Origin of the sequence: Aquiflexum sp. (assembly GCF_041751335.1) — a bacterium.
Lineage (GTDB): Bacteria > Bacteroidota > Bacteroidia > Cytophagales > Cyclobacteriaceae > Aquiflexum.
Genome location: NZ_JBGSXS010000243.1, coordinates 1 through 57,671 on the forward strand (window position 1 = coordinate 1; position 57,671 = coordinate 57,671).

Here is a 57,671-nt window from a genome sequence, read left to right on the forward strand (position 1 = left end):
TGGGTACCAATACCCGTTTTGCTTGGGTGATAAGCCCTGGGAACATCTTTTTTGTAGTATACAATCACAACTGGCAAAACTACATGGAAAGGTTTGTTTCCATGGAAGCGAATACCAATATGAAATTGACATATACGTTCAGATTTTAACTTAACCCTACTTTATTGATAACGGAAATAATTTCCTGAAATTCAGGACAACCACAGGTCCCTTTAGGGACATCATATAGGTAAAAAACTGATGGTTGTTAGGTTGTTGTGCCTTTAGGTACAATATATATCGTACCTAAGGCACGATGGTCGATTTTAAATACTTGACTACTACCCATATTTTCTCCCTAAAGGGACTGATATGGAACATACATTGAAGATCTTAACTGGCAAATCAAATGTGATCGGAAAATTGTGGGAGTGAGAATTACGCTTTTTAAAAAGAATCAAAAAAAAGGTTTCGGAAAAACCATTCCAAAACCCTTTTGATTTTTATAATATAAGTTGCTTAGCTCAAAGATTGATTTTCTTTGCCGGCCAATTCCAGAATTTTATCATATTCTTCCGGTGTGAGATCTTTGAAGAAGTAATTGACAGGATTAATAAACCTTCCGTCTTTCATGACTTCGTAGTGAACATGTGGTGCAGTTGAAGAACCTGTATTTCCTACAGTTCCTATTTGGTCACCACGTTTTACTTTTTGTCCTCTTCTAACTTTGAAGTCGTTCATGTGTGCATATCGGGTGACAAAACCAAACCCGTGATCAATCTCAATATGCTTTCCATAGCCACCGAATACTGTTTTCACCGATAATATCACGCCATCTCCTGTTGCATAAATAGGTGTTCCTTTTGGTGCCGCAAAATCCACTCCTTGGTGCATTTTCCGTACTTTGAGGATAGGGTGGACCCGCATACCGAAGCCTGAGGCCAATAAATTTAATTCTTCGTTGGTTACTGGTTGAATGGCTGGAACCGATGCCCAGTATTCTTCTTTTTTCAAAGCAAGTTCAGTGACTTCGTCGTAACTGACAGACTGTACATAAAGCTGTCTTTTCAGGGCATCTACTTTTTGGGAAAGTGTCAGAATCAAATCTACCTGATTTATGCCTTTATCTTTTATCTCCTTATATCTCTCAGTCCCACCGATTCCAGCTTTTCTGATTTCTGTAGGAACAGGTTCGGTTTCAAATATGATCCTGTAAAGGTTGTCATCTCTTTGTTGAAGGTCCGATAGCATGTAGTTCATTTTGGAAACTTCCTCTTCCAATATCTGATAATACAAAGTCAGTTCTTGATTTTCTTTTTTGAGCATCAGCTCTTTTGGGCTATCGAAATAATAACCGAAAACGATAAGAATGCCAATTGCCATTATAGATGCCAAAGACACAAAGCCCAAGGTATTTAGCAATATATCCCATTTGCTACGTTTGTAACGTTCGTACTTACAGGTTTTGGCGTCGTAGTAATATTTTATTCTACTCATTATAAAATGCAGGGTAAATCTTCTAATTTTGCACTCCTAAGGTAAGTGGGTGATTACATTCAGAGGCCGCAAAGGTAACAAAATAAATAAGATAATACGAACATAGTCAAAAGCTTAGATGAAAGCCAAAAAAATCAGAAATTTATTTATAGAATTTTTTAAGTCAAAAAACCACCAATTTGTTCCTTCTTCCCCTATCGTTGTAAAGAATGACCCAACGCTGATGTTTACCAATGCAGGTATGAATCAGTTTAAGGATTTCTTTTTGGGAAATGATGTTCCCAAAGCCAACAGGGTGGCAAACAGTCAAAAATGCCTTCGGGTTTCAGGTAAGCACAATGACCTGGAAGAAGTAGGTGTAGATACCTATCACCATACGATGTTTGAAATGTTGGGCAATTGGTCTTTTGGTGATTATTTCAAAAAAGAAGCGATTGAATGGGCTTGGGATTTATTGACGGAGGTATATAAGTTGCCCAAAGACAGGCTATATGTTTCCGTATTTGGCGGGGATAATGGGGATGGCCTTGATAGGGACCTAGAAGCTTTTCGGTTCTGGAATAGCATTGTTCCCGAGGACAGGATCCTCTTTGGCAGCAAAAAAGATAATTTTTGGGAAATGGGGGAGACCGGACCATGTGGACCCTGTTCCGAAATCCATATTGATCTCAGAAATGATGAGGAAAGAAATCAAATTCCGGGTTTTGATTTAGTAAACAATGATCACCCACAGGTTATCGAAATCTGGAACTTGGTATTTATGCAATATAACAGGCTAGCCGATGGTAGTTTGAAGGAGCTACCTGCTAAGCATGTAGATACCGGGATGGGATTTGAGAGGCTGGTGAGGGCTATTCAAAACAAATCTTCCAATTATGATACCGATGTTTTCAGCCCTTTTATTGAGTTGATTGAATTTAAGTCAGGTAAAAAATATGGCAAGGATGAAAAGACCGATATTGCCATGCGGGTAATTGTAGACCATATCAGGGCAATTTCATTTACGATAGCGGATGGGCAGCTTCCGTCCAATAACAAAGCCGGTTATGTTATCAGAAGAATCTTGAGAAGGGCAGTTAGGTATGGTTATACTTTCCTCGGCTTTCAAAAACCATTTCTTTATGAACTCTTACCACTTTTGGCAGAAAATTTTGGAGATATATTTCCAGAGATTGCTGCCCAACAGGATTTTATTGCTAAGGTGGTGATGGAGGAAGAAGCATCTTTTTTGAGGACTTTGGATAACGGACTTAAAAAACTCGATCAGATAAAAGATGAAATGTCTCAAACCGGATCCAAAGTGATTGATGGGAAAGTTGCTTTTGAACTGTATGACACCTACGGATTTCCTTTGGATCTAACATCGTTGATAGCTAGGGAAAATGGTTATTCTATTGACGAGGTCAGCTTTAAAGTAGAAATGGAAAAGCAGAAGACCCGATCCAGGGCTGCAGCAGAACAGGAGACTGGTGATTGGAATGTCGTCAATAATGATGACAGTGTAGTGTTCGTCGGATATGATTTTCTTGATTCAGAAAGCAGGATTATAAAATATCGCCAAATCAGAGATAAAAAAGGGGACAGATTTCAATTGGTATTGGACAGGACACCTTTCTATGCAGAAAGTGGTGGACAGGTTGGTGATCAGGGATTTTTACAAAATGGCGCTGAGACCATCCAAGTATTGGATACCAAAAAAGAAAATGACTTAACTGTTCATTTTGTGGACAAGCTTCCCAATGATCCTTCTAAGGTGTTTTTGGCTAGGGTAAATGTTGAAAAAAGAAAGTCAACAGTCAACAATCACTCAGCCACCCATTTACTCCATGCCGCCCTCAAAGAGGTTTTAGGCAGTCATGTTCAACAAAAGGGGTCTTTGGTCAATGAGGAATTACTGAGGTTTGACTTTTCTCACTTTGCCAAAATGACCGATGAGGAAATTATTAAAGTAGAAAATATCGTTAACGCAAAGATCAGAGAGAATATTCCTTTGGAAGAGCAACGAAATGTTCCTATTGAAGAAGCTAAGAAAAAAGGAGCAACAGCCCTGTTTGGAGAGAAATATGGGGATTTTGTAAGGGTGATCACTTTTGATAAGAATTTTTCGGTTGAACTTTGTGGTGGCGTTCACGTACCTTCCTCAGGTGTGATCGGTCAGTTCAAAATAGTCTCTGAATCTTCCATTGCAGCAGGTGTGAGAAGAATTGAAGCAGTGACAGCAGAGTCCGCCGAGCAATTGGTCAATGGACAATTATCGTTACTGAAAGAAATTCAGGAAATGTTAAAAAATCCTAAAGACTTAAAAAAATCCATCGAATCTTTGGTTTCTGAACGTAATGAACTCAGAAAAGAAATTGAGGCTTTACACCTAAGCCAAGCTTCTTTGTTAAAAGAAGACCTTTTGAAGCAGGTTGAAAATGTCAATGAAATCAATTTCCTTTTTGCCCAAGCCAATTTCCCAAATGTAGATGCCCTTAAAAAAATTTCCTTTGAATTGAAAAACGAAACCGAAAATCTGGTGGCTGTTTTGGCAGCAGAAATTGATGGAAAGCCTCAGATAGCGATCATCATTGATGAATCACTTGTAAAATCAAAAGGATTGAATGCAGGAACTATCATCAGGGATCTAGCCAAAGAAATACAGGGTGGAGGAGGAGGACAGCCCTTTTTTGCCACAGCAGGGGGGAAGGATATTGCCGGCTTGCCAAAAGTATTGGAAAAGGCAAGGTTGATGTTGAAAGGCCTTTATTGTAAATGAAGACCGTTAATTTGGTTTTGGATGAATTTGGACCCAATTTTGGGTGCTTTAATAATAGTTTGATCTGATATGATTTCAGCAGAAATAAAAAATAAATATGAGCTAGTGGTAGGGCTTGAAGTTCATGCCCAACTGTTGACCAAGAGTAAAATGTACACTTCGGATTCCACCGAATACGGAAATCTCCCCAATACCCATATTTCAGTTCTTACGTTAGGCCATCCTGGTACACTTCCCAAAGTCAACATGAAGGCTGTGGAATATGCCATAAAAATGGGACTTGCTTGTGAAAGTGAGATTACAAGAAATAATATTTTTGCCAGAAAAAACTATTTCTATCCAGATCTTCCAAAGGGATATCAAATTACTCAGGACAAAAATCCCATTTGTGTGGGAGGATATGTTCCTATCACTTTACCGGATGGTACCAAAAGGTCCATAGCATTGACTCGTATTCATATGGAAGAAGATGCCGGAAAATCTATGCACTTGGCTGGAGAATTAGATACTTTGGTGGATTTTAACAGAGCAGGGGTACCACTTATTGAGATAGTTTCAGAACCAGATATGCGTTCTTCCGACGAGGCATATGCTTACTTAGTGGAAATCAAAAAATTGGTCCGTTACCTTGACATCTGTGACGGCAACATGGAAGAAGGTTCCTTGAGGTGCGATGCGAATATCTCGGTAAGGTTGAGAGGAAATCCTGAATTAGGAAAAAAAGTGGAGGTCAAAAATATGAACTCCTTTAGAAACGTAAGTCGCGCCATTGAACATGAATTTGACCGTCAGGTTGAATTGGCAGAAGCAGAAGAGGAAATTACATCGGAAACAAGAACCTTCGATGCTACTACAGGCACAACAGCCAGTATGAGGACTAAAGAAGATCTTAATGATTACAGGTATTTTCCTGAACCAGATCTTAGCCCTGTGATAGTCTCCGAAGAATGGCTAGAAAGTGTCAGAGAGGCGATGCCTCCATTACCTAGAGAGCTTTTTCATAAATTTGTCCAAGAATATGGGTTACCAGAGTATGATGCTGGGGTATTGACGGATTCCAAAGAAATAGCACTCTATTTTGAAGACTTATGCTCTCATACCAAAAACTTCAAAGCTGCATCAAACTGGATGATGGGACCGGTCAAATCCTATTTGAATGAACTCACCTTGCATATTTCCGACTTTCCGGTAAAAGCAAAAAATCTGGCTGAATTGATTTCAATTATTGATGAAGGAAAAGTGAGTTTTTCTGTTGCTTCACAGAAAATTTATCCAGAACTGCTCAATGGAACATCTAAAACACCCTTGGAAATTGCCCAAGGACTTAATCTCATTCAGCAGAGTGATGAAGGTTCATTGAAACCTATAGTAGAGCGTGTATTGGCAGAAAATGTAGCTAAAGTTGAAGAATACAGATCAGGTAAAAAGGGACTTTTGGGAATGTTTATGGGGCAGGTAATGAAAAAATCTCAAGGAAAAGCGGATCCTAAAGTAGCCACCAAATTATTGACTGAATTACTAGAAAATTAATTTCATATTAAAGCTTGTAAAATACCTCACCCATGGGACATGGAAATTCTGAAGGAAAATGCCCTACTTCCCAATGGTATCCAGCTATTATATCCGCCTTTACAAATAAATTCTAATCAGATGAAATATTTATTTAACATATCTTGCTTTATTGTCTTATTAACATTGTTTTCATGTTCCACGGGTGATAAAAGGGTTTTTGATGGTACTATAAAAGTATCAGGAACCTTGACAAATGCGCCTGAGGGAAAACCAGTGTTATCCCAGTTTGTGGATGACAGCAATGAGGCTATTGATGAACTTGAATTGAAAAGTGGAGGAAAGTTTGAATATGAGCTCAAATTGGAAGGTCCAGGATTTTATGAATTGAATTTGATGGATAAAAAAATTGTAAGGCTTGCACTTTATGATCAGGATGTCCAGATTTTTTATGATTTCGATGACGAAAACAGTCTGAAAATTGAAGGTTCAGAAGATTCAAAGAACATGTTGAAGATAGAATCTATCATGACGGAATATCAAGAGAAGCTTAATGAACTCAATGATGCCTATTTCGAAGCCATGAGCAAAAGGGATCAGGAAGCCATTAAAGCGATTCAAAATAAAGCCATGGAAATGGAATCAGTCCAAGGACAAAAAGTAAAGGAAACATTGGAAGAGATGAGGGGAAGCTTCGCAGCCATGGCAGGTATTTCTTTGTTGAACCTTAAAAATGATTTTCTTTTTGTAGATCAATTGGTTTCTGAACTAAATGAAAAATACCCTGATACCAAGATGATACAGGTAATGGGAAACCAACTCAACGAAATGAGGGCACTATCTATAGGGCAGATTGCTCCGGAAATTTCACTCCCTGATCCGGATGGAAATTTGGTAAACCTTTCAGATTTAAGAGGTAAATATGTTTTAATTGATTTTTGGGCAGCATGGTGCAGACCCTGTAGGCAAGAAAATCCAAATGTTGTCAAATTGTACAATGAATATAATGAAAAAGGTTTTGAAGTTTTTGGAGTTTCTTTGGATAGGACCAAAGATGCTTGGGTAAAGGCTATCGCAGAAGATGAATTGACTTGGACTCATGTCTCTGACCTGAAATATTTTAATTCTGCGGCTGCAGCTTTATATCAAATCAATGCAATACCAGCTACTTACATGTTGGATCCGGAAGGGAAAATCATAGCAAAAGATTTAAGAGGTGCCAGTTTGGAAAACAAATTGAAAGAAATTTTCAATTAATATAGCGCCGATAAAATAGAAAGACTGTGTTTTAGACAAATCTGTCCTTTTTATTTGTCAAAATATATTTTATATTCCTCTCACAAACTATAAAAAAATATAAGGAATTTTAACTTAGATTTGTGCATCTTTAAAAAATGCAAAAATTTAACAAAAGGCATTGCCAAAAACATTAAATTCAAATAAATCAATTTGAAATCATCCAATGGAATACTATTTGTATAATTTCATCCAATCTCTTAAATCAAATAAAATCAATTAACTAAACATGAAAAAAAGAACCGTCCAATCACCACTGAGCAGGATACTGACAATTGCCCTGTTTGGATTGCTAGCCCTAGGTGCCTGCAAAGGAAAGAAGAAAGTAGTAGCCGCACCTGAACCAGCACCTGTCGAAGAAGTAAAACCAACCCCGCCGCCGCCGCCAGCTCCTGGACCTTCTGCTGAGGAAGTTGCCGTTGGTAAATTGGAGAATTATTTTAACAGTATTGCAAGTTCCTCCAATAACGAGGCAGCCAATAGAACAATTCAAGAAGCCTCAGGAATGTTTTCAAATTCAAATACGCCTGTTTTGATTGTGATCCATGAGGAAAGTGGTATTAAGGATTATGATGAACCTACTACCATTGACAAATACCTTAATTACCTAAAAGACACCAAGAAAAACCTCAACTTCATATCTGACATCAGACTTGATAGTAATGGTAGGGTTTCTGAATTGGAACTTCGTCGTAAAAAATAATATCCACCGAAAAATCTAATCAAATGAAAAAATATATCCCACTTTTCCTGTTGCTGTTTTTAGTATCAGCGTCAGTTTCTTTGGCCCAATCCGACAACATCAGCCCAGCTAGAAAGCAGGCGATTGATTCCTTGGCTTTGGAAAAAGTAAAAGATTTAAGTAAGTACATCAGTATCATCGGAAGTAAGGAAACACAATTCTCAGAAGCAAACCGCGTTATGGACAGGGCAGAAGAACTGTTTGCACCAGGTGCTGAAATGGGAGTTTCTTCTTTAAACCGTAAAGAAATCGCTTATTACAAAGTAAGAAGATACTTCGAAAGATTGATGGCGTTGAATTATGACCGTGTTAACATCTCATGGTATGACATTCACTACATCAGTGACTTGGAAAGACAGCCTGATGGCCGATATGTAGGCGTGGTGACTGTTTACCAAAGATTCGAAGGTACTTCTCTTGAAAGTGGTCTTAATTATAGAGATACCACCAAAAAAGATATCACCATATACGTTGAGAAAAAACAAACTCAGATCGCCGGTAGAACTATCGAATTCTGGGACGTGATGCTCGGTGATATCCGTGTGACTGAAACCTCCGCATGAGAAAATTAACATTAGTATTAGTATTACTTATTACATCCTTATCAATGGCGTACAGCCAGGGCCTTTACAGCCCTGGTTCGCCAAAGGATGACGGCAGATTTGCCGCATCAACAAAACAAGTCAATCAATTTTTTAGAAGGTTCAATGCCGAAGAAAGTCAAGATGGACAAAAAAGGTATTATTCAGGAGATGCCCTTTATAGAGACCGCGAATTAAGAGGTCAATTTATTAGCATACTTTTTGACAATGAGACTTCGGGTATTTCCACTAACCTCAAATCTGAGTTTATGAAAGAAGTCCTTGCTGAAAACTTACCTCAATTTCTGAATTTTCATCGGGAAGGCTGGTTTGCAGAGGTAAGTTCCATTTTCATGTATAAGGGAAAAAGGGAAAATGTCACGCTATTTCTTAAAATCCAGCCAGAAGGTTTAGGATATGAATGGGTCATCGACAAGGTTGTATTTGAACCATTTAAGAATGTATTCAAAAAGCCAAGTGGCAGTGAGAAAGGCTTCCTCCATCCCCTGAGTCATGAATTGGGATTTATGAATCTCAGAAGGGCATTTCAGGATTCCGATACTCCTGAGGCATTTACCCCAAAAGAATATGAACCCGATTACCTGACATTATTTCTCTATGAAATGAAAAAAGGTAATATCAGATTTGAAACAATAAGTGATGTAAAATTTCATTTCTTCCAGATCAATAACTGGTATTTTGAACTTAACCAATTCAATAGACCCGGGTTCAATACCGGTTGGCTGATAGGAAATTTAGTCAAACTCAATTCGGGAGATAAAGAAACTATTCTCAAATATATTTATGATCAGAAATAAGCAATTCATTCTTTTTATATTTTCTTTGATTGGAACTGTATCATTGGGTTTTTCTCAAAATCTGGGTGACTACACCAAAACAGAAATTAAAGAATTGTCACAAAAAGTGGACGATCAGGTTCAGTTCTTGGAGTATTTTTTTAATACTGTTGGAAGTAAGGATACCAATTCCAGGGATAAAGATGTTATTATCAGGGAGAGTTATAAGAAAATTTTCAGAGACAATAAAGTACAAGTAGAGGATGATCTTTTATTGGATAGAAAGGTAATTACCAATAAAGATGTAACTGCCTATTTAAAAGACATTGAGTTTTTTTTCAAAGATGCCAACTTCAAATTTAAAGTCCGAGAGGTCAAGCCTTTTTTAAGGGATAATGATGAATTGTCCTTTCTTGTTTCCATGGACAGGACCCTTACAGCCACAGGTCTGAACAATGAAAAGATTACCAATACGAGACCGCGTTTTGTAGAGGTCAACTTGGATAAAAAATCCAGTGAGCTTAAAATTGCAAGTATATATACAACTAAATTGAGCAGAGATGAGGAATTGACCGAGTGGTGGTCAACTCTCTCCTACACTTGGGAATCTTTTTTTAGAAAAAAGATAGGATTGACTGAAGAAGATTCGGTGATGCTGGATCATCTATATAAGATCAGTATTATTGACTCTTTGGATTTTTCAGGTAATGAATATGTTATGGATCTTGAACCAATTCATGCACTTAGAGATCTGAAATATATCAATATTAGCAATACTAAAATTGTTGAGCTTAATCCTATAAGTCACGTGACTTTTCTTAATTATCTGGATATATCCAATACTCCTACAGAAGATATTCAGTTTATAAAATACTCGGATAATTTGGGTTATTTGGACATTTCTAATACACAGATTCAGGATATCAGTGAATTGGGCAACCTTAAAAAACTTCATTCCCTGAAAGCAGTAAATACTCCGGTTCAGAGTTTTGCAGTGCTGAATTCTTTTAATTCTTTGAAATATATGGATTTGAGCCATAGTGGATTTAACAATATTGAAAATATCCGTGAACTTGAGAATTTGGAAAGCTTGGATATCAGTGGAAATTACCTGATGAATCTTGACCTTTTGTCTTCCCTCAAAAGCTTGGAAGAAATTACGCTTAAAGAGACCAATATTGTGGATTTAACACCACTGGTCGGATTGGAAAAGCTTGAAATGATCAATATCAATCAGACCGAAGTTTCTGACCTTAGTCCATTAGTAGGAAAAAGATCATTGAAAAAGCTGTACGCAGACAGGACTGGTGTTGCGGAGGAAAGCGCTGATGAATTTGCTAGAAGAAATAGATCAGTACTTTTGATACACCATGTTGAAAATCTTCAAACTTGGTGGAATGGTTTGCCATCTGAATGGAAAGCTACTTTAACCAATATTAATCCAAAATTGAATTCTACTACTCCTACAATCGAGGATATTTCATTTACGGTAGGGGCAGATTCCTTGGACCTTTCCGGTAGTGAAATCAATACGCTAGGCCCTGTATTGAAATTTAAAAAAATAAATCATCTTAAGTTTGATGATACACAGGTCAATGACCTTACACCCCTTTCTGATATCAAGGCATTGTTGACGATATCCGGTAAAAACACAAAAGTAAAAAATCTTCAACCTTTAGTAAATCTGGTTGATTTGAAAAGAGTAGATTTTCGAGATAGTCCTATTGAATCCTTTTTGATGCTTAAAGATCTCCCACATCTAGTTTACCTTAATCTGGATAGTTCTGAAATAGATGCCAATGAAATACCAGATTTTTTATTGGCTAACGATAAAATAAATATCATTTACAGATCTACTTCTTTGGAACAATGGTGGGATATATTGGATGATGATTGGAAGTCTGTATTTATAGGACAATTTGGAGATTCTGATCAAACACCTACCTTGGAGTCCTTGCACCGTTGGACTGCACAGCCCGAAGTGAAAATTCAAGGGGCCCAAATTTCCAACCTTCAGCCATTATTGATTTTTAATAATTTGAGACGACTTTCAGTTTCCGATGTTCCAATGATGGATATTTCCGATCTTTCAAATATGCGTCTTTTAGAAGAATTAAAAGTTTCCCATGCTCCTGTTTCTGACCTAACAGTATTGTCTCCCCTTAGAAAATTGGTTATTTTAGACGTTTCCAATACAGGTATAGAAGATTTGAGACCATTAGGAGAGTTAGTTGGTCTTGAATCATTGGTAATTTCAGGAACCAATATTAAAGTATTGCGTGGTTTGGAGACATTGACCAATCTCAAATATTTGGATGTAGCAAGTACCAATATAAGATCCCTCAAACCAGTTCAAGGTTTGAACATAGAAAGATTGATATGCTTTAACACACGTCTGAATAATAGGGCTGTTGACGGCTTCAAAAAGCTAAATCCCAATGCCGATGTGAGGTTTTATTAGAAAGAGGCGAGAGACAAGAAGTGAGATGCGAGAAGTAAGATATTAGACCAAGAACCAAGAATCAATACACAAGAAGAACAAGCATCGGTTCTAAGTACTGTGAAGGTGGTTCTTATTACTACCTACAACTTGTCTGGATGAGGCGGATTGTTTTTGGCAACTGCCTACAGCGACTACCTACTGACTATTGACAAACTACCAATTGGGACTGACCACTGACAAACCGTCAACCGCGTCTGCCTACTGAAAATTTGGACTGCATACTAAATCTCCTACCTTCATCCTTTTACCATCATCCTTCATCCTTCCTAGTCACCTTTTCAGTACTTGTTCAAGGCTTTCCCGCAAAATTTGTCCCATATTGCTGCAGTTTAAAAAATTGTCGTTTTTATAATGTTTGGCCAAATCTTTTTTGAGAGAAGTGATATTGTCCTTCGTAGAAATAGTGTCATTTTCCATGGATTTGAGAACATCCTCGATTTCTATAGTTGAAGCTTTAAGTCTGTTAGCAATTAGAGCCCTTTCTTCTCTTTGGTATTGGGCCATAGATTCAGGGGTAATATGTTTGATCCCTAACTGAATAAGGGAATTATTTTGCTTGAAATATTGGGGTAGATAGATTGACTTTTTTCCTTCATAGGATTGTTGGTCAAAATCAATTGCCCGGATTCTATAATGGGTTTCCTCAAAGTCAGGAGTTACGACAACAACAAAATTTGATGAATGCATATCACCCAATAATCTAACAAAACACCTCTCATTGAACTTCACAAACTCCTTGGCCAATCTTATCGGGTTTAGCAATGGATCCTTGATATGCTGCCGCATAAACTGCTCTCCCGGTATTCCTGCTATATGTTCTTCAATCAGCGTGTTTTTGTGGACAAAATAGCTAATTCTGTTTGGGGATAGCAAGTGCTCCAATTCAAGTCCGTAAACTCTGGACGCATCAGCCTGTTTGACATAGAAATAATCGAAATTATCATTAATTCTATTTACAATCCTAACTCTGAAAGGCTGTGTATTTCCATAGACACAAAGATCAATTCGGTCAACATAAAGGTGCTTCATCACCGACATGTCACCCTCAGCCTTTAGGAGGGAATAGATTTTTTTGACATTGTAATGGATTTCTTCCCGGTCAGATTGAGCATAAAAAACTGTCTCCCAAAGTGTATCATTGCCTTTAGAATCGTATAGTGGAATTGAACTGCTGTACCGCAATAGATCATTATAATGAATTGGAAAATCAACCTCTCGACCATATTTCTGAAGAAATACTCTCAATCTATCACTGATTGGGTAAATGATTTTCTTCTTACTGATCAGGGCCATAAAAGTATGATTTATGATTTAGCCATCTCTTTTTCTTCTTTGGTCAGGTACCTGTCAAAAATAAATGGACCAAAAGGCAAAACAGAGGCAATTAAAGCAAAAAATGTTTTACTGAAATTCCAGGTCATTTTTCTGGCAGTGGGAAATACCGCATAAATATAAATTACAAAGAGTATTCCATGTGCCCAGCCGACATAGGTTACCGCTAGAGGTAAATCCATCATATATTTTAATGGCATGGCTATAAATAACAGTAGGAGGAATGATGTGCCTTCCACGATACTGATCAATCTGAACCTTTTTAGCCACATAATTTTTTTTTCGTCAGCGCTCATTTTTGTTTTTTAGTAATGTTGAATAATACCTGAAGTTCGGTCCAGAGTGATTTTTTAAGATTAGTATTTTCAAATAGAATTTTCAAATCATCAGCAAAAAGGTATTCTACACCCTCATAATTAATGATTTCATAATTTGATTTTTTGTGCATCATGATATCATGTCTGAAATTTCCGAATACAATAATTTTATTGGGATTCATGGACATGACATTTGTTAATGAGGTAGATTCCATAGCTTCCGATGAAGCCAGTGCTATATCTTTCAATGAACAGCCTACTGCATTCAGTATTTTGAATAATAACTCGTGCAAATTGGGATCTAAAGTTTTGCCTTGGTATACGATAAGAACCCCCTTTCCAAATCCTCCCTCGTAATCCAAATTTAAAGATTCATTATCTGAATCTTCTTCTACAAGACTCAATTCCTGATTTTGTTCGGGGTATGGGAGGGAATTTGGTTTCTTGTCAAGGATGATCTTTTTTTCTTCAGGAAGAATAAAAATCTCACTGTCCATGAACATAGCCAAATGATGAATGCTCAGATTTTCCATGTGCCTAAATTGATTAAAAAATCGGGGTATTACAAGAAGTAAAGTCTACGATTCTTTTGGATTATCCATGTTAAAAATAGATTTGAGTTCAACAGCGTCTTTTGGGTCCATTCTTTTTGCAAGCACAAGTCTCAGTTGCCTTCTCCTAAGTGCGCCTTCAAACAATTCCACCTCTTCCGGAGTACTTGGTTCCACTTCAGGTACTTCAATAGGCCTGCCATTTTGATCTACAGCTACAAAAGTAAAAAAGGCTCTGTGGGTTAGAATTTTTTTATTTGCCGGGATATCTTCAGCCCATACTTCAATAAATACCTCCATAGAGGAGTTAAATGCCCTGGTAACCTGTGATTTTAAAGTCACTACATTTCCTAGGGCAATTGGATGTTTGAATGAGATACTATCCGCGGAGGCGGTCACTACAATTCTGTTTGAATGTTTTTGGGCTGCAATAGCGGCTACTACATCCATCCAATGCATCAATTTCCCACCCATTAAATTATTTAGGGTATTGGTATCATTGGGGAGGACCATTTCGGTCATAATCACTGCCGATTGGCTTGCAGGTTTCTTTCTGGTCATAAAAATTAAATTTTAAGCAAAAATACAAAATTATTATCTTATTACTTTAATCTCAAACATATAATTCAGTATATAATTTCGTTATCTCCAACCTTCTGCTCCTAATAAGGGAACAAATGCAAAGTTCTCAAATTCTTCCTGAATAATTTTAATAGCTGTTTTTTTTGTCAATCTTAGCATTTTCTGAGTTTTCCTGTCGCCAACCGGAACGACCAAAATCCCCCCGATACTGAGCTGCTGAAGGAGTGATTGTGGTACAACGGGTGCACCGGCTGTGACCAATATTTTGTCGAAAGGTGCTTGATCCGCCAATCCCTTCGAACCATCGCCAAAATAAAAATGAAGATGAATACCGAGTTTTGTCAAAAATTTTTTTGTCTTGTCAAATAGTTTTTTCTGGTATTCGATGGTGTGGACTTCAGCTCCAAGCAGGTGAAGTATCGCTCCTTGATATCCTGATCCGGTTCCAATTTCCAACACTTTATCTCCTGGATTGATTTGCAACAATTCGGTCTGAAAAGCAACAGTATATGGTTGGGAGATGGTTTGGCCTTCTCCGATAGGAAAAGCCTTGTCTTCGTAGGCATGGGAGTCCAATGCTGAATCAAAGAAAAAATGGCGGGGCAATGTATTGATCGCGGCAAGAACTGCTTCATCTGTGATACCTTTCTTTTTGATTACTTTTACCAATTCCTTGCGCTGTCCCTTATGACGGTAGCTATCTTCTAATTTCAACATATTCTGATTGAGAAACTTTTGTATCGCCTGCTAAGTTAAGGGATAAATTGGCTTAATTTGAAAGCTATTTGCCGCTTATTGTCTGAATTATTGAAAATTAAATTCAAATTATGTTTACAGGAATTATTGAAACTTTGGGTACCATTATCAACATAGAAAAAGATGGTACCAATGTTCATTTTGATATTGCTTCTTCTATTACTGATCAACTTAAAGTGGATCAATCTGTCGCACATAATGGAGTTTGCCTTACAGTTGTTGCCGTAGAAGATGGACATTATCGGGTAACAGCTATTGATGAGACACTTAACAAAACCAACCTTGCGACTTGGTCGAAGGGAGTTGAGGTGAACTTGGAAAGATGTATGCCTGCCAATGGCAGATTTGATGGCCATATTGTTCAAGGTCATGTAGATCAGATAGGTGTTGTGGAAAATATTTTAGAGAATGACGGATCATGGATTTATGATTTTTCTTTTGATACCACATCAGGCAATGTGACTGTTGAAAAAGGTTCTATTACCATTAACGGCACAAGCCTGACCTGCTTCAATTCCAAAAATGGCAAATTCACTGTAGCCATCATACCCTACACCTATGAAAACACCAATTTCCATGAATTAAAAATAGGGGATAAGGTCAATTTGGAATTCGATATCGTCGGAAAATATATCCAAAGAATAATCAGGGGATACCAATAATACCAGCAAAAATGTCTTGGTAAAAAAAAATTACTGATTTGTTGATAAGCCTGTTAATAATCCCGTTTTTCCTGTTCATAACCTTGTTCCAGAACTTTGAAAATATGTGGGAAAGTTGTTTAGAAGTTATTGATTAAATTGTTGCAATAAAGCAGTTAATGATCTAGATTTACATATATCAAGTAAGAGATAAAAGGTCGGATATACGAATCTGAACATTGGTTGAAAACTCTTGGTAAAAGTATAAAGGGATAAAACCTTAGGGATTTATCTGAAACAGGTAACTGCAGAATTACTTAACCGCACTTTGAAATCGCAAGATTGAAAAAGTTTAGTATATACCATTTGTTATGATCTTGGGTAACTGAGTGAAAATCTTTAACTGTAGCTTGACATGTTTTGGCAATTACGATTACCAAGTCATGAAACGGGAAGTTTTCGAAAGATCACTTCCCGTTTTTGTTTTTATTCACTTTTTGTTCCAATGCTTTTAAGGAATTAAACGCAATCAAGCCGCTCAATATCCCCACTAATCCCCCAATTAACACATCTCCAGGGTAATGAACGCCCAGGTAAATTCTGGTGAATGAAAAAAATATCGCCCAAATAAAAAGCCAACGTACAGCAAAATATCTATGTGAAAGTGCCAAACTCATAATAGTGGCAATAGCAAAGCTATTTGCAGCATGGGAAGATGCAAATCCATAAATACCCCCACATCTTCCATAATTATGAATCAATCCTGACAACAAGGGATCGTGGCAAGGTCTTAATCTTTCAAAATAAGGTTTCATGATTGCTGAGGTGGTTTTGTCTGCTAGCAATATGGCAAGCCCTACACCAAGAAATACCCACCAACTGTTTCTCCCATAAGTTTTCCAAATTAAATAGGATAGGAAAATATACAGAGGAATCCAAGGCATTGTTTGGGTCAATTGAAACATAATCGGATCCAATAAATCCGAATGAAAACTGTTCAGGAAAATAAAAAGCTGCTTATCCCAATGACTGATTTTTTCCAGCATTTGTTTCTCGTCTCTTTTTCAAATGTATTTCACAAACTTACCCAGTCAATATCTTTTTTGAGATATAACAATGTCTTGGCTTCCTTTGAATTTTCTATGGTTTGATGCATATATTCCCAGTTTGCAGTAGGCGGCATACTCATCAAAATACTCTCAGTTCTTCCATTGGTATCCAAACCAAACTTGGTGCCCGCATCCCATACCAAATTAAACTCCACATATCTTCCCCGTCGAATGGATTGCCATTTTTTTTCAGAATCGGAATAAGGAAGCGCATGGTTTTTAGCCATAAAATGTCTGTACACATTTGGAAATAGGTATCCTATTGATTTGACGAATTCAAAGATACTGTTCATTTCAATCGGGTCTTTGCTATCGAGACGGTCAAAAAATATTCCACCTATACCCCTTGTTTCATTGCGATGCTTAATATAAAAGTAATCATCTGCCCATTTTTTGAATTTTGGATAGTAATCTTTATTAAATAAGTCACAGGTTTTTTTTACTTCCTGATGAAAATGTTTAGCATCCTCCAAATCAACATAATGTGGCGTAAGATCAATACCTCCTCCAAACCATCTGACCCCATTGCTCATTTCAAAATATCGGATATTCATATGAATTATCGGGACCATAGGACTATAAGGGTGGATAACAATTGATACCCCGGTAGCAAAAAAATCCGCTTTTTTAAGTTTGAGTTTGTTCAGGATTTTTTCTGGGGTGGGTCCTTCCACCGCGGAAAAAGCAACTCCGCCTTTTTCAATTATTTTACCATTTTTGAAAATACGGGTACGACCACCGCCACCTTCAACTCTTTCCCATTTGTCTTCTTGGAAAGAACCGATTCCATCTCCCAACTCAAGCTCTCTACAAATATGGACCTGAAGGTCCATGAAGTCACGGGTGATAATATGTTTATCCATTAGATAAGTTAATTCAAATAAATCCTGTGGTTGAAAAGTAGTATTTTGATTATTCTTCTAATTCCAAAGACTCAAGAATGTCAGCCATTTCATCAAAATCTTTAAGACCAGGTTTGATTTCATCACCACCCTGAATGGAAATACCTTTGATTCCTGTGCTTTCAACTAATTCGAACACAGAATCTGCCTCAATCCCAAAACCTAATAGCACTTGACATTTGGAAGATAGTTCCTTGATTTTTTTAAGGACTTCACCATTTAATTCCAATGTTTCTGATTGAAGTAGTAGAGTGACATTATAATTATAGACAGCAGAAGATTTCTTGATCAAATCCTCGATATCATTTATATTTTCAACTTTTTGATGGAGGATAATCCCATAACTTGTATTGACCAACATTTTAAGGTGGATTTCTTCCCCGACCTCGATATATTTGATTTCAGGGTAATCTTTTAACAAGGTGAGCATTCTTTCAGGATGTGTATGGGACCACTCAGCAACATAATCTACGCCAGAAAGCCAACCTGTGATTTCTTTAAATTTATCAGGAGACACAAAATTTTTATCACTTTCTTCCAGGCAAAACCCTATCATATTTACCTGCATACCCGCACAATAGCGGGCATCTGATAGGTTATTGACTGCCGAAATTTTAACAAATGTTTTTAACGCCATTTTTGATATACTTTTTTATGGGCGCTAAGGTAAAAGATTTCAACATAAAAATGTATTTTTACCGCCTGCTATAGTTAATGAAATGAACAGCTTACACCCTATCAGATTTATTATATTAACTGCAATCCTATTTTCCTGTGGCGAAACAGAAAATCCAAGAGGTGATTTTGGATTGGATTATCAGCCTTTGGAGATTGGATTGTATTGGGAATATGAAGTCAACCAAACCATTGTTTTTGGTGAAAATGACTCAGAAGTATCCTCCTTTTTTCTAAGAGATAGGGTAGACTACAGCTATATCAATGCTGAAGGAGAGTTTGTATATGTGTTAATAAGGGAAATGTCTGAGGATAGGTCATTTTGGCAAGCAACCGGTAATTATGCCTTGCAACATATCCGAAATACACTGATCCGGAATTTTGAGAACAAAAGAACCGTCAATTTGGTTTTTCCTCCTGAATTAGGGAAGTCTTGGGATTCAGAAGTGTTAAATTCCCAAAATCAGGACATATTTAAAATTGATTTTATGGGAACCATCCCTGTAGGAGAACAATCTTTTACCCGTTCCCTGAAAGTATTGCAGGAAGAGGAAGATGATGAAATCACTTTCAGAAATAATAGATATGAGGTTTTTTCCAAAGGGATAGGGCTTGTGGAACAATATCATGAAGTTTTCACTTATTGCTCTAGAAACGATTGTCTAGGTCAGATGGTCATTGATTCAGGCAAATTGACCCATCTCAAAATATTGGCATATGGTAAATTGTAACAAATATTTTTTAGTGCTTCTGTTTTTGGTATGCAGTGGTTCAGTCTTAGGACAAAACCGATATGCTGTTCATTTTAAATTCAAGCCACAGGATAGTTATTCCTTTAACAGCCCTGAGGAATTCCTTACCGGAAAATCCTTGGAAAGAAGGCTGAAGCAACTGATTTCATTGGATAGCCTTGATTTTCCGGTTTCACAAAAATATCTTGAGGCCATTAGCCCATCTGTAGATATAATTCTATATAACAGTCATTGGCTGAATGCATCAATAGTTACTGCAAACCCAGAAAAAATACCAGATTTGGAATCATTTCCATTTGTGGAAAAAGTGGTATTGGTAGCTCCAGGTAGTTTTTCTCAGGCCAGACTAGATTCCAGAAATAAAGGGGGTTTGAATGTAAATTTTAATATTTCTTCGAAAAAAAATTCCTCTCCCTATGATTTCCAAAATCAGGTTTTGGGAATTCCACAGATGCACGATGCAGGATTTAAGGGTAAAGGAATCACGATAGCGGTTTTTGATGCAGGATTTCCCGGAGTAAACCAAATCCCAGCCTTTTCACATCTATTTGATAATCAGCAGATTGTTGGAACAAGGGATTTCGTGCATATAGGAAATGATGATGTTTTCAGCAAAAATCAACATGGAACCAATGTTTTGTCTTTGATTGCCGCCAATGATGAAGAATTATTGGTTTCGGGTGCCCCTGAATCCAATTTTATATTATGCATCACAGAAGATGTCCCCACAGAATACCGGATAGAAGAATACAATTGGGTAAAAGCTGCTGAATACGCGGACAGTCTCGGAGTAGATATCATCAACAGTTCTTTAGGTTATTGGGATTTTGATGACCCGGCAATGAATTATACCACCAATGACCTTGATGGGGAAACGGCCGTGATATCCATAGGGGCATCCATTGCAGCAAATAAGGGTATTTTGGTTGTGACTAGTGCAGGAAATTATGGAACAAGAGGTGTTTCTTCCCTCACAGCCCCTGCAGACGCAAGAGGAATCTTGGCAATAGGTGCTGTAAAATCAGATTTGACCAGGGCGTCTTTCAGTTCAATGGGCCCTACTGCTGATGGAAGAATCAAGCCTGATGTCTCTGCTTTCGGAGAACAAGTCTTTGTAGTCAGGTTCAATGGGATCGTGTCGAGGGGTAACGGAACATCTTTTTCAGGTCCGCAAGTAGCAGCACTGGCTGCTGGATTATGGCAAGGCAGACCCGAATGGACAAAAGATGAATTATTGGAAAACTTGATAAAAAGCGCTCATCAGGCTAAGGAGCCCGATAATCTTCTAGGTTTTGGAATTCCTGATTTTTATAAAGCTTTTTATGGAGAGATTTTGGATATAGTCACTGTAGATAAAGAAGGAAATTGGAAAGTTTATCCCAATCCTTTAAAAGGCACTGATTTGTTCATTTCTTTTGGTGCTAATCTAAAAGGGGAATTCTCATTAATAGATATGCAAGGTAAAATTGTGAAAAAAGAAACTTTAATAAGAACAAATCTACAAGTACCTTTTGAAGTAAATTTACCGGAGATGCGGAATGGAGTTTATTTTGTTCAAATGCAATCTGGCAAGGAAATCCAAAAGACAAAATTGATGAAAAGGTAGGTGGCCAATTGTATTTTTATTTCCTTTGCAGCATAGTTAAAATTCACCAGTTTCATGTCTATTAAAATTGCTCCTTCTGTTTTGGCTGCTGATTTCGCCAATTTACAATCTGAAATAGAAATGTTGAATGCATCAGAAGCAGACTTTATCCATGTGGATATAATGGATGGTGTATTTGTTCCCAATATTTCTTTTGGAATACCAGTTACGGAGGCAATAAACAAACATGCCACCAAACCTTTGGATGTCCATTTGATGATTGTAGATCCTGACAGATATTTGGAGGCATTCAAAAATGCAGGGGCAAGTATAATTTCGGTTCACTTAGAAGCATGTAATCATTTGCACAGAACTTTGCAAGCCATCAAAGAATTGGGCTGTAAAGCAGGAGTTGCCCTAAATCCACATACTTCGGTTCAGCTTCTTGAGGATGTGATCAATGACATTGATCTCGTATGTCTGATGTCAGTCAACCCTGGTTTTGGCGGGCAAAAATTCATTGCAAACACCTATAATAAAATTAGTCAATTGAAATACCTTATCAATCAAAAAGGCGCCAACACATTAATTGAAATCGATGGCGGGGTCAATAAGCTCAATGCACCATTGCTTGCAGAAGCGGGGGCAGACATTTTGGTGGCAGGAAGTTTTGTTTTTTCTGCGGAAAATCCTTTTGAAACTATAAAGAGTCTTAAAAATATCTAGTTTTTAGAAAATGCAACTTTTACCCCTAATGGTTTTAAATTGCCATTTAACAATTTTTATGGCCAAATTTTTGTAGTTTCTCTTGTAAAACAGGCATTAAAACTGTTAATTAGAAATTAATTCAAATTTGATTAAACAATTTAAACCTTCTATTAAGATGAAAAAAGTATTTGTATTGGCGTTTTTCCTTTTGGGTATTTTGAGTGTAAATACCATGGCGCAGGATGCTCCTGAAGAAGTTACAGAAGAGGAAATTCAAAAATTTGCTGCTATGGAAGAGGCAGTGGCAAACTACCTCGAAGAAAAGCAGGAGCAATTGGTGGAAATGATTAAAACTGATGAGGCCCTGGGAGGCGCAGCCAGATACAATGAAATCAAAGGTGCATGGGGCAATGAAGATAAGCTTTCAGAAATCAATATTACTGTTGAAGAAAGAGAGGCCTTCCAAAAAGTCCAAGATTTCATGGATTCACTTTCTGAAGATGTGAAGAAATTCAAAGTTGATATGATTATGGATGCAGAAACTCTTGGAGCAGGTACTTATAACAAAATCATGAAAGCGATGAGTGCTGACCCTGCAGTGAAGGAAAAAGTAGATAACCTAATTACAGAATTAAAAGAGAAAAGAGCCGCAGTTGATGGCGAAGTCACCAACTGATTAAAATAATTCTAATGAAAAGGCTTCCAATTCTGGAAGCCTTTTTTGTTTTAATTGAGGTATTGTTTTTACTTTCGGGTTCGTTAAATAGCAGTATGAGAAAAGTCTATTTTATATTGATTTTATGCTTGATGGGTTTTCAATCCTTATTTGCTCAAGATGATATTTTCGGTATTGATTCCAAAGCAAGAAATAAGGGAAGGAAAAGTCAGAGTAACATTGGTAATGTTTTTAGAAATGCTGTAAGTAATTTCAGTTTTGAATTTTCCTCTGGAGGAACCTTTCATACCAATCAGATGCAATTCTTTTCCGAATTTCCAGGTCGGTATCCTATTAGACAATACAACAACCTTGAGGAGCCCCAATCAATTTTAGCAGGAGATACTCTAAGATTTTCAAGCAACCAAATGGCGATACCAATAAATCTAGGTGTCAAATTGAATCTATTCAACACATTGATGTTAGGAGCTGGTTATGGCCGTGAGTTTGGAAGAATGAACAATCTTAGAGGTGGGGATTTTGAGTTTCAATTTGAAAATTCCAATTATACTTTGGATAGGGCATTTGGATCAGTAGGGCTAGTAATTTATGACGCCAGAAAAAGAGCCAAATTTTTAAATTGGAGGTATAGACAATTTTCCACCAATAATATCTACATGCAGTCCGAAAAGAATCAGAGAATCCGTCAAAATTATCCATGGAGATTCTTAATAGAAGCTGAGTTTGGAAATTTGTATTTGAGAAAGAATTTTGATGGTAGGGCACTACCAGTTGATGAGCCTTTTTATAATGTTGGTCTTAGGATTGAAAGGGAGTTTTCAGAATACGCAAGATTCTTTGCCAAAACAGGGATTGAGTTTAGAAATTATAATTTCAGGACTGAAAATATTGATGAACTCCAAAATATAAGGCAGAATTTATATCTGGCCCAAGTTGGTATTTCAATCAGTCTACCCGGTACCAAAAGATGTAAAGTACATGGTTGTGGTGTGGTAATGAGGCATGTACACGATGGTGTAGAATACAGAGGAAGCTCAATATTCAATTTCCAAAACAGGAAAGTTGGTCAATGGTATTAAAGTATACCCAAATAGCCTTTACAAGACAGAATAATCTTTTTAAAACCGTATTCTTTTTAGTAAATTGCAAACCTATTGATCACCTATAAAATATGGCGAAAGGAGAAAACGAGAATATAATTCCGATTAATATTGAAGATGAAATGCGAGGGGCCTACATCGATTATTCGATGTCGGTTATTGTTTCCAGAGCACTTCCAGATGTCCGTGACGGACTCAAGCCAGTTCACCGAAGAATTCTTTTTGGAATGCAGGAACTTGGCGTAATGCACAACAAACCATTCAAAAAATCAGCAAGGATAGTAGGAGAAGTATTGGGTAAATATCACCCACATGGTGACTCTGCAGTCTATGAAACAATGGTCCGTATGGCCCAGCCTTGGTCCTTGAGATATCCTTTGGTAGATGGTCAGGGTAACTTTGGGTCTGTGGATGGAGATAATCCCGCGGCCATGCGTTACACCGAAGCAAGGCTGAAAAGAATTGCGGAAGAGCTGCTGATCGATATCAATAAAGAAACTGTTGACTTTCAGTTAAACTTTGATGATTCCCTAAAAGAACCGGTTGTCCTACCGGCCAAAATCCCTGCACTATTGCTAAATGGCGCATCTGGTATCGCTGTAGGTATGGCAACCAATATGGCTCCGCACAATTTGGGAGAAGTTGTCGATGGAATCATTGCTTACATTGACAATCGGGATATCACTATTTCGGAATTGATGGAGTTTATTATTGCTCCTGATTTCCCTACAGGGGGTATTATTTATGGTTATAATGGTGTAAAAGCAGCTTTTGAAACAGGAAGAGGCAGGATCATTGTACGGGGCAAAGCCGAAGTGGAAACCAAAGACAATGGACGTGAGTCTATCATTATTTCTGAGATTCCATATGTGGTCAACAAGGCCAATATGATTGAAAAGACTGCTGCGCTTATAAATGAGAAAAAAATTGATGGTATCGTTGCTATCCGAGATGAATCTGATAGACAGGGTATGCGTGTGGTTTATGATCTGAAGAGAGACGCCGTTACAAATGTTGTCTTAAACAATCTTTATAAGCAAACTCAGTTACAGACCTCATTTTCAGTAAATAATGTAGCTTTAGTAAAAGGACGTCCACAAACCTTGAACCTCAAGGATATGATTGTACACTATGTCAATCACAGACATGAGGTGGTGGTCAGAAGGACCGAATATGAACTAAGAGAGGCTGAAAAGAGAGCCCATATTCTTGAAGGCTACCTGATAGCTTTGGATCATTTGGATGAAGTTATATCCCTGATTAGAAGTTCCAGAGATCCTGAAACTGCAAGAAATGGCCTGATGGAGAAGTTTGAGCTTAGTGAAATCCAAGCAAGAGCAATTCTTGACATGAGGCTTCAGCGGCTTACAGGAATGGAGCGTGAAAAGATCCAGGAAGAATATAGAGAATTGATGGCTTTTATTGAAGAACTCAAAGGGATTCTTGAAAGTGAAGAAAAGCGGATGCAGATCATCAAAGATGAACTTGCTGAAATAAGAAACCGCTACAGTGATGAGAGGAGAACTGTCATTGAACATAATGCGGAAGACTTCAATTATGAAGATATGATTCCAAATGAAGAAGTTGTCATCACGGTATCCAATGAAGGCTATATCAAAAGAACTGTTCTTACTGAATACAGGACTCAAGGCCGAGGTGGCGTTGGTTCCAAAGGTGTCTCTACAAAACAGGATGATTGGACTGAATATTTGTTTACGGCTTCAACCCATAATTACCTTTTGATTTTCACTGACCTTGGTAAATTGTTTTGGTTAAAGACTTATGCTATTCCTGAAGGATCAAAAACTTCCAAAGGCCGTCCTATTCAGAATTTGATCAATATCAATTCCGAGGATAAAATCAGATCTATCATTCAGGTAGGTGACCTGAACGATGAAGATTATATCAATAACAATTACCTTGTGATGGTAACCAAAAAGGGAATTATCAAAAAAACCACCCTTGAACAATACTCAAGACCAAGGACAAATGGTATAATCGCCCTGAATATTAGGGATGAAGATCAATTGTTGAGGGTAGAAATGACAGATGGCGATACTCATATCATTATAGCAGCCAAATCCGGAAGAGCCATTCATTTCCATGAGTCTACGGTTAGACCAATGGGCAGGACGGCCACCGGTGTAAAGGCAATTAAGTTAAGGGATGTTAAAGATGAAGTGGTTGGCATGGTATGTGCATCTAGAGAAGATGCTAGTCTTTTGGTAGTTTCTGAGAAGGGTTATGGTAAAAGATCTCCACTTGATGAATATAGAATTACCAATAGAGGAGGTAAAGGGGTCAAAGCCATGAACATCACGGATAAGACAGGATTCCTTGTTGCTATTAAAGAAGTTGTCGACAGCGATGACTTGATGATCATCAACAAATCAGGAATCACCATCAGAACTCCGGTTTCAGAACTTAGGGTAATGGGCAGGGCAACTCAAGGAGTCCGCCTTATCAAACTTAGTGAAACTGATCAAATTTCATCAGTTGAAAAAATTTCAAGAGAAGAAGAGGAAGAAGTGGAAGAAGGTGAAATAGAAAACGGAACAGATGAGGTGACAGGAGAAAATGAGGGTGAAAATCCTATAGAATCTTAATGAACGAGTATTTAAATCCAAATCAATATAGACCAAACAATTAGCAAAAACGAAATAAAATGAAAAAGTTAATCTTATCATTGGCTTTAGTGGGTATTGCAACTATGGCCTTTGCTCAAAAAAAGGTAGTAAAATCTGCCGATCGAAACTTTAAAAAAGGTGAATTGGAAGTGGCTATGACCGAAGTCCAAGCTGCACTTGAAGATCCTGAAACTAAGGATGATCCCAATACGCTACTTCTAAAAGCCAAAATTCAGACAAAAATGTTTGAAGCTGATGAAGACAATGTTGCTTCAACGGTAGCAACTGGTAGAGGTGCTTATGATGATTTTCAGAAAACTTTGAAAATGGTTGACAATGACAAAGAAAGTAAAGTCGGCAAGGAAATTTTTAAAGAGGATATTCCAGGTGTACTTCCGGATAATCTTAGACCTTTTTCCTTGGAAACATTGAAACAGGCATCCTTCAACAAGGCAATTATGACGTATGAAGAAGAAGATTTGGAAATGTCTTATGAGTTTTTCAACCTGGTTTCTGACATTGACCCTTCCGATACCACCTCCAATTTCAATGCAGGTTATATTGCGTACCAGGAATTAGGAAAACCAGAAGAAGCCAAAAAACATTTCAATAGGTTGTTGGAAGTTAAGGATTACGATAAATTAAACACTTATTACTTCCTTATTCAAATAGCGAGTGGTGAGGACAAAGATCCTGAGCAGGCATTACAGTATGTGACAATGGCACGGAAAGACTTTCCTGAAGACAAAACCTTGTCAGAGTTTGAAGTGCAGTTGTTACTTCAGATGAACAAGATGGATGAGGCTATGGCTTCTGTGAAATCTGCTTTAAAAGATGATCCAAACAATTCAGGTCTACTGTTGAGACATGGATACTTGATGGAGCAGTCAGGTGATATGGACGGAGCATTAGGCGAGTATAAAAAAGCTGTATTAGCTGAGCCAGATTTCTTTGAAGGTAATTATTATGCAGGAGCAATCTATTTGGACAGGGCGAGGGCCATTTTGGCAGAAGTAAATAATCTATCTGATGACGAATGGGAAAAAAGAGCCCCAGATATGAGTAAGCAGGCAGATGGACTTTACAATGATGCTATCCCTTACTTTACTAAAGCATCAGAATTGAAGCCTGAGAATGTTGAAATCCTTGAAATACTATTCCAGATTCATACCAGATTAAAGAATACTTCAGAGGCTGAAAAAGTCAATGAGAAATTGGTTGCCCTTCTTGGTCCTGATTGGATGGAGAGATAATTCCAAGTTTTATAAAAATAAAAAAAGCTGTCTTTTACAAAGGCAGCTTTTTTTATTATTGTTTGGCCATTTCTGGAAATTTTTTCCTCTTAAGTTTGTTATGCGCCAATTGTTTTCTAGAGAGGAATTTATATATACCCATTTATTTTTGGTTCATATTTCCATAGAAATTATCTCAATGATGTGTCACTAAAAGCAAATGAAATTGGTAAACCTGCATCACTCTGGATAATCGTATAACCTATTTTAACATGAGCCAAAACCCTCTTGTGTAAAAAAGAGTTTTAATTGTTCATTCCTTCCAGTACATTTTCATCAAATTTCAAAAAACATGAAAAACCTCAAATGGCTGCTGTTTTGTTTATCATTTTTAATTCTTTCCCCATCATTCTCACAGACTCAACCATCCTCAGTCCTTTACCATAAATTATTACGCTTCAAAGATACCAAAAGGGTATTGTTTGTAGCTGCTCATCCTGATGATGAGAATACCAGGTTGATTGCCTATCTGGTGAATGGAGAACATGCAGAAGTTGCCTACCTCTCTTTGACCCGAGGGGACGGAGGTCAAAATCTTATCGGTAAAGAGTTGGGTATTGAACTTGGGATGATAAGGACACATGAGTTACTTAGGGCTAGGGCAACCGATGGCGGCAGACAGTATTTTACAAGGGCATTGGATTTTGGATTCAGTAAGAACCCGGATGAGACATTCAATAATTGGGACAGGGAAAAGCTTCTTTCCGATGTGGTATGGATGATAAGAAAATTCCAGCCTGATATCATCATCAATAGATTCACTACCATTCCGGGGACCACTCATGGACATCATACGAGTTCGGCTATTCTGTCTGAAGAGGCCTTTCAAAAAGCTGCGGATCCCAATGTTTTTCCGGATCAATTGAAATATACAAAACCTTGGCAAGCAAAAAGGATATTCTGGAATGCCTATAATTGGGGCGGTCAATATGAACCGGAGGATGGAAAGACCTATTTCAAGTTTGCAGTAGGTGAATACAATCCATTGTTGGGAACCACCTATTCCCAAATTGCGGCTGACAGTCGGACCATGCATAAATCCCAGGGATTTGGATCCACTTCTCAAATAGGTGAAGGAAATGATTTCATAGAGTTGGTCAAAGGTTCAACATTTAAACAAAATCCATTTGAGGATATCAACAACAGATGGGAACAATTGCCTAACGGAGTTAAAATCATTGGAGCGATTGAAAACGCTCTTAATGGTTTTGATTTTACTTCCCCTGAAAATAATGTTGAAAAACTCCTTCAAATTAAGAGTTTGTTAGATGGTCAGGATTCTAAGGCTTTGTGGTTAGATGAAAAGAAAAAATATCTTGACAAACTAATCTTGGAAGTGCTGGGAGTGAAGGCGGAATTTATTGTGAAAAAAGAAATTGGTTTTCCTGGAGAAACCATCAGCACTGAACTGGTTTTTAATAACCCTGCCCAAATTCCATTGACAGTCCGTTCCCTTGAGGGGAAGGTCTTTACTCAGAATATTAACAAGGAGGCCAAAAACAATATTCCTGTTGCCCAATCTTTGGAAATCAATATTCCAAGAGATTATCCCGTTTCCCAACCATTTTGGTTAGAAAAGCCCTTGGACGGAAGCCTTTTTGATATTCAGGAACGTTCAAAGATCGGTCAACCCGTAAACGGTCCAAGTATTGGGGGCAGTTTGGATCTGTTGATAAAAGGCCAAATTATCAGGATGGATCTCCCATTAATGTATAAATACAATGATCAGGTTGATGGAGAAATGAAGCAGCCTTTTACCCTTGTTCCTGAAGTAAATGTCAAATTGGATAAAAATAACCTGTTTTTAATTAAAGGGGCGGATAGGACTTTGCAAGTTGAAGTTTCCTTTAAAGACAAGTTTTTAGATGGGGAATTAGTGTTGGAAGGTGTTCGCTCTGGACAGTTTCGAATATTATCCGAGGAAAAAGATGAGAAAAGAAATAGGGTAGTATTTACCATCGAATTTTTGGATTCTGATCGGGAGAAGAAAGAGGTGCTTGTCTCATTCCAGACCAATGATGGTCAAAAATTCAATCAGGACACCAAAAGGATCATTTACAGACATATTCCCAACTTGACCTATTTTACAAGTACTACTTTTGGTTTGGTGAAAATGGATCTAAAACTCAGCAACCAAAGAATCGGATATATCCCTGGAGCAGGGGATGATGTTCCGGAAGTTTTAAGAAATCTGGGTTATCAGGTTTCAATTCTGGAAAACGGAGAGCTCAAAAAAGAAAGACTTCAATCATTTGAGACCATCATCATTGGCATCAGGGCATTCAATGTCAATCAGGCCTTGGCAGATAATATGGATCAGTTGATGGCATATGTCAAAGAAGGAGGCAATATGATTGTTCAATACAATACCTCTTCCCCCTTATTGACCAGAGAGCTTGGCCCTTATCCATTTTCAATATCAAGGGACCGTGTGGCAGTGGAAAATTCACCAGTGGTTGCAGATTTCACCCATCCGATATTGAGCAAACCAAATAAGATAAGCCAATCAGATTTTGAAGGTTGGGTTCAGGAGCGGGGGTTATACTTTACCAGTGATTATGACAGGAACTATGCTACACCACTTACATTGCAGGATCCGGGAGAAAATGCCAACAAAGGTTCTTTGATCTTTGCAAAGTATGGCAAAGGTACCTATACTTACTCAGGCATTTCTTGGTTCCGTCAGTTACCGGCCGGAGTTCCCGGTGCCGTCAAATTATTTGTCAACTTAATCGAACAGTCGGGTGAAGGATCAAATTAACTGGAGAAACTGGTATTTAGGATTGATGATCACCTTGGGTATTTTGATTTTACTTTTTTACTGGCTAACGGTCAGCTTCTCATGAGCGGCATCGACTGGATCATCATGTTCGGGACACTTTTAGCCATAGTCGGCTATGGTGTTTATAAGACATACGGTCAAAAGGATATGGACAGCTATATCCGAGGGAAAGGTAATATGAACTGGTGGACGATTGGATTGTCCATCATGGCAACCCAGGCTTCTGCGATTACTTTTTTGAGTACTCCAGGTCAGGCCTATGAAGATGGCATGCGCTTCATTCAATTTTACTTTGGACTTCCCTTGGCCATGATCATACTCTCGGTGACTTTTTTACCAATGTATTACAAATTGAAAGTCTATACAGCCTATGAGTTTCTGGAGAACAGATTCGATCTGAAAACAAGAACCCTTGCGGCTTTATTGTTTTTGGTTCAAAGAGGACTTGCAGCTGGAATTACCATCTATGCACCTGCTATTATTTTATCCACCTTATTGGGATGGAACCTCACTTTTACGAATATTTTCATTGGGGTATTGGTTATCATTTATACCGTTTCAGGAGGTACTAGGGCTGTATCCATCACTCAAAAACAGCAGATGGCCGTTATGATGGGAGGGATGGTCCTGGCAGGAATTCTGGTTATCCAAATGTTACCTATCAAATTTACTGAAGCATTGCATGTAGCAGGAAAGATGGATAAATTGAATGTGGTCAATTTTGAATTCAATCTGTCAGACAGGTATAATTTCTGGTCAGGCATGACTGCCGCTCTTTTTCTTTTTCTTTCCTATTTTGGTACAGATCAATCGCAGGTACAGCGCTATCTTACCGGAAGTACACTGACCCAAAGCAGAATGGGATTGATGATGAATGGCCTGCTGAAAGTCCCCATGCAGTTTGTGATCCTGTTTATCGGTGTGATGGTTTTTGTCTTTTACCAATTTTTCCAACCACCTGTGGTATTCAATAAAGTACAGACCGAACAACTTCAGAACAGCGGATTCAGGGAAGATTTCAGGTTTTTGGAAGAAGAATATACCCATGTTTTCCGTGAAAAAGGACAGGATATCGAGGACTTATTAGAAGCCGTAAAAAGTGATAACCAAGAGGGAATTGCCTTGGCCCAGGATGGAATGAGGAAAAAAAGTCAATACCAGGAAAGCATTCGAAATGAAGTCAAAGATTTGATTGTAAAGAACGATCCATTGGCCGAAACAAGGGATACGGATTATGTTTTTATGCGGTTTGTGATGGATTATTTACCAACAGGTGTAGTAGGATTATTGTTTGCTGTAATATTCAGTGCAGCCATGTCATCCACGGCATCTGAATTGAATGCATTGGGCACTACTACTACCATTGATATTTACAAAAGATCTTTATCCAAACACGCCAGTCAATACCATTATCTGATTTCTTCAAAATTGTTTACAGCCTTTTGGGGAATCTTTGCCATTCTGTTTGCCACCTATGCAACTTTATTTGAAAACCTGATTCAGGCTGTCAATTTATTAGGATCATTGTTTTATGGGACTTTGTTAGGCATCTTCTGCGTGGCTTTCTATATGAAATGGGTAAATGGGAGGGCAGTCTTTATAGCTGCCATTCTCACACAGATTTTGATATTTCTGATCCATTGGAAAAATGGAGGAGGTTCACTTTTGGGTATTACCATCGATATAGGTTTCCTTTGGTACAATGTCATAGGATGTCTTTTTTTAATGATTTTGGCGGCGATTATTCAGCTTGGGAGTGCTAGAGGGGAGAAGGTGGTGGAGTAGAAGCGAGGTGAGAAGCGAGAAACAAGAGAGGGGTTTTTAGAGCCAAGAGCTAAGAACCAAGAAACTAGAACAAACATTTCCAAGTATTGGGGGATCAAGTGGCAAAGTGCTTTTGTTAACTTAAGGTTTGGGAAAAGCTTTTTATGGTTGGGATGATTTTTTTGATTTTTAAGGGGATAGTGATAGTTTTAGGTAAATGAAACTTCTTTGCAACTGATGCAGGAAGCAAAACGTTGCATTTAAAGAAAGATGACATAGATTGTAATAAAATTCAGCATTATGGAAAAACTCAAAATCCTTACCAGTATAATCTTGACTTTCTTTTTTGTTGGCTGTAGCCAAAGTGATTTATCTTTTGATAATTTAAAAAATATTGAAATAGGTCAGTATCAATTACAAGTACCAATGAATTTTATTATAATAGAAGAACAAGGATATGATTCAATGGTTGGAAGGATAGAAGGTTCAGGAATATCCATGTCTTATGACTATGGGATGTATACTTCTCCCGAACAAAATGTTTCGGAAGAAAACTTCACGATTATCAACGAAGATAATGACGGAATTCAAATACAGATTTTGGTAGCAAAAAATCCTCAAAGAGATAATACCGCAATCCATATTTCCTTCTCCGAAAATTCTGGAACAAATAATCCTTTTCCTCTAAAAATTTGGAGTACCAATTTAAAAGACAAGCAACAAGATTTAGTATTAAAGATTTTTAATTCGATAACTGTTGACAGGTAGCGCAAATCACATTTGAGTAAACGGTCTCCCTATTTTTTTTTTGACTAGGAGTACATATGCCACGAATCAAAAGCCACACACCACAATAATTCTATATTTTCCCTTCCCTTATTGTTCAACCCTTTCAGGGTTGTTACCGCCTATCATTATTCTTTTTTACCCCCGGTTTTACCGGGGGATATTGAAAAGTTCGACTATTTCATGGTCATTTATCCATAAACAGTTGAATTTAAATGAATTACCCTGAAATGCCTGTCCCGAGAATCGGGAGGTCAAACCTAGATTAACCACGGGCCGCTGCCCGTGGAAAAACGATACGGTGATGAACCACCCCGACCCCGCCATTACCGCCAGGCAGGCCTGAAAGAGTCGAACTTCTTCCAAAAAAAAGGGATACTTTCCAGGAGAGGTGTAATTTTAAAAAATCTCAATTCACTAATTCCCAAATCTCAAATCTACAATCTAAAAACCCCTCCCTACATCATATACTTAAAACACTTCAAAACCCTATTCCTTTGGTTTCGGCTTCTTGGGTCGCCCATCAGGAATTGGTAGCGGAAGGATATTTCGTGGGCGCCCCTTGTCTGATAGCCGATATTGGAAATCATAAAGTCGTAACTGTATCCAATCACCATCCCATTTTCTAGGTTTACACCAAACATCGTAATAATGGAATCCTGATTGGGCATATTCCTTAATCCCGGAATCCCTCTATAGCCCAATCCCCCGATGACAGTTCCATACAATGCCTGCATGGCAATGTCCATTTGTTGGAAGGGGCCTTGCTTTTTGTAATTCAATAAAAGAGAAGCCTGATTGTCATACTTTGACCCGAAATAGTCATTGGCACCCAATGGGAAATTGAAACCTCCATGAACACTCCATTTCATGGGCAAAAAACCAGCTTCATTGTCGGGGAAAAATGAAAGGTTGGGCCGGTTGATATGGTGTGCGGAACCGCCTAGCCACATGTAGTCATTGTTGACCAATGCCCCAAAGGAAATATCCACATAGCCATTAGGCTCAAAATCTGGAATCAGGTCAATGCTGCTTTGATTGACGGTTCTATTGAATAAATCCACTTGGTCGCCAAACACCAAGTTGTCGAGTTTGGCACTTCTTCTTACCCAAGAACCTTGTCCGCCTAACCTGAAATTCCAGGATTCGGCCACTCGGAGGTTATAGGCATAAAGGAAGGAAATGTCAGAGGTATTGATCCGCATATTGGCTTCTTGGAAACTATTGACTATAATTCCAAACCCACTATTGAGGTCATAGCTATAATGGTCAAAATATGCTGAGTAGGCGTTGAAATCATAAGAAAGACCGGGCCATTGTTTACGGTAATTGACACCCACTCGTGTCAGTTCAGTTGAACCTGTCAAAGCAGGATTTAGGTTTAGGGGGGAAGCATAAAACTGTGAAAAATGAAAATCCTGACCGAATCCCAAATTGGAAATCAGTAGCATGACGGTCACTATGGTCAATTTTTTCATCTTCATCATTTCAATAATAAAAAGACATCTGTTTTTGTCTTAATCCTTCCATCCACGGTCTCGAACTTGAGTTTATAGACATAATTTCCCGGCAAGGCCATGTCACCCATGATTGTCCCGTCCCAGCCATTGGCTTGAATATCGTCAGTGTAGAATATTGTTTCTCCCCATTTGTTCAAAACCCAAAATTCCAATTTTTCAAGATTCAGGAACTTGGGAAAGAAATAATCATTGATGCCATCATTGTTCGGCGTAAAGACATTGGGCACCACTAAGAAATAATCGATGATCCTGATTTCTTTCACTATTTCTAGGATACATCCAAATGCATCAATGGCCTGTAATTTGACATCAAACTCACCTGCTGTTTGAAATGTATGCGTTGGGCTGGTTTCCGTGCTGCTGTTGCCATCTCCAAAATCCCAGAAATAGGAGATGATGTTGCCGATGGATTTGTTTTGAAACTGAACAGGAATCCCCACCAAAAAGGCATTGTACTGGTCAAAACCAATGGATTCAATATCCGCCTCCAACAATACGTCTGTGTTTTCTATCTGAAAAGATTCACGGTATTCACAGCCCTGACCATCAGTAATGGTAAGAACATATAAGCCGGACTGACCGGTAGACATGGTTAGGCCATTATTTGAAACGTTTCCACCTGACCAAGAGATGGTATAAGGTGCCGAACCACCTGTAATGGAAATATTGATTTCTTCCAAAATCTCTCTAGGTTCACAGTTCACGATGGTGTTTCTGATGGTTGCAACAGAGATTGGAACAGGTCTTTTGACTGTGAACTGTCTTTCTGTAAAACATCCTTTGGAATCTTCAATGCTCACAGCATAATTACCGGAAGGAATATTGGTAAGATTTTTTTCGGTACTGCCATTGCTCCATTTATAATTAAATGGTGGATTTCCTCCTGTAGGGTTCACAAAAATATTTCCACTTTGTGGGTTGCTACAGTCAAGTGCATCCGTAACTGAACTTTCAATCAAAAGTGGATCAGGCTGAAGGATTGTAAATTCCCTTCTAACTTCACAGGTGTTGAATTTAGAAACAGTAACACCATAAGTGCCTGCATCCAGATTAAAGAGATTTTCCAGTTCAGCGCCATTGTCCCATCGGATGGACACACCATCTGTGCCTCCTTCGATATTTAGCCGTATCTGTCCATTTTTCTCTCCAAAACAGGATACCTGACTGACTTCCGCATTTACTTTGAATATAGGCGCATCAATGATATTCACAGATTGAGATAGAACACATCCAACTTGATCTGAAACAATGACCGAATATGTACCCGGCCCAACATTGTCAAAACTTCTCAAATTGGAACCAAAATTCCATGCAACGGTATAAGGGGCAACTCCACCGGATATATCCAATCTCAAAAATCCATCATTGGCCTCGTAGCAGGAAATATCACCTTTTTCAATATTGATTTCCAGCCTTTGTTCAGGTTCGTTGACCAGTATAGTTCCTGTACTTACCGAGCAATTGTTGTTGTCCGTGACAGTCAGTTCATATACTCCTGCAGCTATATTTTCTAAAAGCAAACTGTTTGATGGGAAAGGTTGACCGTCCTTGGTCCAGTTCAACTGATAAGGGGTATCTATAATTCCCCCTGAGATGCTCACCTCGATCATCCCTGTCGCATCTCCTGTGCAGAACACATCACGTTTATCGATAAGGGCTACAAATAGTTGTTCTGGTTCATTTAAGGTGTAGGATCGGGACAAACTGCAACCAAAGTCATCTTTTACCAAAAGTGAATAGTCTCCTGGTCTTAGATTTTCAATAAGTGATGATGAGGAAGAAAAGCCTTGTGGTCCTGTCCAAGTGAGGGTGAAGTTTCCGTTACCTCCTTGCGGGTCAATTGAAATCCTACCATCATTGGCACCAAAACAAGAGATGCCAAAGCCTGAAAAATCACTGACTTCATCCAAAAGCGTAATGGAAGGATTTACAGTTATTTGATAGATTTTGGGCAGGCCTTCACAGTTGCTTTGGCCTCCGGTACTGGCAAACACATTGAAATCAACCGTAATGGGTTCAGAAGTTGGGTTGAACAGGTTTTGAATTGGAATGGTATTTTTGCCATTAGGTAGAACACCTGAAACACCATTGGCCACAGAAGTCCATGAAATTACTGCACCAGCTACATTGCTGCTGATAACTACCTCCTGACTTTCGGTACCTGTACAGAGTGTTTGGTCTGCCAATGAAAATTCAATGGACGGTGATGGAAGGACGGTGACAGTTAGTGAAAAAGGCTGTCCCTGGCAAATCCCCAAAAATGGCGTGATGTTATATATGACAGTTTGAGGGCTGTTGCTGGAATTGACCAATTCCAAAGGAATCGAATTTTGAGGTTCCGCAGAGGCTACTGCACCTGAAACGGTTGCCGGTGCGGTAACTGTCCAGGTAAAAGTACTTCCGGGCGCCATATTTTGCGGGGTAAAGGTTGAAACTTGCGAACTGCAGATTTCCATTTCCCCATCCTGATATACAGGTTCAGGATTTACGGTAACTTTATAAGTGGCGACTACTTCTTCACAGCTTCCGAGGTTTTCAGAAGCTATTTTGGCAAAGAAAATCACATCAATCGGGATAATGCTTTTGTTGATGATAGTTTGTGATGGGATCTCATTGATGCCATTAGGAAGTACACCTTCTGCCCCGTTGCTTTGAGATGTCCACTCAATTATTGCTTCCGAAAGATCAGCGTTTAATAAAACTGTTTCTGTGGTCTCTCCAGAACAGATGATCTGGTCCGGAATGGAGAATTCTACTGTTGGCGCGGGAATGACAGTGACGGTTACCTGACTTTGAGTGCTGCATGAAGTTTGGACATTGTTGGCTGTTACAGTATAGGTTGTTGTTTCGTCAGGCCTTACCGTTGGATTGGCACTGTTGGAATTTTGTATAGTACTGAATGGTATCGCTGTCCAACTGTAAGAATAATTTCCATCGGGAATGATTTCGGAATCCAACACGATGGTTTCACCTCTACATATTTCCCTATCGGGTCCTAGATCAATTTCCGGGATTGGATTGATAATGAAGGATACTGATGAGGTAGTGGTACCGCAGGAATTGGTGACTTCTAGGGTGATTACTTTGTTGCCAACTGTGTTGAATTCAATGGGGCCGGGATCTGCATTTGTTGATGTTTCAGGAATCCCGCCTTCAAAAGTCCATAGATAAGTGGCTTCCTCTTCATTGCACAAGCGGACATTTGATGTGGGAGAAATGGTCAATTCCCCACATGAATCAGGGATACTACCCAATGTTACTACAGGAGGGGCATATACGGAAATTGATTCTGAAGTCGTAAAAACCCCACATGATGTAATCAATTGTTGGGTAATAATATAGTCTCCGGGATTGATGAAATTGAATTCGGGATTGATGTCATTGAAAGTACTTCCCTCAGCAAATTCCCAATCTCCTCCAACACTACATTCCCCTCCCTGAAAGGCCACAGACCAACGGAAGAAATCTCCTCCATCAGCACAGGTGCCAAGGATATTGGAGGTATTGGTGGCTTTGACCGTGATAGGCCCGCAACCATCAAATTTATCGATTTCGAATGATGCTATAGGTTCGGGAATAATGCAGATGGTTTCTTCTTTTTCTTCAATTCCACATCTGTTACCTGTTATCAATTTGATGGTATAGATTCCCGGTTCGGTAAATCTCGGTGTTAAAACAGTCGATCCGTTGACCCAAGAATTTGGGATATCCGCATTGTTTCTTACTCCTAATGTGTTTCCGGCGCTGAGTTCCCAGCCTGTTGCCGGACTAATTTCCCAAACAAACTTACCGGTAGTGGTGCATTGCCCGTTATTACTCACTTCATTTCCGAAGAGTGTTTGGTTGATGATATTAAAATAGGTGTTTTCACAATATACAGAATCAGTTAAGCCAATAATTGGTACTGGTTTTTCCGATACATAAATGGGTACCACTTGTGCAGATGATCTTGAACATGGGTTTTCAGCCAGTATGGTCGCTGAAAAAGAATTGCCAAATCCAGGTGCTCCAAATCTTCCACAGGAAGTAGTTTCAAAAATATGACTTACTGTGGCTGGAGGAGGATGGGAGAATACCTGTGGGGGAGTGCCATCAGAAAATGTAATCGTATAAGTAGTCCCTATGGGATTGTTTTCTGTCCCTGTAATTGGAAAGGTAAGTGCTTCTCCTGAGCAGATATTTGTATTGCCCGGATTACCAAAACCCACGGCTGGATTGGACCCGATAAATACGCCTATTCTTCTGCTGACAATACATCCATTGCCTCCTGTCACAGTATAATTCAGGTAATAGACTCCTATGGAATAAGCATGGGTCAATTCAGACCATTCATTTCCTTCAAAAGATTCTGAACCATCTCCCCAATCAATTGTATAGGATTCATTCGTGGATGTTGTGCTAGAGGTATTATAAAAAGTAAATTCAGATACTTGATCATCGTCACAGACAATAAAATATGGAAGGTTATCAAAATCGGTATTGCTCCTATCACTTGATACTGAAGCAGAGGGGATTTGATTTATGGTGATTGGTTTTGTTTTAAGGTCTATTTCTCCCAATGAATCAGTCACTGTCAGCGTCACTTGAAAATTCTGTAGACCATTTCCAACTGTATTGTCAAAAATATGTTCAGGTTCTTCTAATTCAGAAGTTTTGCCATCTCCAAATTGCCAAAGGTATGTCAGTCCTGTTCCAGTAGAAAGATTGGTGAACTGAATGGGAGAATTACCGCAATATTCGGCGTCCTCAAAACTAAAATCTGCAATAGGAGGTTCGTTGACTTCATTTTTTAGAAAAGAGATAATAGACTCCTCAAACTTATTTGGGTAAAAGGAAAGCATAGCACTTACACCACCGATGGCAAAAAAAAGGCTTACAGAAAAAAGAAATAATAATCTTTTAAATCGCATCGAAAATAAACTACAAGCAAAAATGTATTATGTGGTCATATTAATGCGGAATATAAATAATGAAAAAGATAAAAAGAATTCTTTTCAAAAAATTATTATCGAATCATTCAAAGAAACGAGGTGTCCTCAGACGCTTCCTTTGTCATTTGTTCTGAAATTTCCTTTCCAAGGTATCTGTCAATCAAATAATGCCCGAGGTATAGCAATGGAGTAAGTAAAATAGCCACACTGAATTTGTAGATATAATTGATGATACCTACTGATGCTACCTGTGCCCAGCTCCAGTTTCCAAAAATGTAAAAAGCGATTCCAAGTACTACAAATGAGTCAAAAAACTGGGAAACCAATGTTGACCCCGTCGCTCTCAACCAGATCATTTTTGGTCCGGTGATTTTTCTGAGTTTTTGGAAAACATATACATCTATCAACTGACCCAGTAAGAACGCAGTCAAAGAGCCGATGATAATCCCCAATCCCTGTCTGAAAATCACATTGAAGGCATAATCAATGTTGAAGGGATTTCCATTTGGATCGGGTGTGTTGACATCCAACCAAAATGGTGCAGGAGGAAGCATGGTCACTATGGAAATTATGATAAATATATAACCAATAAAATAGGCCGTAATAAAGCTGATTTTCTTGACACCTTTCTTACCATAATATTCATTGATAATGTCAGTGGTGATAAATACAATTGGCCAAATTACTGCCCCCGCTGTGAGGTTAAAGTCCAATATGTATTCTCCAAAAATTGTCCAACCTGCAGGTTCATAACCAAGAGTTCTTTCTCCTGAAAAGATTTTAACACCGATGATTTCAGCCAAGATGGCGTTGGTAAGAAAAATCCCACTTAAGATAATAAAGAGGTTGGTCTTTTTTGACTGAAAAGTTTTAGAGGTAACTTTTAAATCCATATTGTTGGAATTTATATGATATAGGTTAATAAAAAATCAAGGATAGAGAATTGGATATGTCATTCCTTCTTCGCTTAAGTAACTTTCATTAAATTCTTCTTTGGCCTGCTCCAACAATATTGAAAGGTCCTTGTAACGGGATGAATAATGACCCAACAATAATTTTTTTGCTCCTGCACTCTTAGCAATCTTGGCCGCTTGTCTTGCTGTACTGTGAAATGTAGACCCAGCTCTTTCTTCTTCCAAATCATCAAATGTAGATTCATGGTATAAGAGGTTTACTTCTTTAATTATTCTTGGCAAGCCCAGATCATATATTGTGTCTGAACAATAAGCATACTTTCGTACAGGCTTATGCTCATGGGTAAATTCCGATACAGCAAAAATCACTTTACCATCAGCATCCAAATAATCTTTTCCGGAACGAAGTGTATTAATGGCATCAATACTGAGATTGTTTTGTTGTAGTTTTTCTTTAACCAAATTTTTAAGCCCTTGTTTTTCCTCTATTAAAAATCCTGTACAAGGTACCCGGTGCTTCAGTGGAAAAGTATGTACCCGAAAATTCTTTTCTTCCAAGATAAGTTCTTCACTTTTAATTTGTGTACTGATAAATCTTAAAGGAAATCCGAGATTGGATTTGCTATGTTTGAGTTGGACAGTGATGATTTCATCTAGTCCTTGAGGTCCAAAAATTGTCAGTAAACGTTCTCTTTTAACAAGGTGGAAACTAGAGATCAACCCCATCAATCCATAATAGTGATCTCCATGGAGATGGGAAATAAAAATAAAGTCTATCTTGGAAAATTTGAGTTTGAATTTGCGAAGTTGAATTTGTGTCCCCTCACCACAATCCAAAAGCAATAAGGACCCCCCAATCTGAACCAATTGGGAGGTCTGATTTCTACTATGAGCAGGAATAGCAGAATTTGAACCTAAAATGGTGACTTCAAATTCCAAGATCAATCTTCCTCTTCTTGTTCGCGGCCTTCAATCTCATGTATAAATATTGCTTCAGCCGCTTCTTCGATGGAATCAACAATTGTAAAGACCTTATCAAGCATGGAAATTTTGATCAGCTTCATGACATGTTCTTGGGGTGAGGCAATGATGAAAATACCCCCATTTCTTCCAAATTCTCTGTTTCCAACCAATAAAGCACTCAATCCACTGGAATCAGCATATTTAACATGACTCATGTCAATAACAAGATTCTCATAACCCTCCGCATTGACTGTCAACAATTCTGATTTCAGTTTTGGGGACAAAGCGGAATCCAATTTTTCCTCCATTGGAGTGAAAACCACATATTGCTCTTTTTTATCTACTGTATATTTCATATCCTTTTTGTTCAATTATTCCTAACTTCAATTATCTGAAATCAATTGTTTATTTGAAATCGATCTCATAAAACTCAATCACAAATTCAATCGTGGTCTATCGGTTCAAATTTTTTCCAAGATGGCTTTTTCTATACTTCCTTCCAAATCTTCAAAGGTTGATTTTACAAATTCTTCCCCAATGATTTTTTCGTATAATTCAATATATCTGCCTGAAATTTCTTCCACAAATTCATCCGGCATGACAGGTACCTTTTGTCCTTCCTTTCCCTGGAATCCATTTGCAATCAGCCATTGCCTGACAAACTCTTTAGATAGTTGCTTTTGGGGAAGGCCTTGTGACTGAAGGTCTTCGTATTTATCCGCATAAAAATACCTGGAGGAGTCAGGCGTATGTATCTCATCAATCAAAAGAATTTTATCTCCGAATTTCCCAAACTCATATTTGGTATCCACAAGAATCAACCCTTTATCCTTTGCCATTTGTGTTCCTTTTTCAAACAAAGCAAAAGTGTAATTCTCCAATACCTCATAATCATTTTCACTGACAATACCTTTTGCAAGTATGTCTTCTTTGGAAATGTCCTCATCATGACCTTCTGAGGCTTTGGTGGTAGGAGTAATGATAGGTTTTGGTAGTATATCGTTCTCTTTTAAACCTTCTGGCATTGGGACCCCGCAAAGAATTCTTTTACCCGCCTTGTATTCCCTGGCAGCATGTCCCGCAAGGTATCCCCTGATGACCATTTCAACTTTAAATGGTTCACATTTTTTTCCAATAGTGACATTAGGGTGAGGGGTGGAGGTCACCCAATTGGGGACAATATCAGCTGTTGCCTCTAGAAACTTGGCAGCTATCTGATTTAAAACTTGTCCTTTAAAAGGAATTGGTCTTGGCAGGACTACATCAAAAGCAGAGATCCTATCTGAGGCCACAACTGCAAGACTATGCTCAAAAAAATAAACGTCTCTTACTTTGCCTTTATAAAACCCGATTTGACCTGAGAATTTAAATTTGGTTTCTTTTATTGCTGTTTCCATTCGATATATCAATTAGACAAAATTAGAAAAAGCTTCCTGTTTTGACGCTTTTAATGGTTTTATTTCTTGAATTTCAATTGTCATTTTCTTTGGTAAGATCCTGCACAAATTTACCCTCTTTAAATTGCCTTTCCTGAATGAGTACACCTGCGTCATTAAATATTTGCTGTATCCCATGTGCTTTGCCCATGCGATAAGGCATTATTTCTTTGACCTGTCCATTCGGATGATATATTTCAGCGTTACCTTCCTCTTGTCCATTGAGAAAAGTAATTTTTCTTTCTTCCTTACCATTCTCGTGGTATCCAATGATTTTCACCAACTCACCATTCTTATTGTAAGCAGCGATTTCTTTGATCTGACCGCCTTGATAATAAGTGGTAATATTGCCTGAAACCCTTCCAGCACGGTATTGTCCCTGTTCTTCCAAGGTACCGTTTTCATAAAAGCTTTTAAAGGAACCTATAGGTTGCCCTTTCTTGAATTCCCCTTGTCTTGCAATTTGACCGTTGGGGTGGAAATAAACAGTATTCCCATTCTGAATACCGTTGTTATACTGAATCTGAGATTTGACTGCACCGTTGGAATAATAGGTAAACTGGTCACCATCAAATTGGCCATTTTTATAGTAGAATTTGGCAATAAGGTTCCCATCTTCATCATATTCCTCTTTATTGCCATCTATCACGCCGGATCTGTAGAAAGCTTTTTCTATTAGCTTTTCGTTTTCATCGTAATAAAAACTCCATCCGTCCGGTCTGTTTTTTTCAAAACTAGATTTTTGTTTGATTTTTCCATTTTCAAAATAAGTGATTACTTCGCCTTCTATGAGGTTATTCTCAAAATTAAGTTTTTGGGATAAACTCCCTGTTTGAAAGAAATTTTTGGCCGGACCTTCGCGAAGGTTATTGACATAATTTAAGACCCGCAAAGTATCATCACTGAAGGGATAAAAGTCTACAAAAAGTCCCTCTTTCTTACCTTCTTTCAAATGACCAATAAGCGCAAGACCCCCATCTTCATAATATAATTTATATAATCCCTGAGCAATGCCATTTACCAACTCATATTCCTCTTTGAGTTTGAGGCTATCCTCATCATAGAATGTCCTGACCGGATTTTGGGCAAGGACGGTTGATGAAACGAAAATGGAAAGAAATAAAAGAAAAAGGTTTTTCATTGGATGGTTCAAGAGAAATTAAACAACTAAATACCTGAGACATCACAGGCATTTAGTTGTTTTTATGAGTTTCAGTGATTACTACAGTTTTTCAATTACAATAGCAGATGCACCACCACCTCCATTGCAGATACCGGCAACACCAATTTTTCCATTCTTTTTGGTAAGTACTGAATAGAGGGTCGAAATTATTCTAGCTCCTGAAGCGCCTAGTGGATGTCCAAGAGAAACCGCACCGCCAAATACATTTAATTTGTCATTGTCCAAATTCAACTGACGCTGATTGGCTATGGCCACTGCTGCAAAGGCCTCGTTGATTTCATAGAAATCAACATCTCTTTCAGTTAGACCTGCATTTTTGATCGCTTTTGGTATGGCTATGGAAGGGGTGGTTGTAAACCAAAGAGGATCCTGTGCAGCATCTGCAAAGCCAATAATTTTTGCAATCGGTTTGACTCCCAATTCCTGAACTTTTTCTTTACTCATCAGAACCAAGGCAGATGCCCCATCATTCATTGTTGAAGCATTGGCTGCAGTTACAGTACCATCTTTATCAAATACAGGTCTCAAAGAAGGGATTTTATCGAACATGACATTTTTGTATTCCTCATCTTCATCTATGATGATGGTCTCACCTTTTCTTCCTTTGATTTCCACTGGTATAACCTCTTCTTTGAAAGCACCTGCTTTCCAAGCTTCAGCAGACCGTGTGTAAGATTGGATCGCGTAGTTGTCCTGCTCTTCTCGTGTGATATTCATTTCCTTGGCAGTATTATCTGCACAGTTCCCCATTGGGAACTTATAATAGACCTCAAACAAACCATCTTTTACCAAACCGTCTACAAATTCCGCATTTCCATATTTGTAGCCAAATCTGGCTTTGGGTACATAATAAGGGACATTGGACATACTTTCCATTCCTCCTGCAACAATCACGTCATTTTGGCCCGTCATGATGGACTGGGCTGCAAACATTACTGCTTTCATTCCAGAAGAGCATACCTTGTTTATGGTGGTACATGGCACATTGTATCCGATCCCTGCACCGATAGCCGCTTGTCGGGCAGGCGCTTGGCCCAAGTTGGCCGAAATCACATTTCCCATAAGGACTTCCTCAACTTCCTTTGAATCAATTCCTGCTTTTTCAAGTGCACCTTTTATGGCAATACTTCCTAATTCCACTGCTGTGAGTCCTGATAATTTTCCACCAAAACTTCCTAAAGGCGTTCTGACTGCTGATACAATATATACTTCTTTCATTTGGGTTTATTTTTTAGACGTGAGATGTGAGATAAGAGTATAATCTTTGAGGTCTTTTTTTGACCTCGAAGGTTTTTGTCAAAGGGAAACGATGACCGAATTGCGAGAAATAAAGCCTATCCCGAGTACCAATGACGTAAATCGGAGGAGCCGTCATGCTGATCCCGATGGCTATCGGGAGAAGCATCTTTCGAGGAACAGTAAAAGATAAATATGAACATAAATAGGACCTTTTGAGATTCCTCGTACATCGGAATGACGGGTAACCTGATGTCATTCGCCATTTTGAACATTTCTTCTACTGTTGGATATTCGGGGAGACAAAACCCAAGAAACATGAGTCAAGATTTAGGTTTTAGATTGAAGAATGAACTCAATATCCTAAACCTTTATATCTTACAAATGCCTAATTTTCCAATTTTCCAATTTTAAAGTCTTCCAATTTAATCACCACTCCGGCAAACCTCTTTCGGGTCTTTTGGTGGCTTTCTTCTGATTTTGTTGAATGTATCTGAGTTCGGCAGCATTCATGGCTTCCAAGATTTGTGCTGCCTGTTCGGGAGTGAGGTTCATTTCTTTTAGATTTTCCCTCATTTGTTCCATGGCTTTTTCTCTGTCACTCAGGTCACTTTCTAGATCGCTTGGTTCTTCTGAATCCTCTTCTTTCTGAGATTTCTCACCAGATTTGTCATCTTTTTTCTGGGTTTCTGAAGCTTCGTCTTCTTCTGATTGTTCATCACCCTCACCATCCTTACTTTCATCGGATTTTTTGTCCTGATCCTGTTGGTCTTGTTGCTCTTGATCTTGCTGGTCCTCACCGTCTTCGCCTTCCTGATTTTGATCTTGTTGGTCAGGGTTTTCTTCAAGCCACCTGCTCAGCAATTCATAATTATATCGGGCAGATTCATTGAGATGATTTTTGATCAGGGCCATTTTAAAAGATTCCAAAGCCTCCTCATATTTTTTTTCTTCACCCAAGATCACCCCGGATTGGTTATAGGCGAAGGAAGCAAGATTTTTGTCCGGAGTGGTGATTAATCCTGAATAGGTTCTTTTGGCTTCTTCCAATTGACCGTTGTAATGATAACTTAGGGCTAAGTTATAATTGACATTTGGGGTATTCAGCTCAAAATCGGAAATAAGTTTAAGATGTGAGGCTACTGAAGCTTCATATTCCGTTGAAGCATAATCCTTAGCGGCGGTTTTAATGGCCTTATTGCGATCACTGACCTCCGTCAGAGAGGAAGGAATCATCAAAATGGATAATGTAAAAATTCTTATGACCAAATGCATGCTTTATAACACGGTTTTAAAGGTTTATGGTTTTTATGGGAAGCATTAAATCTAATAACGCCAAACCCAATCCAATAAGCAGGAAATAGAAGTATTTATTTGCTGAGGCTTCCACCATTCTCGTTCCAGTGACAGTGCCTTCCTGTCTTTCAATGGCAGCAATTAGATCGGGGATTTCCTGAACTTCATCGCTGAGTTCAAAATACTGTCCATCGGTCTGGGAAGCGATCAGTTTCAGGTTATTGGATTCCAATCTGCTGATGGCAGGCTGATTGGTGGTAGGATCAATGATTTTGGAATTCCCCCTTGGTATTGTACTTCCTTGGCTGGTTCCTACTCCTAATGAAAAAACTTTAATGCCTTGCTCGCTGAGTTTGCTGGTCTGATCCCTGAAATTATCTGCAAAGTCTTCCCCATCAGAAATCAATATCACTGATTTGGAGTTAATATCAGGAGAATTTTCCAGATTGAATTTGTCCAAGGCCATATTCAAGGGAGCACTCAAATCTGTACCCTGATTGGGTACAAGACTTGTATTGAGACCATCCAAATGGAGTTGAATAACATTTTGGTCAAATGTTAAAGGGCATTGTACAAAAGCCTCTGAACTGAAAATAATTAATCCTATTCTGTCACCAGTGAAGTTTTTGACCAGATTTTTCAATTCGAATTTAATTCGCTGAAGTCGGCTCGGACCGATATCGTTTGCATTCATGGATTGCGAAAGATCAATGGCAATAAATATGTCTTTGCCCTCTTCTTTAATTTCTTTTAAAGCTGTGCCCACCGAAGGACCGGACAGCGCAATGAGAAATAAAACAAAATATGAAACCCTTAACAGTATTTTGAAAAATAGTCGGTGCTTCTTTACTTCCAGCTTCTTATTGATAAGATAAAAACGGAATAGATAAATAAAGTAAAGCAAACCAAATAGGATTGCCAAAGTTGTAATCAGATTAATATCAGGATATGCCCAAATCATGGCCTGAAATTATAAAATATATATGAAAAGAAAAGGAAATACATTTTATTGATATAATTTTCAACACCCAAATGCAATTATGCGTTATCCTATCAAACATTAAATCAAACATGAAGTTTTTGACCCTTTTATTCTCAGGGATTATATCTTTAAATTTTTTGGCTATTGCCCAAAACGAACAAAATATTTCAGGTCAGGTCCTTGAAGTAGACGGTGGCACCCCACTTCCGGGAGCAAATATTTATTGGGAATCAGATCCCCAAAAAGGTGTGGTTTCAGATATTGATGGATATTTTATGTTAGCGGCAAGTTCACTTCCTGAAAAGTTGATTATATCATATGTGGGATTTACACCTTCTCTTAGAATTCTGACAGTAAGGGACTTGAATAAGCCTTTGAAATTTTATCTAAAACCTGAGGAATTGTCTTTGGAGGAAATCATTATTAGAGACAGTAATCCTGAGCAAAATATTTTAGGTACCGATATGGGTAAATCAGTGGTTTCCATGGAAACTATCAAAAATATTCCTGCGCTATTTGGAGAGGTGGATTTATTGAGAAGTCTTCAACTGCTTCCCGGAGTGCAGACAGCAGGTGAGGGGACTACGGGACTATTCGTGAGAGGGGGTTCAGCGGACCAAAACCTGATACAATTGGATGGAGCTCCAGTATACAACCCATCACATTTTTTTGGTTTCTTCTCAGTTTTCAATCCTGATGCACTAAGTGGGGTGGAATTTTATAAAGGCAATATACCAGCGGAATTGGGAGGAAGGGTTTCTTCAGTAGTGGATGTTTCTCTACGTGAAGGGAATTTCCAAAAAATAAGAGGAGAAGGAGGGATAGGGACAATCAGTTCACGATTCACTTTGGATGGTCCGATCGTCTCAGATAAATCTTCATTTATCATATCAGGAAGAAGGACCTATGCAGATTTGTTTTTGAGAATGTCGAGTAATGAAGATATCCGAAATAACCAACTTTATTTCTATGACCTGAGCGGAAAAGCCACCTTTCGGCTAAGTGATAAAGACAAACTTTCTGTTTCGAGTTATTATGGCTCGGACTTTTTAGGTATTTCCAACCAGTTTGGACTTGGGTGGAACAATTTCGTTTCATCTGTTAATTGGAACAGAAATATCAGCAATACGTCTTTTTTTGACCTAAACGTTTATAATAGCAGGTATAATTATCAGGTTCTTTTTGATGATGATGGCAATGGTTTTAATTGGAACAATACGATTTCAGAAACTGGTGCAAGGATGGAATGGTCTTGGTTAAGCCCCAACAATTCAGTGATAAAAGCTGGATATCATCCACAGGTTTATAATTTCTCTCCGATCAGCCTTATTCCTGGGCCTGAAAGTAGTTTTGAAAATTTAAATACAAATCCCCGAAACGGACTGCAGAACAATATTTTTGTTTCAGGAACTACCGATCTAGGAAGTAAAACAAAGGTGGAAGCTGGACTAAGGTATGCACTGTATCAGGAAATCGGATCAGGTGTTATTTATAAATATGAAGGTGGAAGCCCATTGCCCGATTCTGAAATTATTGATACCCTCAACTTGAGCAGGCTTCAAAGTGGAAAAGTTTTCCACAGGTTTGAGCCCAGGTTTTCGATAAGGTATTTGCTAAGAGATGACATTTCCCTTAAAGCTGCATTTAACCGAAACCATCAATTTATACAGGTTGCTACCAATAGTTCGGCAGGGTTACCCATTGACCGTTGGGTTCCGGCGGGAACTTACATTGAGCCATTGCGAGGTGACCAATATTCGTTGGGAATATTTAAAAATTTCGGTTTGGACAAGTGGGAAGTTTCGGTAGAATCTTATTACAAGGATTTTAGAAATGTGGTGGATCTGAGACAAGGGGCTAGTGTGCTTTTTACAGATAATGTCGAGACGGAGCTTTTAACCGGGGTAGGTTATGCTTATGGAATGGAGTTTATGATCAGGAAAAATTTTGGTAAAACTACAGGATGGCTTGGTTATACCTATTCCAGAACATGGAGAAAAATAGACGGCATCAGTGGCAACAATTGGTACAATCCCAGATTTGACAGACCCCATGATGTAAATCTGGTTTTCAATCATGAATTTTCAAAAAGGTGGATGGCAGGATTGACTTTTGTGTACACTACTGGTCAAGCGGTTACTTTTCCTGTAGGTACTTATGAAATTGACACCCAAACCCTTCCTTTGTATGGAGAACAAAGGAATGCAGACAGATTCCCGGATTATCATAGGATGGATGCGTCCGTAACATGGAAGGGTAATGATAAAGGAAGAAGATGGAGGGGAAGTTGGAATTTTAGTGTATATAATCTTTATGGTCGAAAAAATCCTTTCACATTTCAATTCACGGATATTATCAATGAAGAAATTAATTTTGATCAGGACTCGGGGGAAGAAGTCACCTCTAGAAGACCTGGTGTAGTGATGACTTATCTGTTTACATTTTTGCCTTCTCTAACTTATAATTTCAAATTTTGATGAGAAATATTTGGTTTACCTTATTTGGTCTTTTGCTTATTTCCTGTCAGGAGGAAATAGTTCTTGATTTGAAGACAGTAGATCCTACACCTGCTATAGAAGGTATTTGGACCAATAATGGTAGTATGAATCAGGTAAAGATTTTGTACTCGAAAGATTATTATGATCAGGAACTTAATCCGATTATAGAAGATGCTGTAGTCAGCATTACCAACCTAAATACAGATAGAGTAATACCTTTTATTTTTTCGAAGCAGGCTAAAAGGTATTTACCTGTAAATAACCTTGGTGGGGTAATTGGAGACCGATATCAATTGAATGTAAAAATCGGAGAAAATGAATATGTTTCGGAAGGCACTATGCTTCCACCACCAATTCTTGATAGTATTAAGTATGAATTTAAAGAAAGAAGGTTTTTTAGAGAGGAAGGATATTATTTGACCGTCTTTGGAAAGATTCCTTTCGAAACTGAAAACAATTACCGGATACGCATCATCCAAAACGACACGCTAAAAAATAGCCGTTTTGATTATCTATTGTTTGACGATTCCTTTGGAACGTCGATTTTGGATAATGGCTTCGAGCTTTCGGGATTTCCTTTTGCTGCCAATGATAGGATCAGGTTGGAATTGTACAGGCTCAACACAGATGCTTTCAATTATCTTACCCAGTTAGTTGACCTTCTATTCAATGATGGTGGTCTTTTTTCACCGCCACCTCAAAATCCTAAATCAAATATTAAGATCAAAAGTGGCAATGGTGAGGTATTGGGTTATTTTTTGGTGAGTCCTTATTTGAATGAGGTGGTAGAAATAGTCCCTGGCGAATAGCCAAATTATTTTTGAAAGTGGTTCAGAGTTTATTTCTACTTTTGTAAGATGATAGATTTTGGAACCAAAGGGAAAGTTGTCATTACATTCAAGGACAGGTTTGCTTCCTATGTTGAGATTGAATTGAGTGAATTGGGTTTTAAGCCTATAAAAGTTGAGCGGACTTCAATTGAACTTCACGTATCCATGCATGATTGTATTTTTTTAAATCTCCATTTGAGGACAGCTAGCCACGTACTTTTCGAGATCAAATCACTCTATCTTCACCATGCAGATGATATTTATCGAAGGTTAAAAGCAATACCTTGGGAAGAATTTATCAATGAGGATTCCTATTTCTCTGTGATATCGCATGTCGACAACGATAGTGTAGACAACCCACTTTTTGTCAATGTCAGGGTAAAAGATGCCATTGTAGACCGATTCAGGGATAAATCTGGAGTAAGACCCAATTCGGGTTCAGAATTGGATGGTGCTGTTTTTCAATTGTTCTGGAAGGAAACTCAAGCTTCCTTGTACATCAACACTTCTGGAGAAACCCTTGCCAAACATGGCTATAGAAAGATACCCGGGAAAGCACCCATGTTGGAAGCCTTGGCTGCTGCTACAATTTACGCGACGGGTTGGGACAGAGAGAGCCCTTTTGTCAATCCCATGTGCGGTTCTGGCACTTTGGCTCTAGAGGCAGCCATGATTGCGACTGATAGGTATCCAGGACTGTATCGTGACCATTATGCCTTCATGCATATATTGGGTTATGAGGAATCATTCTACTCAAATCAAAAAGTACTATTAGAGAATAAAATAAAAGACAAACCAACCTTAAGGGTGATTGCAAGTGATATCAGCGAACAAGCAGTTTTATTCAGTAAAGAAAATGCAGGTTATGCCGAAATGGAAGAAATCATTGGGTTTGAAGTCTGTGATTTTGAAGACACCACCATTCCCGAATCAGATAATGGTATTGTGATTTTTAATCCTGAGTATGGAGAAAGGCTAGGAGAAGAGGAAGAATTGGGATTGACTTACAAAAGGATTGGGGACTTTTTGAAACAAAAGTGTGCAGGATACACAGGATATATATTCTCTGGAAATCCATCATTGGCTAAAAAAGTCGGTCTGAGAGCCTCCAGAAAAATCGAATTTTATAACGGTACAATTGATTGCAGGTTATTGAAATTTGAATTGTATAAAGGGACTAAGAAGGTTGTTGAATAAAAAAACCGGCTTAATGCCGGTTTTTTATTGATAATTACATTATTTAAATGGCAACAGATTCTTATTAATACGCTTCAATTATGGTTGCCCTATATTTCTGTCTTGCGTCTTGCGTCTTTTGTCTAAAAATGGATTCAATTCCATAACCCCCCAATCAAAGCCTCCCCATCAATCCATCAATCTTATACTTGAGGTCATTGATTGCTGTGCTGTACCGATCATCCCATTCAGTCAGCCTTTCGGTTGATTTCATTTCTGTTTCATATTTGATACCCGGAAGGATCCAAGAGGCATACCCACTGAATGGATCTGAAGAAGCGTAAAGTGATCTATACCAGTTTCCGAAATACATTCCCTTAGGATCGATAAAACTCTTTTCCAATGACATCAGGTCTTTATTTATAGTTATCAATTTCTTGGAATCGTTAAGATTTGAAGCCAAGACTTCTGCGATTTTGTTGTCCAAAGCCTCAGCACTTTTTTTCAATTCGGCTATGGAATTTTTGGATTTTGTGAAACCTGGAAAATCCTTATGGTAGGTTTTTACATCTTTTCCGGCTGCATCAAAATGCATCTGTAGATCTTGCGCATACCTGCCTACATGGTAGGGAATGATTTCAGCATTTGCCAATCTGAGACTTAAGATACCGATCACTTGTTCTACAGTTCCCCCCATTTTGAATGTGGGATCGGCAAACTTCTCATAATAAGTAAGGTTGTCATAATTGGTGTGGTATAGGGAAGGGCCACCTGCGCCACCACTTATGGAAGGTACTCCTACGTGCATGTAGAAAGCAATATGATCAGAGCCACCGCCCAGATTCCCTATACTTGGTTCTTCACTACCCCTTGCCCATACATCATACACAGTTTTGGCTGAGTCAGGATAGGCTACTTCTTTTGCAGCGTCCATGATCGATCTTTTCAAAGTAGGAGAAGAGGCTGCCCCAAAGTTTCTACCACCAACAGCAGCATCCAAATTGATATAAGCCACTGCCTTAGCCCCCAATTCATTTCTAAATTGCTCAACCCATTCTGTAGAACCAATCACGCCATGTTCCTCAGCATCCCAATGCGCAATCAAAATAGACCTTGCAGGTTTTTTCCCTTCTTTGGCCATTTGACCAAGAGTCTCCGCAAGGCTGAGCAACATGGCTGTACCTGAATTGGGATCCGTTGATCCAAAACTCCAAGCATCATAATGACAACCCAAAATAATCCATTCATCAGGATAAGTATCTCCCTTTAAAGTACCGACAACATTATTTGCTCGGACGTATCCTTTTTCCTGTTTGACCTTTAGTCTTACGGTCAAATCTTTTCCGCCCTCAAGTCTATAAGTGAATGGCAATCCACCCTGCCAGCTAGCAGGTACAGGTTTTCCTTCCATTTTTCCTAGAATTTCCCTTGCAGAACCATAAGATATTGGAGTGACAGGAATGGTATGGAATCCAACTTCATCCGGATTGAGTCTTTTGATCTTGGTTTTTCCATCCAAAGGAAGTGCCGGTTCAAATGGAGTAAGGGGATCGCCAGTCCAGTCAGCTGTCAGCAAAGATCCTCTTTGAATAGAACTTTCGCTGAAGGATGTGCCATTAGGGTAGACAAGTCCTTTGGAATAACCTGAATCTCCCGGATCAGTAAAAATCAAAAGTCCGGCAGCACCATACTGTTCAGCGAATTTGGCTTTGTAACCCCTGAAATTTCCACCATATCGTGCCAAAACTATTTTCCCATTCATATCAATACCCAATTCTTCCAGTTTTTCAAAATCTGCTTTGGTGCCATAATTTACATAGACTACTTCAGCAGTCACATCACCACTGCCAGAGTATGCATTCCAACCTTTCCACAAATCAGGATGTGAAGAATAGGGATCTTCTTTTAAGATATATTCCTGTTGATTCAAAGGTTGTCGAATGGGAGTGACCAATTCGACAATCGATTCTCCCGGTTCTTTTGAAAGGTAAAGGTCATAAGGATAAACAGTTACATCCCAACCAGCTGCTTTCATCGACTGTACCATGTAATCCTTGACCTTCTCATTAGCTACCGAGCCTGCCACATGTGGAACTGAGGTTATTTCCGTCAAATGGGTTTTAAATCTGCTGAAATCTACTGTGTTTTTAAATTCCTTTTCGAGTTCCAGTTGTTTTGGAACAGCGTCTTTTGTGAATCCGGTCAATGTCTGTGCTTCAAGTTGAAGCCCTATCAGAGCACCAAAAGTTAATGACAATATGTATTTTTTATTCATAAAATTTTTCTTTTTGAGATTAACAACATTTACAAAGATATCCAAATAGGTGTGCAGGAGGCCTCAATATTGTTAAATGGTAGATATTTGTTGTGATTAGTGGATCAAAAAAGTCAAAAATAAAAAAAAGTCAAATGACCTCAATGAGTTTTCCTTGTATTTACAACAATGATAAAATATTATGTCGAGGTGGCAGGATTGCTCATACCCACGGGCATGCCGCACAGCCCCTCGCGAATCCTTCCTATGGTCGGATTTCGAACCCCGGTTCTCATCCTGCCACCTTTTAGGTAATCAAAAGCGGTAGACATAAAAAAACCCACCCTATATGGGTAGGTTTTATTTATAATAGTCGGGGTGGCAGGATTCGAACCTACGACCTCCTCGTCCCAAACGAGGCGCGATACCGGGCTACGCTACACCCCGAGATTTTAATTCACTATTTTCTAAAGCACTTTATCCAGATACAGCTGAAAACTTCAATAAATAACCTGTGTTTTTTATCGAGGCTCAAAAGTAGTGATTAAATTGAATTCTTTTCAAGTCAGAGGTAGATTTTTAAATTTATATACTTCCGGACTTTTAAAGTTTTGGTTTTTGGCAACCTATTATGATCAATTTTTGGTTTCTTGAATATTGCCCACCACCTGATACCATTTATAAAAAACTTAAATTTTTTTGAAGATTGGAAAACATGGATCAAAGCATTGCTCCTAAAAAAAAGATTTTTGCTGCTTTAAAGGTATCCTGATGCATTTTGATATCCATTGTCTTACCTAAATCATTTACATTCTTAGGGTGAGAGGGGTCTTATTAAACATTGATTTTTCATTTGGTAAAAAAAAAGGTGATAAAAACTTAATAAGTGTTTAATTTACAATTATAATAAAACTCAAATCTTGTCTCCTGCTCCTGATAAACGATTATTATGATTATTTATAATTATAATAAACTCCATACCTCAACTTGTGTCTCTGAAAAACGATTATTAGGTTATTTTTCTTAAGAAGAAAAAAAAGTTTGGTTTGGAAGAGGTTGTTTTGTGTGTTTATTACACTTTATAACTAGTAGCGTTAGGCATAACCGACATCATGATGAAATCCCAAAATAATGGCCCTAACTCACCCCATCTGTTAGGGGGAATCAAGCATCTAAGTCAAAACCATGTAAAGGTTATTTATATGGATAAAGCTGACCGAGAGATTTGGAATTCCTTTAGAAAGGGTGACGAAGATGCTTTTAATTTTATTTACAGGAAACATGTGGACAATCTTTATAATTATGGATATCAAGTCTGTAAGGACAAAGAACTTGTAAAAGATTGTATTCAGACGATGTTTGTGGACCTACGCAAGAAATGCGACAAACTGAGTGAAGTAAATAAAATAAGTGGTTATTTGTTTACCATTTTTCATAGAGCACTTTTTAAAATATTAAAAGCCAAAAGAAAAAACCGTTTCGAGCCCATAGATGAAATGTCAAATGGATTTCTGATAGAAGTTTCGCATGAGACCAAATTAATCAACCAAGAGTTTAATGAGGATTTAAGAAAAAAACTTGATATAGCAATCAACCAATTGCCACCAAGGCAAAGACACGCATTATTACTGCTTTATCAAGAAGAATTAACATATAAAGAAATTGCCAAGGTTATGAATTTCAATGATGTAAAGACGGCAAGAACCTTAGTTTACAAAGCCATTTCAAGTGTGAAATCAATTTTGGGGATGGATAAGGAATCTAGTGATTAATTGAAACTATTATAAAAAGCATCGCACTATTTCAATTTTATGAAATATAAAGACTTCGATATTGAAGATTTTCTGATGGATGAGTTTTTCATTAAATGGGTGAAGAGCCCTGATGAAGAAACAGACCATTTTTGGTCAAAATGGATACAATCGAATCCAGAAAAGAAAGACATCATACTGGTGGCTAAAGAGATCATTGAGTCAATAGATTACCTCGACAAGGCGCATTTACTTGATGAGGAATATACTGAGATTTTTGAGGGGATTCAATCAAGATTCAAACACCAATCTAAGGCTAGTGATAAAGGTAATTATTGGTTGTTTTTTAGGAAATTGGTAGCTGTTCTTTTTATTGTTAGCTGTATTTCTTTAGGATATTTCGTCAACATTCAGATCAAAGAAGACAAAATCGCTGCCCTACAGCAAATCGTGACCAAAGAAACCACTAATGGCATGAAATCGCAATTTGTGCTTTCTGATGGTACCAAGGTGTATTTGAATTCCGGTAGTAAGTTGATTTTCCCAAAGGGATTTTATGGGAATGAGCGTCGAGTCAAATTAATTGGAGAAGCATTTTTCGAGGTCAAGCAGAATAGCAAGATTCCATTTTTTGTAGAAGTTGGCGAAAATGAGATCAAAGTTTTGGGAACGTCATTTAATGCCCATTATAGAGATGTTTTCACTGTAGCCTTGGTGACCGGAAAAGTTGAAGTTGGGGACACACTGGGTAACAGGATATTTCTGTCTCCTAACGAAATGCTGATCAAGGAAAAAGAAGGGAAATTCAGTAAAACCATTTTTGATCCACTCCATATTTTAGGATGGAAAGACAACTATCTCATTTTTAATGACGACAGATTTGATGAAGTATTGTCCAAGCTCAAAAGGTGGTACGGAGTTGAATTTATTGTTTCAGGAAGTGTGAAGAAAGATTGGTCATATACTGGCACATACCAAAAGGAAACATTGCAGAATGTCTTGGAGGGCATCAGCATTACCTCAAATTTTTCATATGAGATTTCTGGTCAAAAAGTAAACATAACCATTAACCCATAATCACAACGCTATGAAAAGAACATTCGAAAACACGAGCTAAAAAAACAGGCAGGAAAAATTTATTCCCTGCCCTTAAGCCTTTGCCGGATCGCCAAATCAACCAAAGGCTGATGTTAAGCTATTTAAACCTAAAATCGACTTAATTTATGGATAAAAATGTACTAAGGCAATTAATTATGCTATCAAAATACGTCGCGTATGGATTTGCCGTCCAGTTGTTTTTCACAACTGTTCTGATGGCTCATACGGGCAATGCCCAAAATAATGGTATTGAAGAAATAACGGTATCAATAAATGCTAAAAACGAAGACTTAAAGTCCGTTTTTAGAAAACTTGAACAACAGTCCCAACTTAATTTCACCTTTAATTCCAGTGTCATTAAAGTCAATAATATCAGAGTGGATCTTGTTGAACAGGACAAATCTTTATCAGATGTATTGAAAAAGATTGCAGACCAAACCCAATTGAAGTTTGTCAGGATCAACCAAAACATTCATGTCAGCAAACGTGAAGCCGTAGAGGAAACGGTCAAAGAAGTATCTAAAGTAGCAGATTTTAGAGAAATCACTGGAGTTGTTATAGATGCAAGAGAACAGCTTCCGTTACCAGGAGTGTCAGTGGTCCTAAAGGGTACCACTAGAGGAGTCGTCACTGATCTTGATGGTAAATTCAGGATTGATGCCGAGTCGGGTGATGTATTAGTTTTTAGTTTTATTGGGTTTGCAAGCAGAGAAATCTTAATAGACAATCAAACGGTGATTGATATTACTTTGCAAGAAGACACTCAATCTCTTGAAGAAGTGGTTGTGATCGGTTATGCGGAGCAGAGGAGAGAGACAGTTGTAGGTTCCGTAGTGCAGACCAAGGGAGAAACGCTTCAAAGAACCGGAGGGGTGTCGAATGTTGGACAAGCTTTGACAGGAGCCCTTCCCGGATTGATTACCACAGCCAGTGTAGGTACACCTGGAGAGGAAATGCCCCAGATCGTGATCCGGGGACAGAACAGCTGGAACGGCAACTCACCA

At 38.3% G+C, this 57,671-nt stretch carries 44 protein-coding genes and 1 tRNA gene (1 of these 45 running past the window's edge); 24 read left to right on the forward strand and 21 right to left on the reverse strand.

Annotated features, from left to right (window positions below; translation table 11 throughout):
* Positions 1–498 precede the first annotated feature (498 nt).
* Entirely contained in the window at positions 499–1,476 is a 978-nt protein-coding gene (locus tag ACEW8U_RS13665) for a M23 family metallopeptidase (protein WP_373522611.1), read from the reverse strand.
* A gap of 118 nt (positions 1,477–1,594) precedes the next feature.
* Between ACEW8U_RS13665 and alaS the strand changes: the two genes are divergently transcribed.
* The 7 genes from alaS (at position 1,595) to ACEW8U_RS13700 (ending at position 11,620) form a co-directional block, all read left to right on the forward strand.
* On the forward strand, positions 1,595–4,234 hold the full coding sequence (gene alaS / locus ACEW8U_RS13670) for an alanine--tRNA ligase (protein WP_373522612.1): 2,640 nt from the start codon (positions 1,595–1,597) through the stop codon (positions 4,232–4,234).
* Positions 4,235–4,303: 69 nt separating this feature from the next.
* Positions 4,304–5,764 (forward strand): Asp-tRNA(Asn)/Glu-tRNA(Gln) amidotransferase subunit GatB, encoded by a 1,461-nt coding sequence (gene gatB, locus ACEW8U_RS13675; RefSeq protein WP_373522613.1) that lies wholly within the window; start codon positions 4,304–4,306, stop codon positions 5,762–5,764.
* A gap of 120 nt (positions 5,765–5,884) precedes the next feature.
* Positions 5,885–7,000, forward strand: a complete 1,116-nt coding sequence (locus ACEW8U_RS13680; RefSeq protein WP_373522614.1) for a redoxin domain-containing protein — start codon at positions 5,885–5,887, stop codon at positions 6,998–7,000.
* A 268-nt stretch (positions 7,001–7,268) separates the two neighbouring features.
* Entirely contained in the window at positions 7,269–7,742 is a 474-nt protein-coding gene (locus ACEW8U_RS13685) for a nucleoid-structuring protein H-NS (RefSeq protein WP_373522615.1), read from the forward strand.
* A 23-nt stretch (positions 7,743–7,765) separates the two neighbouring features.
* Positions 7,766–8,344, forward strand: a complete 579-nt coding sequence (locus ACEW8U_RS13690) for a hypothetical protein (RefSeq protein WP_373522616.1) — start codon at positions 7,766–7,768, stop codon at positions 8,342–8,344.
* Positions 8,341–9,180, forward strand: coding sequence for a hypothetical protein (locus ACEW8U_RS13695; RefSeq protein ID WP_373522617.1), 840 nt, complete (start codon positions 8,341–8,343; stop codon positions 9,178–9,180). The genes ACEW8U_RS13690 and ACEW8U_RS13695 overlap by 4 nt, the downstream gene beginning before the upstream one ends.
* On the forward strand, positions 9,167–11,620 hold the full coding sequence (locus tag ACEW8U_RS13700; RefSeq protein ID WP_373522618.1) for a leucine-rich repeat domain-containing protein: 2,454 nt from the start codon (positions 9,167–9,169) through the stop codon (positions 11,618–11,620). Before ACEW8U_RS13695 ends, ACEW8U_RS13700 begins: the two co-directional genes overlap by 14 nt.
* A gap of 312 nt (positions 11,621–11,932) precedes the next feature.
* Here the strand turns inward: ACEW8U_RS13700 and ACEW8U_RS13705 are convergent, their stop codons facing one another.
* From ACEW8U_RS13705 to ACEW8U_RS13725, 5 genes are all read right to left on the reverse strand, one after another.
* Positions 11,933–12,955, reverse strand: a complete 1,023-nt coding sequence (locus ACEW8U_RS13705) for a hypothetical protein (protein WP_373522619.1) — start codon at positions 12,953–12,955, stop codon at positions 11,933–11,935.
* Between the two features lie 11 nt (positions 12,956–12,966).
* Positions 12,967–13,290, reverse strand: a complete 324-nt coding sequence (locus ACEW8U_RS13710; RefSeq protein ID WP_373522620.1) for a DUF3817 domain-containing protein — start codon at positions 13,288–13,290, stop codon at positions 12,967–12,969.
* A complete protein-coding gene (locus tag ACEW8U_RS13715) occupies positions 13,287–13,844 on the reverse strand; it encodes a hypothetical protein (RefSeq protein WP_373522621.1) in 558 nt (185 codons plus the stop codon). The genes ACEW8U_RS13710 and ACEW8U_RS13715 overlap by 4 nt, the downstream gene beginning before the upstream one ends.
* 45 nt (positions 13,845–13,889) lie before the next feature.
* Complete coding sequence (locus tag ACEW8U_RS13720; RefSeq protein WP_373522622.1) at positions 13,890–14,423, reverse strand: acyl-CoA thioesterase; 534 nt, start codon at positions 14,421–14,423, stop codon at positions 13,890–13,892.
* Between the two features lie 81 nt (positions 14,424–14,504).
* Positions 14,505–15,161, reverse strand: coding sequence for a protein-L-isoaspartate(D-aspartate) O-methyltransferase (locus tag ACEW8U_RS13725; protein WP_373522623.1), 657 nt, complete (start codon positions 15,159–15,161; stop codon positions 14,505–14,507).
* A 110-nt stretch (positions 15,162–15,271) separates the two neighbouring features.
* Here ACEW8U_RS13725 and ACEW8U_RS13730 point away from each other — a divergent pair, with 110 nt between their 5' ends.
* Positions 15,272–15,862, forward strand: coding sequence for a riboflavin synthase (locus ACEW8U_RS13730; RefSeq protein WP_373522624.1), 591 nt, complete (start codon positions 15,272–15,274; stop codon positions 15,860–15,862).
* Positions 15,863–16,308: 446 nt separating this feature from the next.
* Here ACEW8U_RS13730 and ACEW8U_RS13735 read toward each other — a convergent pair whose 3' ends face one another.
* From ACEW8U_RS13735 to ACEW8U_RS13745, 3 genes are read right to left on the reverse strand one after another with little or no spacing between them, the layout of a single operon-like run.
* Positions 16,309–16,887 carry a phosphatase PAP2 family protein gene (locus ACEW8U_RS13735; RefSeq protein WP_373522625.1) on the reverse strand — a complete coding sequence of 193 codons (579 nt, stop codon included), beginning with the start codon at positions 16,885–16,887 and terminating at the stop codon, positions 16,309–16,311.
* Positions 16,888–16,916: 29 nt separating this feature from the next.
* Positions 16,917–17,813, reverse strand: coding sequence for an oxygen-dependent coproporphyrinogen oxidase (gene hemF, locus ACEW8U_RS13740; RefSeq protein ID WP_373522626.1), 897 nt, complete (start codon positions 17,811–17,813; stop codon positions 16,917–16,919).
* 49 nt (positions 17,814–17,862) lie between these two features.
* Positions 17,863–18,489 carry a phosphoribosylanthranilate isomerase gene (locus tag ACEW8U_RS13745; RefSeq protein ID WP_373522627.1) on the reverse strand — a complete coding sequence of 209 codons (627 nt, stop codon included), beginning with the start codon at positions 18,487–18,489 and terminating at the stop codon, positions 17,863–17,865.
* Positions 18,490–18,571: 82 nt separating this feature from the next.
* Here ACEW8U_RS13745 and ACEW8U_RS13750 point away from each other — a divergent pair, with 82 nt between their 5' ends.
* From ACEW8U_RS13750 to ACEW8U_RS13795, 10 genes are all read left to right on the forward strand, one after another.
* Positions 18,572–19,258, forward strand: coding sequence for a hypothetical protein (locus ACEW8U_RS13750; RefSeq protein ID WP_373522628.1), 687 nt, complete (start codon positions 18,572–18,574; stop codon positions 19,256–19,258).
* Positions 19,245–20,885 (forward strand): S8 family serine peptidase, encoded by a 1,641-nt coding sequence (locus tag ACEW8U_RS13755; protein ID WP_373522629.1) that lies wholly within the window; start codon positions 19,245–19,247, stop codon positions 20,883–20,885. The genes ACEW8U_RS13750 and ACEW8U_RS13755 overlap by 14 nt, the downstream gene beginning before the upstream one ends.
* Before the next feature lie 54 nt (positions 20,886–20,939).
* Entirely contained in the window at positions 20,940–21,590 is a 651-nt protein-coding gene (gene rpe / locus ACEW8U_RS13760) for a ribulose-phosphate 3-epimerase (RefSeq protein ID WP_373522630.1), read from the forward strand.
* 157 nt (positions 21,591–21,747) lie between these two features.
* Positions 21,748–22,248, forward strand: a complete 501-nt coding sequence (locus ACEW8U_RS13765) for a hypothetical protein (RefSeq protein ID WP_373522631.1) — start codon at positions 21,748–21,750, stop codon at positions 22,246–22,248.
* Positions 22,249–22,262: 14 nt separating this feature from the next.
* A complete protein-coding gene (locus ACEW8U_RS13770) occupies positions 22,263–23,327 on the forward strand; it encodes a hypothetical protein (RefSeq protein ID WP_373522632.1) in 1,065 nt (354 codons plus the stop codon).
* 92 nt (positions 23,328–23,419) lie between these two features.
* Positions 23,420–25,954 (forward strand): DNA gyrase subunit A, encoded by a 2,535-nt coding sequence (gyrA, locus tag ACEW8U_RS13775; RefSeq protein WP_373522633.1) that lies wholly within the window; start codon positions 23,420–23,422, stop codon positions 25,952–25,954.
* 59 nt (positions 25,955–26,013) lie between these two features.
* The gene (locus ACEW8U_RS13780; RefSeq protein ID WP_373522634.1) at positions 26,014–27,228 is read left to right on the forward strand and encodes a tetratricopeptide repeat protein; all 1,215 of its coding nucleotides are present in this window, start codon (positions 26,014–26,016) and stop codon (positions 27,226–27,228) included.
* 331 nt (positions 27,229–27,559) lie between these two features.
* On the forward strand, positions 27,560–30,028 hold the full coding sequence (locus ACEW8U_RS13785) for a PIG-L family deacetylase (protein WP_373522635.1): 2,469 nt from the start codon (positions 27,560–27,562) through the stop codon (positions 30,026–30,028).
* A gap of 81 nt (positions 30,029–30,109) precedes the next feature.
* Positions 30,110–31,834, forward strand: a complete 1,725-nt coding sequence (locus tag ACEW8U_RS13790; protein ID WP_373522636.1) for a sodium:solute symporter — start codon at positions 30,110–30,112, stop codon at positions 31,832–31,834.
* Between the two features lie 279 nt (positions 31,835–32,113).
* A complete protein-coding gene (locus ACEW8U_RS13795; RefSeq protein ID WP_373522637.1) occupies positions 32,114–32,581 on the forward strand; it encodes a hypothetical protein in 468 nt (155 codons plus the stop codon).
* 476 nt (positions 32,582–33,057) lie between these two features.
* Here the strand turns inward: ACEW8U_RS13795 and ACEW8U_RS13800 are convergent, their stop codons facing one another.
* From ACEW8U_RS13800 to ACEW8U_RS13845, 10 genes are all read right to left on the reverse strand, one after another.
* Positions 33,058–34,077 (reverse strand): PorP/SprF family type IX secretion system membrane protein, encoded by a 1,020-nt coding sequence (locus tag ACEW8U_RS13800; protein WP_373522638.1) that lies wholly within the window; start codon positions 34,075–34,077, stop codon positions 33,058–33,060.
* A 5-nt stretch (positions 34,078–34,082) separates the two neighbouring features.
* The gene (locus tag ACEW8U_RS13805; RefSeq protein WP_373522639.1) at positions 34,083–39,029 is read right to left on the reverse strand and encodes a PKD domain-containing protein; all 4,947 of its coding nucleotides are present in this window, start codon (positions 39,027–39,029) and stop codon (positions 34,083–34,085) included.
* A gap of 107 nt (positions 39,030–39,136) precedes the next feature.
* Positions 39,137–39,943, reverse strand: coding sequence for a queuosine precursor transporter (locus ACEW8U_RS13810; protein WP_373522640.1), 807 nt, complete (start codon positions 39,941–39,943; stop codon positions 39,137–39,139).
* Between the two features lie 36 nt (positions 39,944–39,979).
* Positions 39,980–40,903, reverse strand: coding sequence for a ribonuclease Z (locus ACEW8U_RS13815; protein WP_373522641.1), 924 nt, complete (start codon positions 40,901–40,903; stop codon positions 39,980–39,982).
* 2 nt (positions 40,904–40,905) lie between these two features.
* The gene (locus ACEW8U_RS13820) at positions 40,906–41,283 is read right to left on the reverse strand and encodes an STAS domain-containing protein (RefSeq protein WP_373522642.1); all 378 of its coding nucleotides are present in this window, start codon (positions 41,281–41,283) and stop codon (positions 40,906–40,908) included.
* Positions 41,284–41,388: 105 nt separating this feature from the next.
* Positions 41,389–42,324: a phosphoribosylaminoimidazolesuccinocarboxamide synthase gene (locus tag ACEW8U_RS13825; protein WP_373522643.1), complete on the reverse strand. Its 936-nt coding sequence runs from the start codon at positions 42,322–42,324 to the stop codon at positions 41,389–41,391.
* 73 nt (positions 42,325–42,397) lie between these two features.
* Positions 42,398–43,504, reverse strand: a complete 1,107-nt coding sequence (locus tag ACEW8U_RS13830; RefSeq protein WP_373522644.1) for a toxin-antitoxin system YwqK family antitoxin — start codon at positions 43,502–43,504, stop codon at positions 42,398–42,400.
* Positions 43,505–43,585: 81 nt separating this feature from the next.
* Entirely contained in the window at positions 43,586–44,764 is a 1,179-nt protein-coding gene (locus ACEW8U_RS13835; RefSeq protein WP_373522645.1) for an acetyl-CoA C-acyltransferase, read from the reverse strand.
* Positions 44,765–45,211: 447 nt separating this feature from the next.
* The gene (locus tag ACEW8U_RS13840) at positions 45,212–46,057 is read right to left on the reverse strand and encodes a hypothetical protein (RefSeq protein ID WP_373522646.1); all 846 of its coding nucleotides are present in this window, start codon (positions 46,055–46,057) and stop codon (positions 45,212–45,214) included.
* A 16-nt stretch (positions 46,058–46,073) separates the two neighbouring features.
* On the reverse strand, positions 46,074–47,039 hold the full coding sequence (locus tag ACEW8U_RS13845; RefSeq protein ID WP_373522647.1) for a VWA domain-containing protein: 966 nt from the start codon (positions 47,037–47,039) through the stop codon (positions 46,074–46,076).
* Between the two features lie 110 nt (positions 47,040–47,149).
* Here ACEW8U_RS13845 and ACEW8U_RS13850 point away from each other — a divergent pair, with 110 nt between their 5' ends.
* Genes ACEW8U_RS13850 through ACEW8U_RS13860 form a run of 3 tightly spaced genes read left to right on the forward strand, consistent with a single transcriptional unit; the run spans position 47,150 to position 51,585 of the window.
* Positions 47,150–49,537, forward strand: a complete 2,388-nt coding sequence (locus tag ACEW8U_RS13850) for a carboxypeptidase-like regulatory domain-containing protein (RefSeq protein ID WP_373522648.1) — start codon at positions 47,150–47,152, stop codon at positions 49,535–49,537.
* A complete protein-coding gene (locus ACEW8U_RS13855; protein ID WP_373522649.1) occupies positions 49,537–50,367 on the forward strand; it encodes a DUF4249 family protein in 831 nt (276 codons plus the stop codon). The genes ACEW8U_RS13850 and ACEW8U_RS13855 overlap by 1 nt, the downstream gene beginning before the upstream one ends.
* A gap of 48 nt (positions 50,368–50,415) precedes the next feature.
* Entirely contained in the window at positions 50,416–51,585 is a 1,170-nt protein-coding gene (locus tag ACEW8U_RS13860; RefSeq protein WP_373522650.1) for a class I SAM-dependent RNA methyltransferase, read from the forward strand.
* Positions 51,586–51,739: 154 nt separating this feature from the next.
* Here the strand turns inward: ACEW8U_RS13860 and ACEW8U_RS13865 are convergent, their stop codons facing one another.
* Together ACEW8U_RS13865 and ACEW8U_RS13870 are read right to left on the reverse strand one after the other, a co-directional pair.
* On the reverse strand, positions 51,740–53,839 hold the full coding sequence (locus ACEW8U_RS13865; RefSeq protein ID WP_373522651.1) for a M28 family peptidase: 2,100 nt from the start codon (positions 53,837–53,839) through the stop codon (positions 51,740–51,742).
* Positions 53,840–54,191: 352 nt separating this feature from the next.
* Positions 54,192–54,265: transfer RNA gene (locus tag ACEW8U_RS13870), tRNA-Pro, on the reverse strand.
* Positions 54,266–54,930: 665 nt separating this feature from the next.
* Here ACEW8U_RS13870 and ACEW8U_RS13875 point away from each other — a divergent pair.
* From ACEW8U_RS13875 to ACEW8U_RS13885, 3 genes are all read left to right on the forward strand, one after another.
* The gene (locus ACEW8U_RS13875) at positions 54,931–55,590 is read left to right on the forward strand and encodes an RNA polymerase sigma factor (protein ID WP_373522652.1); all 660 of its coding nucleotides are present in this window, start codon (positions 54,931–54,933) and stop codon (positions 55,588–55,590) included.
* A 39-nt stretch (positions 55,591–55,629) separates the two neighbouring features.
* Entirely contained in the window at positions 55,630–56,646 is a 1,017-nt protein-coding gene (locus ACEW8U_RS13880) for a FecR family protein (protein ID WP_373522653.1), read from the forward strand.
* Between the two features lie 146 nt (positions 56,647–56,792).
* Positions 56,793–57,671: the 5' portion of a SusC/RagA family TonB-linked outer membrane protein gene (locus ACEW8U_RS13885; RefSeq protein ID WP_373522654.1), read on the forward strand. Its footprint extends 2,568 nt past the window's final position; only the first 879 of its 3,447 coding nucleotides appear in the window; its start codon is at positions 56,793–56,795; the stop codon falls past the right edge of the window.

Coding starts and splice junctions, on each gene's coding strand:
- ACEW8U_RS13830 (WP_373522644.1), bottom strand. CDS start 43,504: ATGAAAAACCTTTTTCTTTTATTTCTTTCCATTTTCGTTTCATCAACC.
- ACEW8U_RS13865 (WP_373522651.1), bottom strand. CDS start 53,839: ATGAATAAAAAATACATATTGTCATTAACTTTTGGTGCTCTGATAGGG.
- ACEW8U_RS13835 (WP_373522645.1), bottom strand. CDS start 44,764: ATGAAAGAAGTATATATTGTATCAGCAGTCAGAACGCCTTTAGGAAGT.
- ACEW8U_RS13725 (WP_373522623.1), bottom strand. CDS start 15,161: ATGTTGAAATTAGAAGATAGCTACCGTCATAAGGGACAGCGCAAGGAA.
- ACEW8U_RS13770 (WP_373522632.1), top strand. CDS start 22,263: ATGAAAAGGCTTCCAATTCTGGAAGCCTTTTTTGTTTTAATTGAGGTA.
- ACEW8U_RS13825 (WP_373522643.1), bottom strand. CDS start 42,324: ATGGAAACAGCAATAAAAGAAACCAAATTTAAATTCTCAGGTCAAATC.
- ACEW8U_RS13785 (WP_373522635.1), top strand. CDS start 27,560: ATGAAAAACCTCAAATGGCTGCTGTTTTGTTTATCATTTTTAATTCTT.
- ACEW8U_RS13765 (WP_373522631.1), top strand. CDS start 21,748: ATGAAAAAAGTATTTGTATTGGCGTTTTTCCTTTTGGGTATTTTGAGT.
- ACEW8U_RS13755 (WP_373522629.1), top strand. CDS start 19,245: ATGGTAAATTGTAACAAATATTTTTTAGTGCTTCTGTTTTTGGTATGC.
- ACEW8U_RS13705 (WP_373522619.1), bottom strand. CDS start 12,955: ATGGCCCTGATCAGTAAGAAGAAAATCATTTACCCAATCAGTGATAGA.
- ACEW8U_RS13790 (WP_373522636.1), top strand. CDS start 30,110: ATGAGCGGCATCGACTGGATCATCATGTTCGGGACACTTTTAGCCATA.
- ACEW8U_RS13845 (WP_373522647.1), bottom strand. CDS start 47,039: ATGATTTGGGCATATCCTGATATTAATCTGATTACAACTTTGGCAATC.
- ACEW8U_RS13810 (WP_373522640.1), bottom strand. CDS start 39,943: ATGGATTTAAAAGTTACCTCTAAAACTTTTCAGTCAAAAAAGACCAAC.
- ACEW8U_RS13880 (WP_373522653.1), top strand. CDS start 55,630: ATGAAATATAAAGACTTCGATATTGAAGATTTTCTGATGGATGAGTTT.
- ACEW8U_RS13800 (WP_373522638.1), bottom strand. CDS start 34,077: ATGAAAAAATTGACCATAGTGACCGTCATGCTACTGATTTCCAATTTG.
- ACEW8U_RS13685 (WP_373522615.1), top strand. CDS start 7,269: ATGAAAAAAAGAACCGTCCAATCACCACTGAGCAGGATACTGACAATT.
- hemF (WP_373522626.1), bottom strand. CDS start 17,813: ATGGATAAACATATTATCACCCGTGACTTCATGGACCTTCAGGTCCAT.
- ACEW8U_RS13720 (WP_373522622.1), bottom strand. CDS start 14,423: ATGACCAGAAAGAAACCTGCAAGCCAATCGGCAGTGATTATGACCGAA.
- ACEW8U_RS13860 (WP_373522650.1), top strand. CDS start 50,416: ATGATAGATTTTGGAACCAAAGGGAAAGTTGTCATTACATTCAAGGAC.
- rpe (WP_373522630.1), top strand. CDS start 20,940: ATGTCTATTAAAATTGCTCCTTCTGTTTTGGCTGCTGATTTCGCCAAT.
- ACEW8U_RS13750 (WP_373522628.1), top strand. CDS start 18,572: ATGAACAGCTTACACCCTATCAGATTTATTATATTAACTGCAATCCTA.
- ACEW8U_RS13735 (WP_373522625.1), bottom strand. CDS start 16,887: ATGCTGGAAAAAATCAGTCATTGGGATAAGCAGCTTTTTATTTTCCTG.
- ACEW8U_RS13690 (WP_373522616.1), top strand. CDS start 7,766: ATGAAAAAATATATCCCACTTTTCCTGTTGCTGTTTTTAGTATCAGCG.
- ACEW8U_RS13745 (WP_373522627.1), bottom strand. CDS start 18,489: ATGGCGTTAAAAACATTTGTTAAAATTTCGGCAGTCAATAACCTATCA.
- ACEW8U_RS13820 (WP_373522642.1), bottom strand. CDS start 41,283: ATGAAATATACAGTAGATAAAAAAGAGCAATATGTGGTTTTCACTCCA.
- ACEW8U_RS13795 (WP_373522637.1), top strand. CDS start 32,114: ATGGAAAAACTCAAAATCCTTACCAGTATAATCTTGACTTTCTTTTTT.
- alaS (WP_373522612.1), top strand. CDS start 1,595: ATGAAAGCCAAAAAAATCAGAAATTTATTTATAGAATTTTTTAAGTCA.
- ACEW8U_RS13805 (WP_373522639.1), bottom strand. CDS start 39,029: ATGCGATTTAAAAGATTATTATTTCTTTTTTCTGTAAGCCTTTTTTTT.
- ACEW8U_RS13780 (WP_373522634.1), top strand. CDS start 26,014: ATGAAAAAGTTAATCTTATCATTGGCTTTAGTGGGTATTGCAACTATG.
- ACEW8U_RS13730 (WP_373522624.1), top strand. CDS start 15,272: ATGTTTACAGGAATTATTGAAACTTTGGGTACCATTATCAACATAGAA.
- ACEW8U_RS13715 (WP_373522621.1), bottom strand. CDS start 13,844: ATGGAAAATCTGAGCATTCATCATTTGGCTATGTTCATGGACAGTGAG.
- ACEW8U_RS13680 (WP_373522614.1), top strand. CDS start 5,885: ATGAAATATTTATTTAACATATCTTGCTTTATTGTCTTATTAACATTG.
- ACEW8U_RS13840 (WP_373522646.1), bottom strand. CDS start 46,057: ATGCATTTGGTCATAAGAATTTTTACATTATCCATTTTGATGATTCCT.
- ACEW8U_RS13875 (WP_373522652.1), top strand. CDS start 54,931: ATGATGAAATCCCAAAATAATGGCCCTAACTCACCCCATCTGTTAGGG.
- ACEW8U_RS13710 (WP_373522620.1), bottom strand. CDS start 13,290: ATGAGCGCTGACGAAAAAAAAATTATGTGGCTAAAAAGGTTCAGATTG.
- ACEW8U_RS13855 (WP_373522649.1), top strand. CDS start 49,537: ATGAGAAATATTTGGTTTACCTTATTTGGTCTTTTGCTTATTTCCTGT.
- gyrA (WP_373522633.1), top strand. CDS start 23,420: ATGGCGAAAGGAGAAAACGAGAATATAATTCCGATTAATATTGAAGAT.
- ACEW8U_RS13665 (WP_373522611.1), bottom strand. CDS start 1,476: ATGAGTAGAATAAAATATTACTACGACGCCAAAACCTGTAAGTACGAA.
- ACEW8U_RS13695 (WP_373522617.1), top strand. CDS start 8,341: ATGAGAAAATTAACATTAGTATTAGTATTACTTATTACATCCTTATCA.
- gatB (WP_373522613.1), top strand. CDS start 4,304: ATGATTTCAGCAGAAATAAAAAATAAATATGAGCTAGTGGTAGGGCTT.
- ACEW8U_RS13850 (WP_373522648.1), top strand. CDS start 47,150: ATGAAGTTTTTGACCCTTTTATTCTCAGGGATTATATCTTTAAATTTT.
- ACEW8U_RS13700 (WP_373522618.1), top strand. CDS start 9,167: ATGATCAGAAATAAGCAATTCATTCTTTTTATATTTTCTTTGATTGGA.